This window comes from Leptospira ainlahdjerensis, from assembly GCF_016919175.1.
Classification (GTDB): Bacteria; Spirochaetota; Leptospiria; order Leptospirales; family Leptospiraceae; genus Leptospira; species Leptospira ainlahdjerensis.
Map to the genome: position 1 here is coordinate 1 of NZ_JAFFPU010000024.1, position 57,671 is coordinate 57,671.

At 41.4% G+C, this 57,671-nt stretch carries 52 protein-coding genes (1 of these 52 running past the window's edge); 21 read left to right on the forward strand and 31 right to left on the reverse strand.

Going from position 1 to position 57,671, the window contains the following annotated elements:
• Positions 1–371 precede the first annotated feature (371 nt).
• The 11 genes from pckA to JWG45_RS05330 all read right to left on the reverse strand — a co-directional run bounded on the left by pckA (position 372) and on the right by JWG45_RS05330 (position 10,343).
• Positions 372–1,964, reverse strand: coding sequence for a phosphoenolpyruvate carboxykinase (ATP) (pckA, locus tag JWG45_RS05280; protein ID WP_205278728.1), 1,593 nt, complete (start codon positions 1,962–1,964; stop codon positions 372–374).
• Positions 1,965–2,025: 61 nt separating this feature from the next.
• A complete protein-coding gene (locus JWG45_RS05285) occupies positions 2,026–3,060 on the reverse strand; it encodes a PIN/TRAM domain-containing protein (RefSeq protein WP_205278729.1) in 1,035 nt (344 codons plus the stop codon).
• Between the two features lie 38 nt (positions 3,061–3,098).
• Positions 3,099–3,647, reverse strand: a complete 549-nt coding sequence (locus JWG45_RS05290) for a CarD family transcriptional regulator (protein WP_069608824.1) — start codon at positions 3,645–3,647, stop codon at positions 3,099–3,101.
• 85 nt (positions 3,648–3,732) lie between these two features.
• Positions 3,733–4,407: a hypothetical protein gene (locus tag JWG45_RS05295; protein WP_205278730.1), complete on the reverse strand. Its 675-nt coding sequence runs from the start codon at positions 4,405–4,407 to the stop codon at positions 3,733–3,735.
• Positions 4,408–4,494: 87 nt separating this feature from the next.
• Entirely contained in the window at positions 4,495–5,190 is a 696-nt protein-coding gene (locus JWG45_RS05300) for a hypothetical protein (protein ID WP_205278977.1), read from the reverse strand.
• A 171-nt stretch (positions 5,191–5,361) separates the two neighbouring features.
• Positions 5,362–5,661, reverse strand: a complete 300-nt coding sequence (locus tag JWG45_RS05305; RefSeq protein ID WP_205278731.1) for a hypothetical protein — start codon at positions 5,659–5,661, stop codon at positions 5,362–5,364.
• Positions 5,662–6,058: 397 nt separating this feature from the next.
• On the reverse strand, positions 6,059–6,709 hold the full coding sequence (locus JWG45_RS05310; RefSeq protein ID WP_205278732.1) for a cytochrome c oxidase subunit 3 family protein: 651 nt from the start codon (positions 6,707–6,709) through the stop codon (positions 6,059–6,061).
• Positions 6,696–8,300, reverse strand: a complete 1,605-nt coding sequence (ctaD, locus tag JWG45_RS05315) for a cytochrome c oxidase subunit I (RefSeq protein WP_205278733.1) — start codon at positions 8,298–8,300, stop codon at positions 6,696–6,698. Before ctaD ends, JWG45_RS05310 begins: the two co-directional genes overlap by 14 nt.
• A 9-nt stretch (positions 8,301–8,309) precedes the next feature.
• Positions 8,310–9,311: a cytochrome c oxidase subunit II gene (coxB, locus tag JWG45_RS05320; protein ID WP_205278734.1), complete on the reverse strand. Its 1,002-nt coding sequence runs from the start codon at positions 9,309–9,311 to the stop codon at positions 8,310–8,312.
• A 10-nt stretch (positions 9,312–9,321) separates the two neighbouring features.
• The gene (locus JWG45_RS05325; RefSeq protein WP_205278735.1) at positions 9,322–10,161 is read right to left on the reverse strand and encodes an SCO family protein; all 840 of its coding nucleotides are present in this window, start codon (positions 10,159–10,161) and stop codon (positions 9,322–9,324) included.
• Between the two features lie 29 nt (positions 10,162–10,190).
• Positions 10,191–10,343, reverse strand: coding sequence for a hypothetical protein (locus tag JWG45_RS05330; protein WP_167883789.1), 153 nt, complete (start codon positions 10,341–10,343; stop codon positions 10,191–10,193).
• Between the two features lie 184 nt (positions 10,344–10,527).
• Between JWG45_RS05330 and JWG45_RS05335 the strand changes: the two genes are divergently transcribed.
• Positions 10,528–11,481 carry a COX15/CtaA family protein gene (locus JWG45_RS05335; RefSeq protein WP_205278736.1) on the forward strand — a complete coding sequence of 318 codons (954 nt, stop codon included), beginning with the start codon at positions 10,528–10,530 and terminating at the stop codon, positions 11,479–11,481.
• 18 nt (positions 11,482–11,499) lie between these two features.
• Positions 11,500–12,369, forward strand: a complete 870-nt coding sequence (gene cyoE, locus JWG45_RS05340) for a heme o synthase (RefSeq protein ID WP_205278737.1) — start codon at positions 11,500–11,502, stop codon at positions 12,367–12,369.
• An 82-nt stretch (positions 12,370–12,451) separates the two neighbouring features.
• Here cyoE and JWG45_RS05345 read toward each other — a convergent pair whose 3' ends face one another.
• Together JWG45_RS05345 and JWG45_RS05350 are read right to left on the reverse strand one after the other, a co-directional pair.
• The gene (locus JWG45_RS05345; RefSeq protein ID WP_205278738.1) at positions 12,452–13,579 is read right to left on the reverse strand and encodes a sensor histidine kinase; all 1,128 of its coding nucleotides are present in this window, start codon (positions 13,577–13,579) and stop codon (positions 12,452–12,454) included.
• Positions 13,580–13,700: 121 nt separating this feature from the next.
• A complete protein-coding gene (locus tag JWG45_RS05350) occupies positions 13,701–14,828 on the reverse strand; it encodes an AraC family transcriptional regulator (RefSeq protein WP_205278739.1) in 1,128 nt (375 codons plus the stop codon).
• Between the two features lie 119 nt (positions 14,829–14,947).
• On the opposite strand from JWG45_RS05350, the gene JWG45_RS05355 reads away from it, so the two are divergent.
• The 6 genes from JWG45_RS05355 to ccrA all read left to right on the forward strand — a co-directional run bounded on the left by JWG45_RS05355 (position 14,948) and on the right by ccrA (position 21,877).
• Positions 14,948–16,117: a DJ-1/PfpI family protein gene (locus JWG45_RS05355; RefSeq protein WP_205278956.1), complete on the forward strand. Its 1,170-nt coding sequence runs from the start codon at positions 14,948–14,950 to the stop codon at positions 16,115–16,117.
• A 70-nt stretch (positions 16,118–16,187) separates the two neighbouring features.
• Positions 16,188–17,195: a 3-oxoacyl-ACP synthase III family protein gene (locus JWG45_RS05360; RefSeq protein ID WP_205278740.1), complete on the forward strand. Its 1,008-nt coding sequence runs from the start codon at positions 16,188–16,190 to the stop codon at positions 17,193–17,195.
• A complete protein-coding gene (locus JWG45_RS05365; protein ID WP_205278741.1) occupies positions 17,192–17,977 on the forward strand; it encodes an SDR family NAD(P)-dependent oxidoreductase in 786 nt (261 codons plus the stop codon). The genes JWG45_RS05360 and JWG45_RS05365 overlap by 4 nt, the downstream gene beginning before the upstream one ends.
• Positions 17,978–17,987: 10 nt before the next feature.
• Positions 17,988–19,520, forward strand: a complete 1,533-nt coding sequence (locus tag JWG45_RS05370) for a class I adenylate-forming enzyme family protein (RefSeq protein WP_205278742.1) — start codon at positions 17,988–17,990, stop codon at positions 19,518–19,520.
• A gap of 10 nt (positions 19,521–19,530) precedes the next feature.
• Positions 19,531–20,667, forward strand: coding sequence for a DUF1574 family protein (locus tag JWG45_RS05375; protein ID WP_205278743.1), 1,137 nt, complete (start codon positions 19,531–19,533; stop codon positions 20,665–20,667).
• 4 nt (positions 20,668–20,671) lie between these two features.
• The gene (gene ccrA, locus JWG45_RS05380; protein ID WP_205278744.1) at positions 20,672–21,877 is read left to right on the forward strand and encodes a crotonyl-CoA carboxylase/reductase; all 1,206 of its coding nucleotides are present in this window, start codon (positions 20,672–20,674) and stop codon (positions 21,875–21,877) included.
• Here the strand turns inward: ccrA and JWG45_RS05385 are convergent, their stop codons facing one another.
• Positions 21,878–23,242, reverse strand: a complete 1,365-nt coding sequence (locus JWG45_RS05385) for an MBOAT family O-acyltransferase (protein WP_205278745.1) — start codon at positions 23,240–23,242, stop codon at positions 21,878–21,880.
• Between the two features lie 197 nt (positions 23,243–23,439).
• Here JWG45_RS05385 and JWG45_RS05390 point away from each other — a divergent pair, with 197 nt between their 5' ends.
• On the forward strand, positions 23,440–24,495 hold the full coding sequence (locus JWG45_RS05390; protein WP_205278746.1) for a 3-oxoacyl-ACP synthase III family protein: 1,056 nt from the start codon (positions 23,440–23,442) through the stop codon (positions 24,493–24,495).
• Between the two features lie 453 nt (positions 24,496–24,948).
• On the opposite strand, the gene JWG45_RS05395 is transcribed toward JWG45_RS05390, so the two are convergent.
• Both JWG45_RS05395 and JWG45_RS05400 read right to left on the reverse strand, forming a co-directional pair.
• On the reverse strand, positions 24,949–25,305 hold the full coding sequence (locus JWG45_RS05395; protein ID WP_205278747.1) for a hypothetical protein: 357 nt from the start codon (positions 25,303–25,305) through the stop codon (positions 24,949–24,951).
• Positions 25,305–25,829 carry an ankyrin repeat domain-containing protein gene (locus JWG45_RS05400; RefSeq protein WP_408611601.1) on the reverse strand — a complete coding sequence of 175 codons (525 nt, stop codon included), beginning with the start codon at positions 25,827–25,829 and terminating at the stop codon, positions 25,305–25,307. The genes JWG45_RS05395 and JWG45_RS05400 overlap by 1 nt, the downstream gene beginning before the upstream one ends.
• A gap of 284 nt (positions 25,830–26,113) precedes the next feature.
• On the opposite strand from JWG45_RS05400, the gene JWG45_RS05405 reads away from it, so the two are divergent.
• The 3 genes from JWG45_RS05405 to JWG45_RS05415 all read left to right on the forward strand — a co-directional run bounded on the left by JWG45_RS05405 (position 26,114) and on the right by JWG45_RS05415 (position 29,393).
• A complete protein-coding gene (locus tag JWG45_RS05405) occupies positions 26,114–26,641 on the forward strand; it encodes a helix-turn-helix transcriptional regulator (RefSeq protein ID WP_205278748.1) in 528 nt (175 codons plus the stop codon).
• A 39-nt stretch (positions 26,642–26,680) separates the two neighbouring features.
• A complete protein-coding gene (locus JWG45_RS05410; protein WP_205278749.1) occupies positions 26,681–27,277 on the forward strand; it encodes a DUF4269 domain-containing protein in 597 nt (198 codons plus the stop codon).
• A gap of 136 nt (positions 27,278–27,413) precedes the next feature.
• The gene (locus JWG45_RS05415) at positions 27,414–29,393 is read left to right on the forward strand and encodes a M48 family metallopeptidase (RefSeq protein WP_205278750.1); all 1,980 of its coding nucleotides are present in this window, start codon (positions 27,414–27,416) and stop codon (positions 29,391–29,393) included.
• A gap of 459 nt (positions 29,394–29,852) precedes the next feature.
• On the opposite strand, the gene JWG45_RS05420 is transcribed toward JWG45_RS05415, so the two are convergent.
• Positions 29,853–30,335, reverse strand: a complete 483-nt coding sequence (locus JWG45_RS05420; protein WP_205278751.1) for an Lcl C-terminal domain-containing protein — start codon at positions 30,333–30,335, stop codon at positions 29,853–29,855.
• An 86-nt stretch (positions 30,336–30,421) separates the two neighbouring features.
• Positions 30,422–32,605 (reverse strand): putative Ig domain-containing protein, encoded by a 2,184-nt coding sequence (locus tag JWG45_RS05425; protein ID WP_205278752.1) that lies wholly within the window; start codon positions 32,603–32,605, stop codon positions 30,422–30,424.
• 600 nt (positions 32,606–33,205) lie between these two features.
• Between JWG45_RS05425 and JWG45_RS05430 the strand changes: the two genes are divergently transcribed.
• The 5 genes from JWG45_RS05430 to JWG45_RS05450 all read left to right on the forward strand — a co-directional run bounded on the left by JWG45_RS05430 (position 33,206) and on the right by JWG45_RS05450 (position 39,879).
• Complete coding sequence (locus tag JWG45_RS05430) at positions 33,206–34,516, forward strand: 3-hydroxyacyl-CoA dehydrogenase family protein (protein ID WP_205278753.1); 1,311 nt, start codon at positions 33,206–33,208, stop codon at positions 34,514–34,516.
• Between the two features lie 20 nt (positions 34,517–34,536).
• The gene (locus tag JWG45_RS05435) at positions 34,537–35,802 is read left to right on the forward strand and encodes an acetyl-CoA acetyltransferase (RefSeq protein WP_205278754.1); all 1,266 of its coding nucleotides are present in this window, start codon (positions 34,537–34,539) and stop codon (positions 35,800–35,802) included.
• 1 nt (position 35,803) lies between these two features.
• On the forward strand, positions 35,804–36,241 hold the full coding sequence (locus JWG45_RS05440; protein WP_205278755.1) for a hypothetical protein: 438 nt from the start codon (positions 35,804–35,806) through the stop codon (positions 36,239–36,241).
• Between the two features lie 508 nt (positions 36,242–36,749).
• Positions 36,750–37,610, forward strand: a complete 861-nt coding sequence (locus JWG45_RS05445; RefSeq protein WP_205278756.1) for an LIC13305 family lipoprotein — start codon at positions 36,750–36,752, stop codon at positions 37,608–37,610.
• A gap of 229 nt (positions 37,611–37,839) precedes the next feature.
• Positions 37,840–39,879, forward strand: a complete 2,040-nt coding sequence (locus tag JWG45_RS05450) for a gamma-glutamyltransferase family protein (protein WP_205278757.1) — start codon at positions 37,840–37,842, stop codon at positions 39,877–39,879.
• Positions 39,880–40,018: 139 nt separating this feature from the next.
• Here JWG45_RS05450 and JWG45_RS05455 read toward each other — a convergent pair whose 3' ends face one another.
• Genes JWG45_RS05455 through JWG45_RS05490 form a run of 8 tightly spaced genes read right to left on the reverse strand, consistent with a single transcriptional unit; the run spans position 40,019 to position 48,199 of the window.
• A complete protein-coding gene (locus JWG45_RS05455) occupies positions 40,019–40,441 on the reverse strand; it encodes an acyl-CoA thioesterase (RefSeq protein ID WP_205278758.1) in 423 nt (140 codons plus the stop codon).
• A 1-nt stretch (position 40,442) separates the two neighbouring features.
• Entirely contained in the window at positions 40,443–41,468 is a 1,026-nt protein-coding gene (gene pheS, locus JWG45_RS05460; RefSeq protein WP_205278759.1) for a phenylalanine--tRNA ligase subunit alpha, read from the reverse strand.
• Positions 41,465–42,862, reverse strand: a complete 1,398-nt coding sequence (locus JWG45_RS05465; RefSeq protein WP_205278760.1) for a UDP-N-acetylmuramate--L-alanine ligase — start codon at positions 42,860–42,862, stop codon at positions 41,465–41,467. The genes pheS and JWG45_RS05465 overlap by 4 nt, the downstream gene beginning before the upstream one ends.
• The gene (locus JWG45_RS05470; RefSeq protein WP_205278761.1) at positions 42,859–43,476 is read right to left on the reverse strand and encodes a hypothetical protein; all 618 of its coding nucleotides are present in this window, start codon (positions 43,474–43,476) and stop codon (positions 42,859–42,861) included. Before JWG45_RS05470 ends, JWG45_RS05465 begins: the two co-directional genes overlap by 4 nt.
• Positions 43,473–44,570 (reverse strand): hypothetical protein, encoded by a 1,098-nt coding sequence (locus JWG45_RS05475; RefSeq protein WP_205278762.1) that lies wholly within the window; start codon positions 44,568–44,570, stop codon positions 43,473–43,475. The genes JWG45_RS05470 and JWG45_RS05475 overlap by 4 nt, the downstream gene beginning before the upstream one ends.
• Positions 44,567–46,537: a motility-associated ABC transporter substrate-binding family protein gene (locus tag JWG45_RS05480; protein ID WP_205278763.1), complete on the reverse strand. Its 1,971-nt coding sequence runs from the start codon at positions 46,535–46,537 to the stop codon at positions 44,567–44,569. Before JWG45_RS05480 ends, JWG45_RS05475 begins: the two co-directional genes overlap by 4 nt.
• Positions 46,534–47,262: an ABC transporter permease gene (locus JWG45_RS05485; protein ID WP_205278764.1), complete on the reverse strand. Its 729-nt coding sequence runs from the start codon at positions 47,260–47,262 to the stop codon at positions 46,534–46,536. The genes JWG45_RS05480 and JWG45_RS05485 overlap by 4 nt, the downstream gene beginning before the upstream one ends.
• A 7-nt stretch (positions 47,263–47,269) precedes the next feature.
• The gene (locus JWG45_RS05490) at positions 47,270–48,199 is read right to left on the reverse strand and encodes an ABC transporter ATP-binding protein (RefSeq protein ID WP_205278765.1); all 930 of its coding nucleotides are present in this window, start codon (positions 48,197–48,199) and stop codon (positions 47,270–47,272) included.
• 545 nt (positions 48,200–48,744) lie between these two features.
• On the opposite strand from JWG45_RS05490, the gene JWG45_RS05495 reads away from it, so the two are divergent.
• On the forward strand, positions 48,745–49,158 hold the full coding sequence (locus tag JWG45_RS05495) for a DoxX family membrane protein (protein ID WP_205278766.1): 414 nt from the start codon (positions 48,745–48,747) through the stop codon (positions 49,156–49,158).
• Positions 49,159–49,295: 137 nt separating this feature from the next.
• On the opposite strand, the gene JWG45_RS05500 is transcribed toward JWG45_RS05495, so the two are convergent.
• The 5 genes from JWG45_RS05500 to JWG45_RS05520 all read right to left on the reverse strand — a co-directional run bounded on the left by JWG45_RS05500 (position 49,296) and on the right by JWG45_RS05520 (position 54,005).
• Positions 49,296–50,162, reverse strand: coding sequence for an AraC family transcriptional regulator (locus JWG45_RS05500; RefSeq protein WP_332476287.1), 867 nt, complete (start codon positions 50,160–50,162; stop codon positions 49,296–49,298).
• Complete coding sequence (locus tag JWG45_RS05505; protein ID WP_205278767.1) at positions 50,083–50,412, reverse strand: TfoX/Sxy family DNA transformation protein; 330 nt, start codon at positions 50,410–50,412, stop codon at positions 50,083–50,085. The genes JWG45_RS05500 and JWG45_RS05505 overlap by 80 nt, the downstream gene beginning before the upstream one ends.
• Before the next feature lies 1 nt (position 50,413).
• Complete coding sequence (locus tag JWG45_RS05510) at positions 50,414–50,818, reverse strand: VOC family protein (RefSeq protein WP_205278768.1); 405 nt, start codon at positions 50,816–50,818, stop codon at positions 50,414–50,416.
• Positions 50,819–50,963: 145 nt separating this feature from the next.
• Positions 50,964–52,868, reverse strand: coding sequence for an AMP-dependent synthetase/ligase (locus tag JWG45_RS05515; RefSeq protein WP_205278769.1), 1,905 nt, complete (start codon positions 52,866–52,868; stop codon positions 50,964–50,966).
• Positions 52,869–52,910: 42 nt separating this feature from the next.
• Positions 52,911–54,005, reverse strand: coding sequence for an AraC family transcriptional regulator (locus tag JWG45_RS05520; protein ID WP_205278770.1), 1,095 nt, complete (start codon positions 54,003–54,005; stop codon positions 52,911–52,913).
• A 267-nt stretch (positions 54,006–54,272) separates the two neighbouring features.
• Between JWG45_RS05520 and JWG45_RS05525 the strand changes: the two genes are divergently transcribed.
• The 3 genes from JWG45_RS05525 to JWG45_RS05535 all read left to right on the forward strand — a co-directional run.
• Positions 54,273–55,430: an ACP S-malonyltransferase gene (locus tag JWG45_RS05525; RefSeq protein ID WP_205278771.1), complete on the forward strand. Its 1,158-nt coding sequence runs from the start codon at positions 54,273–54,275 to the stop codon at positions 55,428–55,430.
• Between the two features lie 311 nt (positions 55,431–55,741).
• A complete protein-coding gene (locus JWG45_RS05530) occupies positions 55,742–56,995 on the forward strand; it encodes a DUF2779 domain-containing protein (protein ID WP_232380550.1) in 1,254 nt (417 codons plus the stop codon).
• Positions 56,996–57,563: 568 nt separating this feature from the next.
• Positions 57,564–57,671, forward strand: partial view of a hypothetical protein gene (locus JWG45_RS05535; RefSeq protein ID WP_205278772.1) — the 5' end (the start) only. Its footprint extends 129 nt past the window's final position; the window shows 108 of its 237 coding nt (coding positions 1–108); the start codon lies at positions 57,564–57,566; its stop codon lies beyond the right edge, outside the window.

Consider the following 57,671-nt stretch of genomic DNA (forward strand, 5'->3'; position numbering starts at 1 on the left):
TTCCTAAAAAAAGATTCTCAGCTTCGTTATTCTCATTCTTGAAATGGAAATTCCTAAGTAGCTTTTTTTGATCCAAACAAGGCTGGGGCGAAAAAAGCTTTTCGAAAAAGCGTAGGACCTATTATAAAACAAGATTCTCCTATACATCTGTAATCTGAGTATATTCGGAAATAAAAATATACCGACTTGGAAAAAATGATTCTCATCGATTAAATGCGCGAGTCAGCTCATCCTATTTTTATCAAAATTCTAAACACAATTTGGCTTTTTGGAGACGAAAACAACATCCAATAAAGGAAAGCAAAGGGTAAGTAAAAAAAGTGGGAATCACAGAGGAGATCGGACGATCTCCTCTATTCAGAAATTCTAATTTAGATTTTTGGCCCGAAAGCGGTAAAGTCGTAGTCTTTAGAACCTTCCGCGTACTGTTTAAAGTTCTTAATGAACATTTCTCCCAATTTCTTGGCAGTTTCATCATAAGCGGCTTTGTCCGTCCAAGCTTCTCTTGGGTCCAAGATTGCGGTATCCACGCCATTGATCGTTTTTGGATACTGAACTTGGAAAACAGGGTGCGTTACAAACTCGGACTTCTCGATGTTTCCGTTGAGAATTTCATCGATGATCTTGCGAGTTGATGGAAGATTCATACGTTTTCCGACGCCGTAAGAACCGCCCACTAATCCTGTGTTCATTAAATAAGCTCTGACGTTATGCTTCTTCATCTTCTCGCCTAAAAGCTTAGCATAAGAAGTTGGGTGAAGAGTCATAAAGGCCGCTCCAAAACATGCGGAGAAAGTCGCCGTAGGTTCTTTGATTCCTCTTTCAGTTCCTGCAACTTTCGCAGTATAACCAGAAAGGAAGTGATACATCGCTTGTTCGATGCTCAGCTTGGAAACAGGTGGAAGAACTCCGAACGCATCATACGTTAAGAAAATGATCGTCTTAGGATGATCTCCTTTGGAAGGAACTTGGATATTATTGATGTGGAAAATCGGATAGGAAACACGGGTGTTCTCTGTTTTAGCCGCAGAAGAATAATCTACAACCTTTGTCTGGGGATCGTAAACCACGTTCTCCAAAAGAGCATCTTTGCGAATCGCTTCGTAGATGTCCGGTTCTGTCTTCGGATCTAAGTTGATTACCTTCGCATAGCAACCGCCCTCAATGTTGAAGATCCCGTTGTTATCCCAACCGTGCTCATCGTCTCCGATCAGCTTTCGGTTTGGATCGGTAGAAAGAGTCGTCTTTCCCGTTCCGGAAAGTCCGAAAAAGAGAGCCGTATCTCCGTCCTTACCAACATTCGCAGAACAATGCATACTAAGAATGCCTTGCAATGGAAGTTTATAGTTCATTACGGAGAAAATACCTTTTTTCATTTCTCCACCGTATTCGGTCCCGCCGATGATGCAGAGTTTTTTAGCAAGGTGGAAAATCACAAAAACTTCGGAATTCATTCCGTGTTTTTTAAAATCTTCATTCTTTACGCCGCAGGCATTGATTATCGTAAATTCAGGATCTAAACCGGCCAATTCTTCTTTGGAAGGGCGAAGAAACATGTTCGTGCAAAAATGATGCTGCCAGGCTTTTTCAGAAACGACGCGCAAACTCATTCTTGTCTCAGGGTTTGCTCCGGCAAAACCGTCGAAAACGTAGAGTTTTTTCTGACTCAGGTAATTGACACATTTTTTATAAAGTTCATCGAAAATGGATTCGGAAACCTTAAAGTTGATATGGCTCCACCAGATGTTTCCGTTCGAAGAAGGTTCATCTACGAAATACTTATCTTTTGGGGATCTACCGGTAAAAATTCCGGTATCTACCATCATGGTTCCATTGCTGGAAACTACGGTTTCTCCGTTCTTTTTCTCATGCTCATAAATTTCGTCATAGGAAAGGTTATGGAAAATTTCAGAAGGTTCGAGTCCGAGTTCCTTCAAGCCTTTTACCTGAGTCTGGGCCTGCATTTGATTGCTCCTTGGGAATTCTATTTCAATTATTTTACGATAAAGTGGAAAGTCAACCGATTCAAGAGGAATGCGGCTGACGATTTCCCTTGTCTCCGGACCCGTTCGGGTTGGCTTTTGTGAAAATCATTTTTCCAGCGGCGGTTTGGATGATAGAGGTTACTGTCACTTTGACCTCTTTCCCTACTAGATGACCGCCGTTTTCGATGACAACCATCGTTCCGTCTTCCAGATAGCCGATTCCTTGATTCTCATCTTTCCCTTCTTTGATCACTTGGATTCCAAGCTCTTCTCCCGGTAAAACGACCGGTTTCAGTGCATTCGCGAGTGTGTTCAGGTTGAGAACTTTTACACCTTGAAGTTCGGCAACTTTATTCAAGTTGAAGTCGTTTGTTACGATCTTCCCACCGGTATCGCGAGCCAATTTGATCAGCTTTGCATCCACTTCTCGAGTATCAGAATAATCTTTATAGGTAATTTTTACTTCGATGGATCCCTTCCGCTGAAGCTTGTTCAACATCTCGAGACCTCTTCTTCCTCTCGCCCTTTTGATCGGATCGGAAGAATCACTGATCAACTGGATTTCTCTCAAGACGAAGTTAGGAAGAATCAAAGGACCGTCTAAGAAATGAGTATCCGCAATGTCCAAAATTCTTCCGTCGATCACAACCGACGTATCCAGAATTTTGTCTCTTACTTCTTCCTTTTCGATTCCGACTCCAAATCCGGCGCCGGCTCCTCCGCCGCCCCCGAAAATTCCAAGACCTGGTTCTTTCGCGAAAGAAATTCCGGAAAGAATTCCAAAAAGAGCAAAAAGAAAGTAAAGTGCGGAGTTCAATTCTTCAAAATGAACGACTGCTCCTACAAACCATGCGATGGCAAGTCCGAGTAAGGCCCCAAGTCCGGCACAAAAAAGTACATCAGCCTTGAGTTTAGGAAAAAGATTGGATTCTCCATAGAGAAGAATTAAAGAAACTACCAGAACGACTCCGGCGATAGGACCGGATAAGTAAATGTCAGCGGATTGCTTGTGAGTAACTGCAAATGTAATTCCGGAGAGGAACAGAGAAGTGAGTACTTTATAGAGATGAATCATAACTCAAATCCTTAATTGTATTTGAGTTTTTGCGGAATTTATTCTTCTTCGTCTGACTTTTTTTCACCAGGAGAAAGTGTACTTGCGAGCACGTCGGAAACTAAATTTCCGGCTTCTTCCTGGGTAACACCTTTGCTCAAAGCAACTTCCATTTTCACAAGATTATAGGCGCTTTCGTACAACTTTCTCTCCATAATGGAGAGCTCTTTTCCATTTGCTCTACGAAATAGGTTTCTGCAGACTTCTCCGACCTCATAAATCGATCCGGATTTGATCTTGTTGAGGTTATTTTGGTAGCGGATCTTCCAGTCTTCTTCTGTATCAACTTCATCCTTTTTTAGGAGAGCGATGACTTTCTTGATCTCTTTTTTATCGATGATAGGGCGGATTCGAACCTGTTCTGCTTTATCAACAGGTATCATAACCTTCATCTTACTACCCTGGATTTCGAGAACGTAGCAATCCTTCTTCTTACCAAGGATATTTTTCTTGGAGATTTCCAGTATCTCTCCAACTCCATGGATGGGATAGACTACGTAGTCGCCTACCTTGTGTTCGATTTCGGAATTTTTCTTTTTGGCAGCCAAGTAAGTATGATAACTTCCGTTAAAACTCTGCTTAAGAAAATAGCACAAATTTGGCGAAAGTCAACAAAATAATCCCAAAAGGTAACTAAAGTTTGATTGAGCGAACTTTCGCAGAGTGAAACGCAGGATCATTGAGAGGTTGAATCTTTTCAAGGGCTTCTTTGGCCTCTTCTTCGGAGTAGAAATACCCAAGATAGAGCTCACCTTTGGAAGAACGGAAAATTCTCCCTTTAAACTCACTTCTCGCCATCAAAAGTCTCTTTCCCAATTCAACGGCTTTTAATGAATCCGAGGTTCCGATGGCGATCAAATAGTTCGTCTCACCGGCCTGAGGAGGGTAGAGTATTTTAGAATCGTTTGCGGAAGCGGATTCTTGCCTTTGAATCTGCGTTAGGGATTCCGGATTTTTCAGAGAATCCGTCGATTCCGATTGTCCGGAAGAAAATAAAGATTTGATTCCACCGGATTCATTCTTCTTTTCTTGAGAAGAAACGTTTCGAAAAGTCTGTAGTTCGTTTTGCGCGAATGTTTCCTCTTTTTGATCCAATTTGAGACCCACAACTAGACCCGCGGTAAAAAGAGAGATCGAACCCAATAATAAGATGAACACGGAGCGAGTCGAAGAAAAGATCTGAATCGGAGAACCCGACTTTTTACTGTGTTGAACCATCTGAATCGTTCTGTCGAAATCAGCCGGTTCCCGAACCGGAGTTCGGATTGAGGATTGTTTGAGTCTTCTGGAATAATCGATATTTTGCATTTAGCAATCCTAAATTCTATCTTTAAAATCGGCCTAAATGCCCAAATTCCGTCGAAAAAAATTGAAATTCGTCGAGAAGATTCGATATCAGGTCGGTTTGCGAATCGCGTAATACCAGAAAAGCCAGAGAAATCCGAATCCGATGATCAGATAAAATCCCACTACTCCGAAACTACCGAAGAGATCATAGAGAAGTTTTAATTTTCCCAAGTAGAGACTTTCCTTTTCTCCCGATTCCCATTCTAAAATCCAACGATGCCAAAGATAGGCGTATGGAACCAAGATCAAATTCGGAAGTAAATATAAGAATGGATACTTACATACAAAGACGATCCATCGCGGAGATCCAGGTAACGGAAGAACTTCTCGGTTGATCCAGCGAATTTTCGGAAAATCGTTTTTAGGGAAGAAAGAAGGCTTCGGTTGTAATTTAGAATCGAATTTTTTGGACATTTCCAAGGCTTCTTCGCGCGTTATCGTTCTAACGGGCTTACTAAAAGCGAGAAGGAAAAAAAGCCAAAGAAAACCGACTTCCAAAATAAAAAGCACACTTAAGAATATGAAGAAAATCTTATACTCTAGGAAGTTTTTGAGAGAATTCAATTCGGTCGGCAGGACGTCAAAATGAATCCCGACATGATACCAATGATAAAGAAAACATCCGAAAAAGAAGTTGATTACCGCTAAAAAAAGAAACGTGATCGGGTATTTACAGCAAAATAGAAACCACCTCGGAAGGCTTTTGGGAAGATATTGAACGTCATTGACCCAACGAATTTTCATAGATCGATACTCTATCAACAAGCACGTTAGCTTCCTTTGATTTGCTTTTGCAAATTCTCCAAAAAAGAAAACACCCCGACCACTTGCCGAGGCGCTTTGCTTTTTTACTTTAAATCGAATCCAAATTGGATAAAATCGGGTCCGAATTTTAAATTTCGAAATCCGTTTTTTTTATTGAAGAGCCTTTTTGATCGGAACAATGAGAGCATCGTAATTAGAAGACAACCCCTGACACGCCTGCGCGTTACGCTCGATCAAACCAAGGCTCTCTAAAACGACGGAAACTAACTTTTTTCTCCCGGAACGATATTCATCTTGATCTTCCGAAGGTATTCCAGGCTTTCCCAAACTCTTCCATTTTTCACACTTGCTTCCAAGGTCTATGCAAATTCTTTCCTCTAAAGTCGAGCAAGGTTTACAACCCGCCGCAAAGACTGTGGTCAGAAAGATAGATATTATTATTTTTTTCATACGATTATCCTTTTGATTCTGTTGGTCTTTTTCTTTTCGATTTTCGATTTTCGATTTTTAAAATAAATTTTTGATCTAAAATGAATTCAGAAGAAGAATATCAAACAAAAGGAATATTATGTTTTCAACTTATAATGCAATCTGTTTCTTTTTATCTATAAGCAAAGGGAAAAAGAGACTTTTTCGAGGAATCAGAGATTCTTATTTTATTATTTTCGATAGAAAAGAATTTAAAAGAATTCTACCTCAGAACGAGGAAGAGCCATGTAGTAGTTTTGCGGCTCCGGTAAGACAAATGGGCGCTTGTGGTTAACCGGTAAAATAAAAAACCCCGGGGATACCGGGGTTTTTTAAGATTTCGGGATTTCTCCCGATTCTAAAATTCTAAGATCAGTCTTTAACCCACCAAATAGAGGAGAGGAAAAAGATAAATCCAGATCAAGTCGACTACGTGCCAAAAAAGACCCACACCTTCCAACGGAGTGTAATAAGAAGAATTCAATTCCCCTTTGATTACTTTGATCATCACCCAGATGATAAGTCCTGCTCCGATCAAAACGTGAGATCCGTGAATTCCGGTCATTACAAAGTAAAAACCGAAAAACATCGCCAGGTTCTTTATATCAGGCATTTCAGTATTCGTGAAAAATTTACCGGGAAGAAGTCCGTGATGAATTTTTGCGGTATATTCAAAATACTTCACAACCATAAACGTAAGAGCGCAGAGAACAGTAATCGCCAATGCGATCACAGCTTCTTTTTTCTTATCCACTTGAACGTAATGAATTCCAAGCGCCATCGTAAACGAGCTAAAAAGAAGAACCACTGTGTTGAACGCTCCCATTGGAACGGACAGGTGATGACTTCCTGCGTGAAAAACTTCAGGATACAATGAATGGTAGATCGTATAACCCACAAAGAGGGCACCAAACATTAGAATTTCTGTTACAAGAAATAACCAGATCCCTTGTTTAGAAGCGTCATACTGATGCTCTGCACTGTCAAAGTGATGAGCATGGTGGAATTCCGCGTGCTTAGCGGTACTCATAAGGTCCTCCTGAGACGACTGGAGTTTTTTCAAAATTTTCGTGAGTTGGCGGAGATGAAATGGTCCACTCGAGAGTTTTTCCACCCCACGGATTGTCTCCGGCCTCTTTTCCTGCGATCAATCCGTGAATCACGGCAGCAAGTCCGACCAAAAATCCAACGGCGATCAACCAAGATCCAACGGTGGAAATTTGGTTCAAGCTGGTGAACTCAGGTAGGTAGTCGTAGTATCTTCTCGGCATTCCCATCGATCCCAGGATAAACTGCGGAAAGAAGGTTACGTTAAATCCGGTGAAGATAAAAACCCAGGAGATTCTTCCTAAAAGATCGGAAGTCATTTTACCGGTAACTTTTGGAAACCAGTAGATGATTGCGCCCATAACGGCCATCAATGTTCCACCCACCATCACGTAATGGAAGTGAGCCACTACGAAATATGTATCATGGAAGTGAACGTCCATACCAGTAGAAGCGAGGAAAACCCCGGTCAAACCGCCGATCGTAAAAAGAAACATAAAACCTATAGCGAACAACATAGGGGCGTCCAAACGAACGGATCCTTTGTACATCGTCGAAATCCAATTGAAGAGTTTGATCGCTGTAGGAACTCCCACGAGCATCGTGATAAAGGAGAATAAAACTCCAGCAAACTCAGACTGACCGGATACGAACATGTGGTGTCCCCAAACCAAGAAAGAAACCGCGGCAATCGCAAGAGAAGAATACGCAATCGCAGTGTATCCAAAGATGATTTTTCTGGAGAAAGTTGCCACGAGTTCGGAGATCACACCCATTGCGGGGAGAATCATAATGTAAACCGCAGGGTGAGAATAGAACCAGAAAAAGTGTTGAAACAGAACCGGATCCCCACCGAGGGTCGGATCAAAAATTCCCACACCAAGAGTTCTTTCCGCAACAAGAAGAAGAAGCGTAATCGCCAAAACCGGAGTTGCCAGAACCTGAATGATGGAAGTCGCGTAAAGCGCCCAAACCATCAAAGGAATTCTGTTCATCGTCATTCCCGGAGCTCTCAGCTTGTGGGTCGTAACGATAAAATTCAACCCGGTAAGAATGGAAGAAAATCCCATCACAAACGCACCCATCACCAATAAAATCACACCATTGGAAACGGAGTTAGAAATGGAATACGGTGTATAAAAGGTCCAACCGGTATCCACTTTTTGGGTAAAAAGGGATATTGCCGCGATCGCTGCGCCTGACATAAAAATATACCAGCTCGCTAGGTTCAACCTTGGAAACGCAACGTCCTTTGCTCCCACTTGGATCGGGAGGATGAAGTTTCCAAAAATCGCAGGAATTCCAGGAACGATTACCATGAACACCATAATGGCGCCGTGGTAGGTCATCATTCGATTGTAGATATCCGGAGTTACAAATCCGAGAGTTTGTCCCGGAGTAAAAAGTTCAATACGAACCAGAAGAGCGAAAATTCCTCCCAAAAGGAAGAATGACATAATCGCAAAGAAATACATGATCCCGATCCGCTTGTGATCGATTGTCGTGAGCCAGGACCAGATTCCCTTTTCGTGGTTGAGGTAGTTGTCAGTATGATTTGCAGTTGCTGTAGACATATTCCTCTCCTATTTAAGGGTTTTAATATACTCGATCAGAGCGTTGATTTCGTCGTCGGAAAGCTGTCCTTGGTAAGAAGGCATCGCAGGCGGATACCCTTTTACAACCTGAGCAGTCGGCTGCAGAATGGATTTACGAATGTAGTTTTCATCCGCGTTTACTCCAGGACCAGCCTCGAATTCTCTCGCGCTTCCAAAAAGACCTTTGTAAGAAGGACCAACCAGACGAGAACCGTCGATTGAGTGACATCCCGCACAAGCTTTTTCCGCGTAGAGTTTTTTTCCGAGTTCGGCAGGAGGAACCTTAGAAAGGTCCACGTTACCCGCAGCGGCATACCACTTGTCGTAGGTTTCGGAATCCACGACACGAATCGCAGAAAGCATATTCGAGTGAGAAGTGCCACAAAACTCGGTACAATAAACTACGAAGTCACCCTTTTCAGTCGGAGTAAACGTAAAGGTCGTATAACGTCCTGGAATCGCATCCATTTTGTTCCGGAAGGCTGGAACATAAAAAGAGTGAAGAACATCCTGAGAAGTCATAACAAGACGAACCGTTTTCCCAACGGGAACGTAGATTCCGTTCGGTTGAAAGAGAGTGTTTAATTTTTCAGTAGCATTCGGAGAAACAACGGTTACTCCGTTCGGGTATTTGAAAGTCCACTGCCATTGTCTTGCAGTAACGTGAATTTCAATATCACCTTTATCATGTACTTTTCTGAGGTCCGCAAAAATTACCCAACCCCACCAGAAAATCACAATCATGATTACTAAAGGGATAAAGGACCAAAGAAATTCTGCCAATGTATTATGTGTAATATAGGCAGTCTTATCAGTGTCGGTCTTTCTCCTGTATTTAAAAATAAACCATGTCATTCCCCCGATGAGAATGACAAAGGAGATCAGACTGGACACGAGTAGAAAGAGATAGAGATTATCTACGTTCTTTGCTACTTCGGAAGCCTGAACCGGCATGAAACTTGTTGCCGTAATGAGGTTCAACCAGGTCATTTTTTTGAAGTTACTCCTTCCTAATGAGTTCGGAATTTCTGTTATGCCTGATCCAGAATGGGATCAAGAACGCCGCCAGAATGAGAAGAGTGAAGAAACCACCCAACTTCATAATATTATAAGCGTACAAAGTATATGTATTTTTTCCTGGGTCAAATTGAAAGCAAAAAAGGGCGAATTGATCTGTGAAATCCCCTATTTTACCGTCGGAAGCTTCCAAAAGAGAAAGTCTCAACGTTCTTTCATCAAAAGTGATTCCGTGAAGATAACGAGAAATCTTTCCGGAAGGAGTAATTACATAAGCAACCGAAGAATGAACCCACTGTTCGTTCTCCGGATTCCATTTGTAGGAAAATCCCACCGAATCAGAAAGCGTAGTAATCTCTTTTTGATCGCCCGTAAGAAAATGCCAACCGCTTCCGTTGCCTCGAGCGTATTCTTTCAAATAAGAATTCTTCTTAGCCGCCGCTAACTCCGGAGTTTCTTTCGGATCAAAAGAAACTGCAACGTATTCAAATTCGTTTCCGACTTGCCAAGGAAGTTTCTTGAGAGTGTCCGTAATCCCGTTGAGATGAAAATTACAAAGTGTCGGACATTTGTAGTAAACAAGGGAAAGGAGAACGGGTTTGTCTTTTTTAAAAAAAGAGCTGAGCAGGATTCGTTTGCCGGCTTCATCACGAAACGTTAAGGAAAGATCGAGTTGGTTTCCTAACTTCTCCTTAACGCCTACTCCTTCCAGCTCTTTTGGTTTTTCATTTTTGTCAAACCGAGCGGAAGGATCGTAAGAATAAAGAGAAGCCGTTGAAAGAAAAAGTAAAATCCCCAATAAAGAGGAAGTTTTAAAAACCAAGGTTTAGCTCCTGGGATTTTTCCCAGATATTATTTAGCCTGCGAAGTTCCAGGAAGATTGAGAGAATGTTCTTTCACTCCCGGGTGAAAAAAAGAAATGTAAGTAAAGAATACTAAATTTCCTACGAGAACGATTACGAAAGTCCAGAATCCTGGTTTATTATATCCTTCTTTTTGTGCCATTGGAAAGGGCTCCTGTATTTGATTCTCATTCTCTTGAAGAAAAGAAAATCGGAAGATTCCAGGACAAGATCGGATGAATCTGTTTTTTTGGAAGTAATATTTAAATTTTACTTTCACATTGCCCTTAAGAACCATTTTTCGAGTATGGTAAATTCAGAACCTCTTTCGAGGTCTTAAGGAAAGAATGAACTCTAACTTGGACCTTTCTTCTAAATTTCGCTTATTTTATAAAATCTCTCTCTTCCTGAGCATTCTCATTTTTATAAATTTGCTCTACGGGCCATTGGTAAGAGCGACTGGCTCCGGCCTCGCCTGTCCGGATTGGCCTTTTTGTTTTGGAAAAATTTTTCCGACTTTCGACTTTCAGATTTTCATGGAAGTCTCGCATCGTTATTATTCCGGATTTTTGGGTTTGATTCTTTTAGGTCTTACGGTCTGGACGTTCGCCGATAAAGCCCTAAAAGAAGAATTCGGAATTTACTTAGGACTGGCGATTCTACTTCTCATCTCCCAGATTAATTTAGGACGACTAACGGTAACTTTGAAGTTGGATCCGACTTCGGTAAACTTGCATCTTCTCAATGCGATCGCATTCTTTCTTGTGATTCTTACTGTGTCCATCGACGCAAGGAACAAATCTCAAAATCAAAAAGGATCTTTTATTAAAGCGAATGCTTTATTCAGAAAAGATAATGTTTTTCTTTTTCTTCTTTTGATCGGAATCGTCGTTCAGATTATCCTCGGCGGACGCGTTAGCTCTCATTACGCGGGTTTGGCTTGTCCGGATTTTCCGACTTGCTGGGGACAGTGGATCCCGGACCATCCTTTAGAAATCGTTAAAATACAAATCTTTCATAGATTCGGAGCATACTCCGTTGCGCTACTTCTTGCCATCGCACTCGGAGTTTCCATTTGGAAAAATTTTCCGACGACTAGCAAAAGATTTCTTCAAATATCCATGTATCTTTTAGTGGCTCAGATCATTTTAGGAATCTTAAATGTATTTTTCGGACTTCCGAAATTGGTGACCGCTCTGCACACTGGGTTTGCGGTATTATTGCTCACCTTTTCATATCTTTCTCTAATCTCCAGAGCTATCGTTTTAACGACGGAGATAGAACGGGGGCCTGAAAGATAATTTCAGGATATTAAAAACATGGCAGGCTCTACTTTTTTTTCCGACTGGAATCAAATGATCAAACCGAGGGTGACAACTCTCGTTTTGGCGACCATCATTCCCGGCTTGTATCTTGCGGGAAACCAATCTCCTTCCGGCTTTTTAATTGCGATCACCCTTTTGGGAACGTTCCTCATGTCTTCCGCTTCTTTTATATTCAATCAAGTGATAGAAAAGGACAGAGATGCAAAGATGAAGAGGACTTCCAACCGTCCAATTCCCGCGGGAAGAATCGGCACGCTCCAAGCTACGTTAGTCGGCTTTTCCATGATGGGAGTTTCCTTTTATCTACTTACCGTTTACGTGAATCTTTTAACCGCGCTTTGTGCGTTTGCGGCATTGATTTCCTATGTTTTTTTATACACGATTCTCCTCAAACCGAGAACTCCGCAAAACATCGTAATCGGCGGCGTTGCGGGTTGTGTGGGACCTTTGATCGGTTATGCGGCGATCGGCAATTCTCTTCCCATCCAAGCCTGGATTCTTTTTTCCATGATCTTTCTTTGGACTCCGGCGCATTTCTGGGCGCTCGCAATCTTTCTAAAAGAAGACTATTCGGACGCGGACTTTCCTATGTTGCCCGTCGTAAAGGGAATCCAAGAAACCGCCCGTTCTATTTTCTTTTACACGATTCTTTATTCGATTTCCTGCATTGGTTTTTATTTTTTTGAACCTTCTATGGGTTTTCTCTATTTAATTTCTTCGATTCTAGTTTGTATATGGATGGGAATCCTTTCCTTTCGTTTGGTGAAAAATCCGGAAAGACAAGCCGCGAGAAAATTCTTTTTCTTCTCCATCTTTCATTTGTTTTTGATCAACACAATGATCGTAATCGACCACAGCCTCTGATTGAAATTTCATCTTAACAAGAGTCGAAATCGAAATTTTATTTCCATTTTTGAATATACGAAATTTCTAAATTGCTTAAGATCTAAGAATTGAATTCAAGAATACTCTGAGAACCGGATTCCGTAAGAATTCTAAAATTTCCTCTTATCTGTTTTGTAAGAATCTGAATCAAAGTAAATCCGGCCGTATTCGGTTTTAGCCAAACTTTAGAGTCCCGAATTCCTAAACCGTTATCCGCCACTTTTAGAGAATAAATATTTCCTTCTTTTTTAAATGAAATTTCAATCGCCCCTTGCTCGGTCGGGAATGCGTGTTTTAAAGAATTGGAAAGTAGTTCGCTGAAAATAATCGCACAAGGAATGGCGTTTTCGATTCTTATAAAAGTTTGAGGAGTTTCATTTTCAATCTGGATCGTTTGTTTTCCGAGTTTGTTCAAAAGATTCACCGTGATTTTTTCGATCACTTCGGCAAAATCGATCTCGAAGTAATTTTCGGATTTGTAGAGATAATTGTGAACTTCGGAAATTGCGAGGATTCTATCCTGAAAATCGGAAAGTATAATCTGCAAATTTCCTTTGTCCGAACCGCTGTGAATCTCTAACAATCCCGAAAGAACCTGTAAATTATTCCTGACTCGATGATGAATTTCCTGAATGAGTTCGTTTTTTTCCTGAACGGATCCGTGCAAGGTCCTTACCGCCAAAATCGAAATCACGGTGAACATCAAAAAAAGTCCGATCCGATCGGCGATATAAACCGCATTGTGTTCCTTTCCAAGATACAATTCGTCCACAAGGATCAGAAAAAAACAATACCCGGATATAAAGAGCGTCATCTTGAAATCGGAAAAATATAAGAAAATCATAATGAATATGGCAAGAACGAAGTTTTTATTTCCGACGTCTGATCCTTCATTCGGAATCCCGAAAAACCAACCGATCGAAACGGAGCAAATACTTATAAATAGAATCAGGTAGAGTGCGAGCTCGTATTTTTTCTTTAAAAGTAAAATTAGAGATATAAGGGAGCCGAGTGCCATCATCGTAAATCCGATACGAAGAAATTCTCCTTTGACAAACCAAAGAAAGAAATTTGAAGAAAAGCCCAACAAGAAAGTAACAACATTAAAAATGAAAAGATGATACGCGCGTTTTCTTGTCAGATAATCCCGATCTTTGTAGAGCCGAGTGATCGTTTTGAAAATTTCCATATTCCTTCCCAATTCCGAGTCAAAAATATCGATAGAAGAGATCTCCTTATTTTACAATCAATTGACAAACGAAACAGAATAATTTTTTGAAAAAAACAAGGATCGGTCTTTCAAAAACGACTCAAAGATTGCACTCGAATTTTCTACTTTCCGAGCGATACGAGGAAGGAGAACAACCGAACCGTTTCTGAAAAAGTTTATGAAACGCCGATTTGGAATTGAATCCGGAAGCGTAAGCGATCGAAAGTACGGAACGAAGCGGTTCTTCCCTTAAAAGCCTCGCCGATTCTTCCAAACGAAAATTGGTAACGTATTCCCTAAATGTTTGTTGCAAACGAACGTTAAGAATCTCTGAAAGCTGGTGTGTATGAATATCCATTTCTTTTGCAAGTTTTACGAGAGTTAAAGTTTCATCCAAATAAAGCTTTCCGATTCTCATTTTATCATCCAATCGAATCAGAATCACTTCCACGTCCAATCCTACGAGACGGCTTTCTTTGTAACGAGCTTCCCTCGATTCCTTCCTAAAATCAGCCACAACTGAAGAATGAGTCGCGTTCATAAGAAAAATCGCAGAGATCAGAAGTGTCAAACCGACGGCGGCGATTAGAAACAAGGGCATATAAAACGTCTGGGCGATTACGAATAAGAATAAAATCGCAAGCGTCCCTGCAAAAAGAATTAGAAAAGGTGAAAATACTTTACGAAGTTCTTTTAAAGTTTTTTTTCTCCATCCCCAAACCTTGAAAAACAAAACCGCCGGATAGAAAAAGTTAGACAAAGTTCCAAGAATCAAAAGGAAAAGAACAATCCCATGAAACGGATCTTCCGAATTCGGATTTTCCAAAAACATTCTTTTGGCTTTTAGATCGCGAAAATAGAAAGGCGACATCAGTACGAGAGAAAAGAGCGCCGGTAAAAAATGAAAGAATCGAATTTTAGCCGATTTGGCCCCGCTCAATTCTTCAAAATAGAGATATGTAAGCGGTCCGATTAAAAAAAGAATTGGAACGTTCCATTCCGCAAACCAGGCGACGTTTTTGAGTTCGTCAGAGAGCTCCAAGTAAATATGAAACTGAACGATCGAGACTGAGATAAAAAGAATCGGGGTGAAATTAGAAATGAATGAGCGAAACCGTGCAGTTTCGAGTTTCGGATTCTTACGATAAAAGTCTTTTCCGTTGTTCATTAAGTTTGCAAGAGCCAACAAGAACGCAAGCCCCGAACCAAAAAATACTAAGATAAGCATAGAATGATTGGAGGAATTCCACGCACGCCATGTCCATTTTTTTTTGCGATCCGAATAATTTCAGTCCTTCCGTATCCGGACGGACGACTCTTTTTCGAAGTTATGACAGAATGAAGAACATGAAACAAAACGATTCGAACATTCGATCTGTAAAAGAATTTAACTCAAGAAAATTCATTTTCTTTCTCGTGATCTTTCAACTTGTAGAAAGTTTATTTTTTTTCGGTTGTGCAAACCCTTTGGAAAAAATCGACGAACCTATTTCGAGGTCCTTCGTAGATGAAAAAATTCGGCCCTTCCGAGCCAGGTTCGACCGACAACTTCCCGTCGTCGCGGTCATTGGCGACAACGAATATACCGAACTTTCGGACTTTGTGGTTCCTTACGGCGTTTTAGCGAGATCTAAAGTCGCCGAAGTATATGCGTTGGGAACGAAATCAGGCAGGATGCGGATGTTTCCTACTTTAGAGATCGAAATTCAAAAAACACTTTCCGACTTTGATCGATCGTTTCCGGAAGGAGCGGATTTTGTAATCGTTCCTGCGGTTCACAATTCGGAAAATCCCGATTTGATACGGTGGATTCAATTACAAACCTCCAAAGGAGCCACCGTCGTCGGAATCTGCGACGGAGCCTGGCTCCTGGCTAACGCGGGAATTCTAAAAGGAAAACGGGCTACTGGACATTGGTATTCGCTTAACAATTTGGAAAAAAAATTCACCGAGACAGAATGGATTCGCAATCGTCATTACGTTGCGGATGGGAATATCATTACTACGACCGGAGTAACGGCTTCCATCCCGATATCGATCGCTCTCGTTGAATCGATCGCAGGGAAAAAAAGGGCCCGGCAAATTGCAAAAGAATTCGGCGTAATCGACTGGGGAACCGCTCACAATACTTCGAATTTTGAATTTGAAAGCAGGCACTATTGGACGGCGATTAAGAATTTCTTGTCCTTTTGGTCTTATGAAAACATCGGAATCAAAACGGCTCCCGGAATCGACGAAACGACGCTCGCCTTGGTCGCGGATTCTTATGCCCGCACTTTTAAAACAAACGTTTTTGCGATTTCAGACTCGGGACAAAAAATTCAAACAAGAGGAAGGTTGACATTTTTTACGAAAAAAATCAAAGGTGAAGAAAAAACCTTCGATCGAATATTAGAAAATGTGGATATTTTTCCGGCCGTGATCGCTCTTGACAAAACCTTATCTCGAATCTCGTCCTTTTACGGAACCGCAACATCTTCCTTTGTTGCGATTCAAATCGAATATTTACTTCGATAAAATCGATCGAGAAACAAATCTTTTTTTTATTGCCATCGTCTCGATAAGGAGTTTAATAATCCGAAATAAAATGAAAACTTCATCCTGGGGAATTCGGATTCAAGGAACGGGAAGATATCTTCCCGGAACGCCTGTTTCAAACTTGGAACTCATTTCTAAATCGGGACTCGATACATCCGACGATTGGATCGTTTCCAATCTTGGAATCAGACAAAGACATTGGGCGCCGGAAGGAATCGCGACCAGTCATATCGCCGCGGAAGCCTCCTTGATTGCATTAGAAGAAGCAAATATTTCTTCGAAGGATTTGGACCGGATCATTCTTTGCACTTCGACGGGAGATTGGACTTCTCCCGCCGCCGCATCCAAGGTTCAAAATCTAATCGGAGCCACCTGTCCAGCCGAAGACAAACAAGTTGCTTGTTCCGGATTTTTATTCGGACTGGATCACGCGGCAAGACTGATCTACTCCGGGGAACGAAATGTTCTTGTGATCGGAGCCGATGTAAAATCCCGTTTTATCCGCAAAAATGATCTAAGACTATTTCCGATTTTTGGCGACGGCGCCGGCGCAGCGATCCTTAGTAAAGGAAAACCGGGAGAAGGTTTGATTGCATCTCGACTCTGGACGGACGGCTCCAAGTTGGAACATCTCTACACACCCGCCGGAGGAAGTGCAATGCCCGCCTCCTTCGAATCCGTTCAGAAGGACCTTCATTCTACGATTATGCAGGTGGAAGGAAAGATCATTTTTGACGATGCAATTTCTATCATGACTTTGATGTCGCAAAAAATATGCGAAGAGGCCGAACTCTCTCTCGATGAAATCGATGTCTTTATTCCGCACCAAGCGAATATAAGAATTATGAGTTCCGTCGCTAAGAATTTAGGAATTTCTTCCGAAAAGGTGGTCACCACAATCGATCACACCGGAAACATCGTCGCAGGGACGATTCCGTATGCCTTAGATTTCGCGAGAAAACAGGAGAGAATCAAACCCGGTTATAAAATTCTATTCGTCTGCGCGGGCGCAGGTTATTCCGCGGCGGCCGCAATTTATATAGAACCCGCGATATGAATTCAAATCAGAATTTTTATAACCTCTCCGGAAAGACAGCCCTTGTCACGGGTGGAAGTCGAGGTATCGGAAAAGCGATCTCTATTCAACTCGCACGATGTGGAGTCAAGATTCTTTCGGTTGCAAGAAACCGGGAAGATCTGGACGCGTTGACACAAGAATTACCCGGAGCCGGACATTCCGTTCATACATGCGATCTTTCAAATATTCAGGAAATTGAATTTTTGGAGAAAAAAATTAAGATATGGGGAATTCCTGATATCGTAGTGGCAAATTTCTATTCCAGAACGGAACCAAAAAAACTAAACGAATATGACTTAAAAACGAATCCGCTACCGAATGGAAGTATCGAATATTTACTTCGGTTGATTCCTCTTTGTATCCAAACACAGAGAGAAAAAGGGTTCGGGCGATGGATCGCAATCGGATCCCTGATTGCGGAATTTGCAGGCCCAGGTCAGGCTTGGTACTCGATAGAAAAAAAGACGATCGAATCCTTATTCCTAACTCTTGCACTCGAAGAAGGAAGATACGGTATTACTGCGAACGTCGTCATCCCCGGTTTCGTGGAGACTCCCGGAACCAAAACCAACTATTCAAAGGAAAAATATTCGGATCTCGAATCTCTCAATCTTTTGGGAAGAGCCGCTCGTCCGGAGGAAATCGCTTATGCGGTGGAATTTCTAGCTTCACCAAACGCCTCTTATATTACTGGAATCAAACTTCCGGTTACGGGTGGAGCCCATATCAACTGGCCGCTTAGAAACAAAAACAAAGGATAATCTTAACAGAATGAAATCGATAACAATTCCTGAATTTATGGATTTCAGAGCGCATTCCCAAAAGGATCGAGTTGCGTTATGGTTTGAAAACAGGACTTGGACGTATTCGGATATTAAAAAAGAATCGATGGGAGTCGTTTCAAAACTCAAAAGTCTTGATCTCAAGGAAGGGGACCGTTTTGGAATCATCGACTTCAATTCTCCCGAATCCCTCTTTTTATTTTTAGGCGCGGTTCGGATCGGAGTCGTCCCTGTGATGATCAACTGGAGACTCACTCCAGCTGAAATTCACTTTATCCTGAAAGACTCGAATTCTAAAATACTCTTTTATGGAAAAGAATTTCAGGATAACGCCGTCACCTCCGTCAGATCGGAACCCGAAATAAAACTATTTTCTATATCAGAATATACTCATGTACCTGAAAATGAGGAGAAACTATCGTTAGATCCGGAAGCCACGGTCGTTCAACTTTACACATCCGGGACGACCGGATTTCCAAAAGGGGTTTTACTCAATCATTCCAATCTGATAAACACATTACGTAATCTTGCTCTCGAACTTCCGGGATTCGGTTCCGATTCAAAAAATCTTGTCTGCTGCCCATTCTACCACATCGGCGGCCTCGGTTATATGATGCTCGGCTTTATTCCGGGAGGAACCAATTACCTCGTGAAAAAATTCGAAACCTTGGACATAACAAACCTGATCCAATCCGAAAAAATTACGAACACACTTTTGGTTCCGGCTATGATCCAAACAATCGTGTCGCATCCGGAAACGAAACAATACAATTTCTCCAGCCTTCGAAATATTCAGTACGGCGGATCGGGAATCGCGGAAGGAATTCTAAAAAAGGCTTCGGATCTGTTCCAATGCGACTTCACACAAGCATACGGACTAACGGAGACAACGGGGATCGCCACCTTACTTCGATTTGACGATCATAAAAAAATTCTCGAATCGAATCCATCCGAAGTTTGGAAAGACCGGATTCGCTCCGCAGGAAGAATCGTCGGAGAAATGGAAATTTGTATTCTAAATTCGAATCTGGAAAAACTGAAACCCGGAATTCCCGGCGAAATTTGTTTAAAAGGAATCAATCTAGGAAAGGGATACTGGAATCGTCCGGATGAGAATCAAAAGTCTTTCGATTCAAACGGTTGGTTTCATACGGGCGATATCGGCTTTTTAGATTCCGATGGATTCTTATACGTTATCGATAGAAAGAACGATATGATTCTTTCAAAAGGAGAAAATTTATCACCGGCCGAAATCGAAAGAATTCTATTCGATTATCCAGATTGTTCGGACTTAGCCGTATTCGGATTAACGGATCTGGAATACGGAGAAGTCGTATGCGTCGCAGTCGTGCCGCATGAAAACAAAAACGTAGATCTGGAAAATCTATTATCCTGGGCAAAAGGAAAAATCGCAGGTTATAAAATGCCGAAGAAGTTGTTTCGAATGGATCAAATTCCCCGTAACCCATCCGGTAAAGTTTTAAGAAGAGAATTACGATCCCTCTTTTCAAAAGTGTTGTAAAGGTTTTTCAATGGATCTACTGAAACACAAAAACCTATTGTATCCGATTCTTCTTTTGTTTTTCGTTTGGGGATCATTAAAAATGATCTCGATGGACATGTTTCTATCCTACTTTTTACCCTACTCGAACATTGAAAGAATCGCATACGAATCTAGATTAGAAATAATGAATCAATTAAAATCCGAAGTCGGATCCTCCAAGGAAATGGAATACGCCATTATTTTCGGGACTTCGAAATCGAGCGCTTTCGATCCGAATTTGATTCGTGAAAAAACGAATTTTAGAAATTTGAGAACCTACAATTTCTGCGCGCCGGCCGCATCCGTAGGATTTCATCACTTCTGGTGGAAACAAATTCTTTCCTTTGCGGAGGAGAAAGGGAATTATCCGAAATTTATTCTTATAGAATCGGACGCATATCAGTTGGAAGAACGTTCTACGCAAATTTCCCTCGATCATGCGATTACACCTTCGTATTTAATCGAAGATTCTTTCGATCGTATTCTAAACTTCGAAACACCGAATTGGGAAATCGAAGATATTGAATATTCTGCAATCAAAAGAATATTTCCGGTTTTTAAATATGGGATCAAAGTTTCGGCGATTCTTAAAAATTTAAAAAAAGTAAAACTGGAAGATGGAAGGACGGAACGGATCGTAAATCTTAAAAAAGAATTCAGCAAAGAATTTTTTATCACCACAAAAGAAAAACACGGCTCCTATCCGAATCAGTTTATCGTTAACACTCCCTCGCATGAATTAAATCAAAAATCTAAAGAAGCGATTACATCCCACTTCTTAAATTTTAAAGAAAAGGAAAACCAGATTAGAATCTTTCGTTTGCTTCTGGAAGAATTCTCCGTTTTAAAAATTCCTACAATTCTCTATTGGCCGCTTTTTCATCCTCAATTAACCGAGGGCTTGGATAAACTTCCTAAAATAAAAAAAATTAAAGATAAAATGATAACTACCGCGCTCGACATTCAAATGAAAAATCCGGATTGGATTCTTCAAATTTCGGATCCTGACAAATCCGGAAGATTGAAGTGCGACTCTTTCGTGGATCCCTTTCACTTGAGCGGAGGATGTTTTCCCGAACTGACAAATTTTATTTTTAAAGATTCTTCCAAATTCTTAAAAAACTAAAGTTATGAATCATCGTCCTCTTACCATTTCGTTAGGTGAAATTCCGGACCCGGATCGTATTCCGAAATATATGACCGCACAAGTTATACGACCCGATCGTTTTGGTGAACCGAAATATGCCTTTGTAGAAGAAGAAATCCCGGTACCTCGGCTGAAACCTGACGAAGTTCTAATCGCCGTAAGGGCGGCCGGAATCAATTTTAACAATGTATGGGCGGCGGCCGGTTATCCGTTAGACGTAATCAATCAAAGAATCAAAGAAGGAGAATTAGAAAATTATCATATAGGCGGTTCCGATGGGGCGGGTATCATAGTTCAAATCGGAAACAAAGTCGAGGGATTCAAAATCGGCGAAGAAATCATAATTCAACCCGGAAGTTTTGATTCGGAGGACGCTTGGATTAAGAAAGGCGGCGACCCCACGTTCTCCTCAAAATTTAAAGCCTGGGGTTATGAAACAAACTTCGGTGCCTTTGGACAGTTTTGCAAAGTAAAGTCCACACAGTGTCTCCCGAAACCTTCCAATCTTTCTTGGGAAGAATCCGCTTGTTTTATGCTCACGGGTGCGACCGCGTTCCGAATGTTAACTCATTGGAATCCGAATCATATACGGAAAAACGATTTGGTTCTTATCTGGGGCGGCTCCGGAGGACTCGGAGCGATGGCAATCCAGCTAACGCGGAAATTCGAAGCCGTCCCCATTGTAGTGGTCAATTCATTGGAAAAAGGAAACTTCTGCATTTCCCTTGGGGCCGAAGGGTATATTCTAAGAAATGAATATTCTCATTGGGGTTCAATCAACCGCTCCCAATCCTCCGATCTCAGTGAAGAACAAATGCGGTCGTTTCAGCGATCGATTCGAAGTATAGGATTCAAAGATCCGAATATTATAATAGAACATCCGGGAGAAGATACAATACCAACCTCTCTTTTTGTTTGCGACCGGGAAGGAATGGTAGTTATCTGCGGCGGAACAACGGGTTATCTTGGAAGTTTTGAACTAAAGAATTTTATAAAACATCAAAAACGATTACAGGGATCTCATTTCGCCAATCCCGAGGAATGTAAGAAAGTGTTAAAACTAGTGGCGGATGGAGAGCTTTCACCAGCGCTTACGAAGGTTTTTTCTTTTCTGGAGATTCCAAAAATCCATCAGCAAATGAAGGAGAACATTCATCCTTACGGAAATATCGCGATCCGCTTTGTCTGATCAAAATTGGAAATAGAAAAAATCTTGGCTCCCCGAAGGAATCTGGGTCAAACCGAACGCAACCAAAACTACCGTTAACGGCAAAAGCCAGACTTCCCTTTTTTTAAAGGGTGCAAGAACATTCGGATATTCTTCTATAATCTGAAAAACAAAAGTGATGACTACCGCGAGGAAAAAACTGGAATACGGAACTATCTGCGTACCTGAAAAATAATCTCCGTTAAAGTCGAACATTCTGATGATCGCTTGTTTTCCCCATTGCCAATCCGGAGCAAAGAAAAAAACTCCGGACGAAAGATAAAGAATCCATATTATAATTCTTTTAAGTATTTTTCCTGGAATTCCGTTCCATTCAAACAAATTCCTTTTGTTCAAAAAAACTTCTACGCTGAGAAATACCCCCATACAAAGACCCCACACAGCGAAGGGAATTTTAGCGCCGTGCCAAAGTCCTCCTAAGAAAAAAGTAAAGCAGAGATTGAACCATAATCGTGTTTCGCTTACCCTACTTCCTCCCAATGGTATAAAAATGTAATCGCGAATCCAAGACGAAAAAGTCAAGTGCCAACGTTTCCATAAATCGCCAAAAGAAGAAAAGAGAAAGGGAGCCTTAAAATTAATCGGAAGTTCGAATCCCAGTAATTTCCCGAGGCCTCGCGCTATGTCCGAATATCCGGAAAAATCGGCGTATAACATTACGAGAAAACTGCTTGAAAGAATCCAAAAAGAAACGGGTTTGATTTCAAAAACCGAAGGACTATCAGGCAAAAGAAGCGGTTGAATACTCGCCAGCAACTGATTCGCTATGAATAACTTTTTTATCACTCCCGATAAAAGAAGCCATAACCCGTTTTTGACATCGTACCCGGAAGGAATCGGCAACGTTCCGTTTCTTAACGATCGAATCTGCGGCAAAAGATCCCGTGATCTCACTATCGGCCCGGCAATGAGTTGCGGAAAGAATGAAATAAAAAGTAAAAATTCAGAGAGCGAATGCTTTTGATCGAAGGTTCCGTTCCTTAAGTCAAAACCATAGGACATGATTTGAAACGTATAAAAACTAATCGCAAGAGGAAGTAAAATTTCATATCCTAATTCACTGTGAGTTTGTCGAAGGTTTTGCTCGACCCAGGCGGGATTTCGCAAAGGAATGGAGATTAAGTCCGCTAAAAAATAGAAGTACTTAAAAAAAGCGAGGTTCAAGAGATTCAAAAATTGAATGATAAAAAACAACCTATGATTGCGATTGATTCTATAAAGATTCCATAAATAATAGTTGAGAACGAGAATGGAGAGAAAATGAATCAGAAATGCAAAACTCCAACTTCCGTAAAAAATCAGGGAAGATGCGAGTAAGAAATACATTCGATACTTCGATGAAATTGTCCAATAAACCAGATAAACAAAAATAAAAAAAATGAAAAATTGATAACTTACGAAAAGCATAAAATAATCGGGATCTCTAATTTATTCGGAATGATTAAATCAACAATTCATTTTTTAAAACGAAAACGCGTATATTTTAGAATATTCATAAAACTCAATTTAGGAAAAACATATCCATGAAACTTCAGACTGGAATTTTAGGAAAACCGATTCCAGGCATAATAATATCCGGAACCGGTTCCGCGTTTCCGCTTCAATGTGGCAAGTTTTGGACGAATTCAGAGATACACAAACTTCTTTACGGCAAACATTGGGAAAGTTTTTTTACCGAAAAAAAAATAGATTCGGATTATTTTCAAAGAAACTACGGCTTTGAAAGACGATACTGGGTACACACACCTGATTCCCCCTTGCATGACAACGAAGCAACTTCGGCGGATCTGATGGAAATCGCTGCACGCAACGCTTTAGAATCTTCTAAATTATCAGGTAATGAAATAGACGTTTTTATAGCGGTTAGTACAACTTCTCCAAAATACACGACATCGCTCGGCGCGATCGTTGGAGGCCGTTTAAATATTTCTTCCGCAACGTTGGAAATAAAATCGGGTTGTTCCTCCTCCGTGTATGCCTGCGTTTTGGCGGCTCAATTTATTGCCGGCGGAGCAAAACACGTATTGATCGCAGCGGCTGAAACTCTTTCAAAAGTTATAAGCAAAGAACCCGGAATAGCGTATTCCGCTTCGGACGGCGCGGGTGCCGTTATTTTTTCCAGAAGCGAAAATCTAAATCAAGGAATTCTTTCCTGGTATCTGGATTCCGACGGAAGTTATACGAATGCGATGGGAGTTCCAGGGCTTCTTCCCCCTACTTCTAATTTTGAAAAAGAAGATTTTTTATTTCGATATAAAGACATCCCGGAAGATTTCATTCTCAGTGCCTGGAAAAAAGCCTCGGGTTATTGGAAGGAAATTCCGAACTCGCAAAAGCCGAATATATTACTTCCTCATCAGGTGAATCGGAAAATAATACGAATCGTTTCCGAATTTTTAGAAATGAAGCCCGAAGAAGTCTTGGATGAGGTGGATCAAATAGCGAATTGTGGTTCGGCGAGTATTCTCGCAGTTTTGGATCATTCTTATCGCGATAAAAGAATCAAAACAGGCGACTCAATCTTATTCGCCGCCGCAGGCGGAGGAATCTCATGGGGAGGGTTTGTATTACAGAGCTAAAGAGAATTCTATTCTGAAAGAAATTCTTCGATACAAGGCAACAAGTAATTTCCCGCATCCGTCGGCCCGATCTCTCCTTTCGTTTGAAAACAAGCATCGCCTTACCGTTGTTTCTACAACCGATTACGTAAGCCATATTCGTCATACTCGAATTCCGATCCGAATTCGTAAACTTAAAGATACAAACAATATAAAATATATATTCAAAATTTATGATACTATAATATTTCAAGAATCTTTCCTTTGGAGAAAAAGGACTACAGACATTCTATCTCGTAATCTATTAAGTTTTGCGTTCAGACATTTGTCAAAGTTTCCGACAGATTTGAAACAAAAACTCCTGATTGGATTCGATCCTTTTCCGGTAAGACGCTCTCATAGTCGAAAAATAAAAGAATCCAGGAAGAATGAACCGAAATCCTATTTCGAAATCACTGCTCCTTATTTTTAAAACTAAAATGTTAGAATCCCCCCGCCGCCATGACCTCCGCCGCCGTGTCCGCCACCACTTCCACCACCGCCGCTACTCCCCCCTCCTCCGCTACCACCTCCGGATCGAGAGCTCGAAGATCTCCTCGAAGAAGTTCCTGAAGAGGATTTAGAGGAACAGTTGTTTTTGCACGCGGTGCAAAGCTCGTAACAGATAAGCGAGACTGCCGCTGATTGAGTCGGAGTTTGATTATTGAAGGCGATGAGCAAACAAGCGGAAAGTTGTTCATCACAACCCTTCTCGCAGTTGGCAGTTTGTACGCTACAACCTTCCAATAAAAGAAATAAAATACCCGTTAAGAAAAGTCTTCTTAGTTTCATTACTTTCTACCAGCGCCTGCTTGTTGAAGAATTTCCTGAACTCTTTTAGAATCTTCTAATGTAGATTCGGACCAGGCGGTATGTCCTTGAACGGTCGTAGCGTGAACATCCGCTCCCGATTGGATAAGAAGTTTGACAATTTCAGGATATCGATTCGTCGATGCCATCATCAAAGCGGTGTGTCCGTCGCGAGTTCTTGCGTTGACGTCGGCTCCGTTTCGGATCAAATATTCTGCGATCAAATATTCACCCTCTCGAGCCGCAACCATCAACGGTGTGAAATTTCTAAAAAAGGGATCTCTTTGGTTGATTCCGTGTCCGCTTCGAAGAGAATTCTCAAGTCCTTGAAGATCCCCCTTATAAACGTAGTCGGTCGGACTCAAAGACTGCATTCCGTATCTTTCCTGCGGAAGAATACAGCCCATAATCCCAATCGTCGTAAGGAGCAGGAACAAACACATATACGGATTCCAAGAAGAAAAACTTTCTCCAATGTGTTGGAATGCGAGCAGAAATCGTTTCATAACTTTAATCCTCAAATATCTTTAAAGATACTCTTTTTAGGATTTCAAGCAATAGGTAGGGACAGCAACTGCGGCAATTACCTACGAACCGATTGTGTATTAGTGGTTTTTACCTAAGGAATTTTGAAATTTTGTATCCTACTTGACTCTTGAACGGAATAAAATCTTACTTTCTAATGAAGTCGAAATTCACTCCAAAACTTTTTGATTAAAATCAGGTTTAACAAAACGATCGGAATCCGGAGATGGGGAGAATTCGACGTGAATCTTTTTAGAAGGTAAAAATGAGACTCTGGTTTCCTCAAGAAAAGCGGTTTTACTTTTTTTCAGTTTATGTTTTTCTAATTTTACTTTGGATCATCGAGGAGATTCTAACATTCGCTTTCGATATTCATTGGATCGAAAGATCGCAGGCGTATTTTACGACGATAGAAATTATAGTCGGCCTTCTTTCAATCATCGGAGTTTTCTTCCTTATTCAAGAAATTCGACATACGCAAACCGATATCGAATCGGCCAAAATCGCAATCGAAGGACTAAAGAGTAAAAACCAACTCCTAATACATACCAATCAATCCTTTTGGGAATCCTTACAGAGACAATTGGAAGAATGGGATCTTTCGGATAAGGAAAAAGAAATCGCCTTTCTCCTGCTTAGAGGAATGTCCAATCACCAGATCGCCGCAATTCGCGGAAAAAGTCTGAAGACGATAGAAAATCAAACGTTTTCGATTTATCAGAAATCCGGAACCACGGGGAAACTCGAATTCATCGCGTATTTTATTTCCCCTCTCCTTCCGGAAGAAGACTAATAGAAATCCTTTTTCAAAAAGTCGCGTCATCCATGTATTATGAATTTTAGAAATGCCCGCTTTTTAGTTGATTCTCTCAAAATCGGTAATCAAAAACAAAAACTGCTCTGGGAAGATCTGGAAGAATATTCAATTCTAAAAACACTTCTCAAATACGATCCTTATCTTGCCGGTACAATTCCTTTGGGAATAGATCATGATCAGAGCGACGTCGACATTCTTTGTGAATTTTCAAACGAAGAAGAATTTTATTCTTTCGGTGAATTTACGTTTAAGAATTTCAAAGGATTCCAGATCCTAAGAAAAATATTTCAAGACCTTCCTGCCATTCTCATCCGATTTCAAACTGAAAAATTCAAATATGAAATTTTCGCTCAAAGACTTCCGGTACTTCAGCAAATGGGTTACGTTCATTTCATGATAGAAAGTGAAATTCTCTTTTTAGGCGGACCTCGGTTTAAGGAAGGAATTCAAACTCTAAAAAAGGAAGGCTGGAAAACTGAGGAAGCTTTTTGTAAACTCTTAGGAATTAGAGAAGATCCATATCGATTTCTTTTCGGATTAATATTTTTTCCACCCGAAGAACTCAGAAAATTCGTCTTAGAGTCCGAGTTCTTTTTAAAAAAGGATATATAACCATTACAAGCGTTAGCTATTCCTAAACGAAAATCGATGTAAAGAAATTGTTGTCCAATTCAGGCTTGACATTTCAGATTTTTTAACGATCTTAGTGATCCGTTACTTCTTAAATATTTTCTAAGGTTGCGAGAATATGTTTAGAACTTTTAAAAACATTCTTTTTTTCTTATCCGTCTTCGGTTGTTTTTCTCTTCACGCTCAAAAAAACAACAATATCAACTTCGATTCCGAACTCTACGCACAAATAGTCCGCCAAAGCGGGTATCAATACAGTGCGATTCTAAAATCCCGAAAAGTTCTTAAGGATCATAATAACTGGAAAAAACCGATCGACGCAGCCTTTCGAAAACTCGCCGATTCTTCCGGAAATCCCTCCTTTCCAATCGTGTATAACGTCATTCAGGACAACTCCTTCAACGCGTTCGCTATGGCTGGCGGACAGTTTTGTATCAACTCCGGAACCCTCGATATTCTCGATCAGGTGATTACAGGTTCGGAATCGGATGCAAAAGACAAGATGAACTTCTATAGAGAAAGATACATTGCGGGAGTTCTTTCTCACGAGTTGTCGCACTATTATAATAAACACACTTTCAACTCGGTGAAAAAATTCTATCAACTCAAAGAAAATCCAACGAGTGAAGCCGTTTTGGACAACTTGAAATTCTCCCAAGAACAGGAAGTCGATGCGGATCAGACTGGCTTTCAGCTTTTAAACAAAGCCGGATATGGAGGAGAGTATATGATCCGAACGTTGGAGTTGATGAGCGATATCGATAATCAATATAAAGAATATATCGTAAGTAAAAAACTGGATAAAGTAAGTCCGGAATCGATGACATCTCTTTATTTCACAAGTCATCCTTCGCCGAATGATCGTCTTTCCCGTTTTAACGGAGATAAACAGGAACTATATTCTTTACTCGCAACCTTAGAGAAAACATACGACGATATCCAATTTGGAAAGAACTTAGATCAGGCAAAATCGAATCTCGAGAAAGCGCTTTCCAAATTTCCAGGAAATACTCATTTAGAAAAATCTTATGCAGTTTGCCTTCACAAAATTTGGATGGCGACCGCGAGCAACGACGACCTTAAATTAAAGCCGGTTATCGACATGCCTTCCTTTAGGGATTCAATGGTCTTTCCGGGAGGTCTCCGCAAAAGAGCCGTTATGCGAACCATTCCTGGCAATCAAGCTGCTTACGAAAAAGCAATGGAAGCATACAAGAAGGTAATTCTAAAAACAGAGGATCCCTACTTCATCTCAAATTACGCGGTTCTTTTATCCTATTCCACCGAAGAGAACGATATGAACGTCGCCAGATCTTTGGCGGGGAATAGTGTTCGAGCCGAGAATTCCATTCCTTTGGCAAATAATCTCGGGATCGTTTTTTATTGGACGGACGACCAAACAAAGGCTTTAGAAGTTTTCAAATCTGTGGCTTCGATGGTGGATAAAAGAGTTCAATCTTTTGGAGAAAAGGCGAAATCGAATCCGGAGATTCAGGCTTATCTACAAGGAATCGGAAACTCGATCCGTCAAAAAACTCAACTGGATCCCGATTATGTTTATGAGAACTTTACGCCTATTTTAAATTACGTCCTTTTGGAATCTTATAAAGCAAAAACACCTCAAACAAAACAACTAGCGTTATATTATCTTGAGAATTACGACTCTTCTTCGGGATGGGCAAAACACCTCGCAGAGTTCCACGGAATTACTCTTCCCGATCCTTCTCAAAATCCAAAACAAAATGCGTTCAAAGTGGGAGGAGTCGGTCCGGGAGATAAGCTCGAAGATCTATTAAAACTCTGGGGAAAACCGGACAAGATCCAAGTGGACAAAAGTTCAGGAAGCGAGTTTTATATTTACAATAAAAAAGAAACTTCTTTTCTTCTTAGCATAGGCTCCGTTCTCCAAGTCAACGCGTATGGAGACAACAGTCCAGGAATCGATAAGGGAGTTTCGATCGGTTCGGATCGTGGGACAGCGGAAAAAATATTCGGAAAACAATTTCAGAAAAACGGTCCTTATTTGGGTTATACTCAAAACGGAAGCGCGTTTGTGAAATACCGAAAGAACAAAGTTGATCAGATCATTCTTCAATAAGCGTTTTAGATGCGAGAAATGGAAAATTTTTACATAGGATTCACTTTTTTGGAGTGAACGTTTTTAAGCCGATTCGTCGTCACAAAAAAGACTCTAACGAATTTCTTTTGAACTTCGTTGATTCTTATTGTATCCCGAGTAATTTCTTTTTAATGATTCCCTATGTATCTTAGAATTGGATCGTACATTCAAAGAGGAAGCGGATCCCGTTGAGAGAAAAAGTCGCCGAGTTGTCTTATTGTATCGGATTCTTGATGAAAAAAAGAAATCGAAACAAGGAAACACATTTGGATTCCTCCAAAAAATTAATTCGACCCTCCTTTGAATAGAAAATAAGCAAGACTGAATCCATTCGGCTTCTTGCGAAACCGAATAGAATTCTGAGTGAGATTGAGATCCCTTTTATTGAGCATTAATCAAGGGCCGGACCGAGCGAAATCATTTCGACGATTTTTCTATCTACGGTGGGGAAGCAACACAACGAACATAATAAGAAGCAGTCTTACCGCCTGAAGAAGTAAAACCGGAAGTAAAATTGATTGCCCAGGCTTCCACAGTACCGCCGCTGTACCGATATGTCGTTGAAGTCCAATAGTATTGATTTACCGTTCCAAGAAAATAAGTTCCATTGATAATCGGAGATGTGGCCTGGGTATGATCTAATATACTTCGCAATTCGGTAACGGAAGGTAATCTCCAAACCCTTGAAGTCAAAGAAAGACCATTGCAGTAAGTAAGCGCGTTCGCCCAATTCCTTTGGGTTCCATCCGCCGTCTTTTGCCAAATCAAAGCATTTCCAAGATCGGTAATCGTACCATCTCCGTTATCTACAAATGGAGCGCCGCTGATCGAGCTCGAATATAAAAAAAATAAAACAAGAATTTGGAAAAATGGAAACCGAATCCATTTAGGGATTCTTTTGACGATGATGACGTTCAACATAACTATCTCCTTTAAAATATGAACTTCTATTTTTTTAGTCCTTCGATATAACTCACTAAGGCTTTTATTTCCGATCAGAAGAAGCACTATGGCGCCGAAGTAACGCAACGAACACGGGTACTCGAACTTCCGTCATCCGCAACCCAAGTCGTGCTTCCATTTGAGAAATACAAAGCCAAAGCAATGCCCGATGTTGGAACATACGCGTTCGAACTCAGATAATAATAACCTGCATCCGTATTCGGAAAAGCGGTTAGAAATGTTTTCGGATTGCCGGATCCGGTTCCGGACGAGTTATTAAAGTCTACGAGTGTTTCCAACTCCGAGATGGTTGGCAATCTCCAACCTTGAAGATTTGCGTAGCCTGCACCCGAATTTAGAGCGTTCAAAGCGGCACAAGATGCAGAACCTGCCGCTCTGGAAGTAAAAAAACTGGAACCGTCCGCAGTTGCACAATCAATTCCCTTTCGACCTTGATGACAGGTTTTCCAAATCTGTCCCGTAATATTATTCACAGTAATGAAATCAGGTGCATTGACCAACGAAGGCCCAGTAAAACTTGGAGTAGATCCATTTTGCAATTGCCCGTCCTGCCCCAAAGAACTTGCCAACGAACAAGTAGCATCCAACGTTCCGACCGAATTCCAACATTGGGTTTGTAATGATTTTTGAGGCGGTGGTCCGACAATCATGATCTTTACAGTCTTCGTTGTGTTTCCGGAAGAATTGCTCGCCGTAACGACGTAATCCGTAGCCGCTTGCAAACCTGTCGGTGTTCCAGAAATAGCGCAGGTGGTGGAATGAATCGACAAACCCGGAGGCAAGGCCACGTCCGTAGTACAATTTGTTACCGTTCCTGAAACTGTGGGAGTCAACGTCGGGATGGTTGTGAGCCTTGTGAAGAGGAATGGACTTCCGACATAATTCAAAGCGGAAGGTGGGGCCATATTAACTTCGATAGATATTGTCGTCGTTGCATTTCCGCTCGCGTTACTCGCCGTTACAACGTAATTCGTAGCCGTTTGCGTTGTCGTGGGTGTGCCCGAAATCGCACAAGTGGTCGAATTGATCCCCATTCCAGTCGGTAAAGCAATGTCCGTTACACAATTGGTCACGGATCCGGTGAAAGTCGGAGTTACTGTCGAAATCGTTGAATTCTGGGTAAAAACAAACGGGCTTCCGACGTAATTCAAGGAAGAAGGGGCCGCCATATTGACGGTGATCGATATCGTTGCAGTTGTGCTTCCGTAAACATTGCTCGCGGTAACAACGTAATTTGCGGCTACTTGTGTTACAGTGGGCGTTCCCGAAATCGCACAAGTTGAATTGTGTATCGACAAACCAGTCGGGAGCGGGATGTCTGTCGTGCAACTCGTAACCGTACCCGTAAAAGTCGGAGTTTGGGTAGCAATCGGAGCGTCCTTGCTAAAGACAAACGGACTTCCAGCGTAAATCAATGTAGTAGGCGCGGTTTCATTTACCACAATCGAAATGGTTGTAGTCGTATTTCCAAATGCATTGCTTGCGGTAATGGTGTAAGTCGTAGGAGGTTGCGGAACTGTCGGCGTACCGGAAATCATACAATTCGGATCGAGAGATAATCCAAGAGGAAGTGGAATGTCGCTGGAACAGCTCGTTACAGTTCCTCTGACGGATGGACGCAGGGGAGGAGTCGGAGCATTTTTAGTAAAAATAATGGCAGGGGAAGCAAAAGCGAAGGCTGCAGGTGGATTGGTGTCAACAGTAATTATGATCAAGCTTGTCTTATCCGAAGCCTCGTTGGATGCAGTGATCGAATGTTCGGTGGCAGCTTGCTCCACATTTGGAATTCCAGAAAGAGAGCAGTCGGTTTGATTCAGGACCAGTCCGGTAGGCAACGGAGGATTTACCGTACAATTTTGAATTTCTCCCGAAATCTCAGGGGCGATTTCGGAAATTACGGCGTCCCTTGTCATTACATAGGGACTATCGGAATAATTTAGGGAAATCGGATTTGAAGGTTGATTTACTAAACCGAAAGGTCCCAAAATTCCCATGAACTTCAAAGAACCGCCCTTCCCTTGTACACATCCGTTTGCAGCCGTTAGGAGGAAAAAGAATAAAATTAGAATTTTGTATAGACCAAACTTATTTTTTGTTTCAATCTTAAGATTGAATTCTTTCCAAAATTGAATTCTAAAAATTGAATGTGTTTTTGAAATGAAAAACCAATTAAAGAAGAATGTAAGAAAGCATTGTGATTTTGCGAACTCCGCATCTATTTTTTTCATAAACTATTTTACCTGGCCCTAAGAAATAACGATTCTTAATAAATTTCAAATGAGCTTGTAAAATAATATTTATACAAACGGGAGTTTTTAACTTAAGGGCAGATTTACTATCGACGAGTTCCCTCACGAATTGAAAGGAGATCCAAAGTAAACTGTCTTTGCAAAAGATTCATCTATGTAGGAATCAAAAAGGAAATCCGACATGATATCTTTTTATGGAGAAATTTACTCGAAATCTCAGTCCATTTCCGCTCTAGTTATAAACTGAATTTTTATTTTTGCGTCTTTCAAAGAATCTTAGGATTCATCTGAAACCAAGATCGATTTTTTCTAGAATCGAGTCTCTGGACGTTTGAAACAACGCAACTGTTACCATCCTAAGAATCCGCAGTTAAAACCTTGAAAACGAATTCTGTATTTTTTAGAAACAGCCTCTCATTCACACTATGTTTTAAGCCTTTTATAATAGTTATAAACAGAACATTCGTTCTGTTTTAGAATAATTCTATAGTCGATTCCTTTGAAAAAAACCTTTCCTCCTCGCGTAGCTGTTTTAAACAGGTTCTATTCCATTGAAAATCCAAGAATTGGTATAGTTTCATGAGAGAGATAAAAACAGTAACAGTATTAGGCGCAAACGGTACTATGGGTGCCGGATCAGCCGCAATCGTCGCCTCCTTTGGGAAGGCAAAAGTCCATATGCTCGCAAGGGACATAAGCAAAGCGAAAGAAGGTATTGAGAAAGCGATCGGTTCCGTGAAGACGGATACGATTCGACCAAGGCTCATTCCCGGTTCTTACGATGCAGATCTTGAAAAAGCGGTAGCAGAATCCGACTGGGTCTTCGAACTCGTTGCGGAAAGTTATGAAGTAAAAGAACCGATCAACAAAAGAATCGCAAGCTCCAGAAGACCTGGCACTATCGTTTCCACTGTTTCTTCCGGACTTTCCATCGAAAGACTTTCAAAGGCATTCGATGAAGACGGACAAAAACATTATTTTGGAACTCACTTCTTCAACCCTCCATATAAAATGATTCTTTGCGAACTCGTTTCACACAAAGGATCGGATAAAAAAGTTCTCAAACAACTCGGAGAATATCTGGATCAAGTTTTAGGACGCGCGGTCGTTTACACAAACGATACCCCCGCGTTTGCCGGAAACAGAATCGGATTTCAGCTCATCAACGAAGTCGCTCAGATCGCAGAAAAATATTCAGATAAAGGCGGGATCGCTCTTATGGACGCGATCATGAGCGGTTATACAGGAAGAGCGATGGCTCCTCTCGATACGGCCGACTTCGTAGGTTTGGATGTTCACAAAGCGATCGTGGACAACCTCTACGAAATGACAAAAGATGCGGCTCATTCTACTTTTAAAATGCCGGGTTACTTCCAAAAGCTGATCGATAAAGGTGATTTAGGAAGAAAAGCAGGTGGCGGACTTTATAAGATGTCTAAAACTCCGGACGGTAAGAAAGAAAAGTTAGTCTATAATATAGGCGCCGATCTTTACGAACCTCTTCCTAAGTTTGATATCGATTTTATTCGTCAGGCGAATAGAAGAATTTCCGAAGCGGATTATATCGGCGCTATGAACATTGTAAAAGAAGCGAAAGGTTTTGAAGCGGACCTCGCGAGATACTTCATCGCAAGATACGTAAGTTATTCTCTTTCTATCGTAGGAGAAGTCGTAGACACAAAAGAAATGGCGGACCTCGCAATGGGAACCGGATTTAACTGGGCTCCTGCATCTGCGTTCGTTGATTTCTTAGGCGGACCTAAGGATACGATTCAATTGATCGAAAAAGCAAAACTTCCGGTTCCTGAGGTATTAGCAAAAGCGAAACCGGGGAAACCGTTTTACGAGCTGAAGGAAAAACTTGACGCTCGATCACTTTTTAAAGGATAATTAGTAAGGCAGGTATCACCATGAGCGAGAAAATTTACGTCCTCGGCGGGGAACAGACCGATTTTCAAAGAAACTGGACTAAGGAAGGAAAGACCTTCATGTCCTTGATGCGCGAGGCCGTACAAGACGGTTTAGCCGCAGTGGGAATCACACCCGATGAACTCAAAAAACTAAATAAACAAAATAGAATCGGAATTTTCGTAGGAAACTTCGATGCGGAGCAATATGCAACTCAAGGTCACTTGGGAGCATTTTTAACCGAAGTCGATCCTGCTTTCTACGGAATTCCAGGTGGACGTTTTGAAGCGGCATGTGCATCCGGCTCCATCGCTCTCGATGCGGCGGCCACAAAAATCCGGGCGAAAGACTACGATGTTGCCATCGTTCTCGGAATCGAGATCATGAAAACCGTAAGTTCTTCCGTTGGTGGAGACTTTTTAGGAACTGCCGCTTATTACGAAAAAGAAGCGAAAGGGGTTCAATTTCCTTTCCCAAAACTTTTCGGAAAACTCGCGGATGTAATTTTGGAAAGATACAAACTTCCGGAACAAAGATTCATGGGCGCGTTAGCCGAAATCTCAAGAATCAACTACGACAACGCAAAGAGAAACCCGAAGGCGCAGACACGTTCTTGGTTTATGAATAAAGAACACGCAAACGCAAGAGGCGGAGAATACAATATGGCAGTCGGAGGAAGACTCTGCATTACCGATTGTTCTCAAGTTACCGACGGCGCTGCGATGGTAGTTCTCGCTAACAAATCTTATACTGAAGAATACGCGAAAAAAAGAGGGAAGAAGATCAACACGATCCCAAGACTGAAAGGTTGGGGACACAGAGTTGCGCCGATCACTTTTGACGCGAAGGTTGCAGAATCCAAAGGGGATAAATACATTCTCCCTTGGACAAGACAAACCGTAAAAGACGCGTATGACAGAGCGGAACTCGGAGTGAAGGACATCGACGTTTTTGAAACTCACGACTGTTTCACTTCCTCCGAATATGCTGCGATCTCCGCTTTTGGAATCACACAACCAGGAAAAGAACACGAGGCGATCGAAGACGGCGTGATCGATTTGAAAGGTAAAAAACCGATCAATCCATCCGGTGGACTCATCGGAGTCGGACACCCGGTTGGAGCTTCCGGAGTTCGGATGATGCTCGATCTTTACAAACAAGTCACTGGAACCGCCGGCAACTACCAAGTAGAAGGCGCTAAAAACGGATTGATGCTGAACATCGGCGGATCCGCAACAACGAACGTGGTTTTCATCGTAGGAAAGTAAAATGAGCTTAAAGACTGCAAAAGACTGGAATCAATTTCTTTTAAGGCTTTTTATCGCCTTTGGTTTTTGGGAAGTGATCTCCGTACCTCTTCGCAGTCTTTTGTTTTCTCGCTTTTACTACGACCCTGCCTATAAATCTTTCTTCCAATCTGTGGGAATGATTTTATGGGTAGGGCCGATCGTTGCAGACCTGATACAAGTTTTCTTTTTGGGAATTATCATTCGTCTTGCGAAAGATTCCCTACCCACGGGAATCGTCGGGGGATTGATCGTAGCAGTTTGTTTTTCGTTGGCGGCTTATGTCGGACCTGCGATCTCTATCCTGAACTTTGTGAATGTTCTTCCGAACATGATCGTATGGCTTTGGGTTTTTTCCCAATTTCTCCTAACTTTGATTTCCTCTCTGATTTTGACTTATTCGGCGGAAGAAGAATTTTAAACGGGAGAATTTTTATCCCGTTTAAAACTCAGGAAGTAAACCTTTCTCGATTCAAGCTTTCAAATGATTCAAAATAGAATGTGAATTCACGTTATCAATTTGGGCGGCTCCCGCCAACCGACTTACAAAAGTAAGTTTGAACGAATCAGGCGGGATCGGGCTCTCCGCTACGGTCAAGTTATTGAAAACTCAATCACTTCGATCACTCTTTCTAAAAACCAATAACTTGACCCCGCGTCGATCCCTGCCGCGGCGACCAATCGGGAACTCCGGGGATTGACTTCTTTTGTATCGATATAAACCAAGATCGAAAAATGCAGGAATTATCATAGATTCCATTGAATATTATCGATCACTCGGAAAAGTGTTCTTTGTTTTTAAGACCAATCGGAGTTCACATTATAATCCGAATTCTTTCCTACGAGTTTTCTCGGGATTCTATGGCTTAACTTGAAAGCAAGTTCAGTATTTATTTCCGGATGTTTTGAAAATATCCGGAGAAAAATCCATGAGAATCAATATAAAATTTGTTTTAAGCTCTTTGTTTCTTTGTGCCTTCTTGTCCTTTTGTTCCATGAAAGAAGAGGATAAGATGAGCTCCAACCTTCTTCTACTTTTATTGTTTCAGGACCGGGCTGAAAACTACGATCGGGACGTTCAAATCATAACGCATACGATCATAGCCTCTCCTTCGGTTTCCTATGACGTGAATTATACGGATGAAGATTTGAATTATTATAAGGATCTAATTGAGACCGAAATCGCGAAATATCCGAGAGGATATGTGATTAAAGCTCGCGCGGAAAGAATCGTATTTACTAGAAATCTTTATATAAATTCTATCGGTTACAGAGGGGGTCTATCAAGACCGGAAGAAAATATTATATTTTTGAACGTTCCCGACGGATTGAAATCTATGGGAATGGGGAATTCTAATCCCAACAACTTCCTAAACCGATTATCAAACGGAATACACCATGAACTTACCCATAGCATGGATTATGTTATGGGCTATTACTGGGATCCAAAATGGAAATCCTTTAATCCACCTTTCTTTCAATATGGAAGTTACCAGTTCTCCTCCAGTCCTCGTCGTTTCGGTCCCAATGTTTCTGTCACCTCATTCTGGAATCCTATTGACGGTTTTGTGAGCGAATACGCCACGTCGAATTTTGCTGAAGATCGAGCGGATGTCGGAGCTGTATTTCAAGGACGTCATTTTTTCTACTTAAATGAAATTTGCGCTACCGACCCTATCGTAGCCGCGAAAGTGCGTTTGACGATCGATGAAATGAATCGCTTTTGGCCTTTTCCCGGTGCGGAAAATACCCAGTGGAAACGTAGATTCTCCGAGGTACAATGCAATTGACAGGCTTTGTTTAAAAAAACGAAACACATTGGAATTCATCGGATGCTTTTATTTCTTTAGAATCCGAATTTTAATTCCGTAGATCGTAAGACCACGTTATTCATTCCTTCCTATATTTTTCAGTGGATTCATTTGTAAGAGCAACTACATTGTGTCAAAAAAATCCTTGAACTCATAACGAATTCGGGCGCCAGAGAAAGGCCTCGAATTCCATTCAGGAAGGCAATCAATGAACCGAATTATTAAATACTCCTTACTCGGCGTCGTTTTCTTAGCCGCATTCTTCTATGCTTTTTATTTCACCTTCTCAAGACCCGACGAAATCCTAGAATTCAACGACCCTTATCAACAAGACCGCCCTCTCGCAGAAGGTTCCAAAATGATGGTGGCCTCCGGTCATCCAATCGCAACGAAAGTGGCGTTGGAAATTTTGGAAAAAGGAGGAAATACCGCGGATGCGGGAGCGGCCGCATTACTCGTGTTAAACGTTACCCAAGGAGAAGAAGCTTCCTTTCCGGGTGTGGCCCCTCTTCTCTACTACGATTCAAAGAGTCAAAATGTGGAAAGTTATATCGGCGCCGGAAAAGCTCCTTCCAAGGCTACGATCGAGTATTTTCAATCCAGAGGACACAAATACATTCCAACTTTGAAATATAGTTCTCAGTTGATTCCCGCTTCTCCGGACGTGATTGTCGCGCTTCTAAAAAAATACGGGACGATGAGTTTCACGGAGGTCAGCGCTCCGGCAATCAAAATTGCGGAAGAAGGCTTCCCCGTTCACAAAATTCTGATGCGAAATCTAAATATCAATATTTTCAAAAGATTCGGATTTTCCATTCTTCTTCCATACAATGCAGAAGTTTATTTGGATAAGAAATGGTGGAAACCGCTCTATCAGAATGAGCGTTTTCGACGTCCCGCGCTCGGAAAAACGTTACGCGAAATTGCAGCGGTAGAATCAGAAGCAATCAAATCCGGTTCCGATCGAAACAAAGCTCTCGACTCGGTCCGAAAGTATTTCTACGAGGGCCCGATCGCCGAAAGGATCGTTCGCGCTCACGATCAAAACGACGGAACCATGACCAAATCGGATCTCTCATCCTATTCCGGTGCTTGGGAAAAACCGCTCCGAGGAGATTACGGACCTTACACGATCTTCTCCAATCAAACTTGGAATCAAGGGGCCGTGGTTCCTCTTGCCCTGCAGATTCTCGAAGGAATCGATTTAAAAAAGATGGGTCACAATTCTCCAGAATATATCCATACCGTCGTTCAGGCGATCGAGCTAGCGATGGCGGATCGAGAAAAATACTTCGGAGATCCGGCGTTCGTAAACGTTCCCGTGGAAGGGCTTCTCAGTAAAGAATATGCGGCCGAAAGAAGAAAACTTCTACAATCGAATGCTTTCGGTAAAACCCCTCCTTTCGGAAATCCTGCCGTTTATCAAAAGAAGAATATTTCAAACTCACTCGATTCTCAAAGAAAGAGGAAAGATTTTTTGCGGAATCAAAATGATTCTCCTGTCGATCAAAATCAACTTTCAAAAGAGGATTCCTCCGATTCTAATCTCAACACTTCGGTATTACGACGGATGATTGGAAAACTGAATTCTTTTGAATCGCCTCTTGCATTCCATTCTTCCGTCGAAGATCGGCAACTTTCTCTTTGGGAAAAGACCGGAAAAGTGGGACGTGATACGACGTATCTCAGCATCATAGATCCGAAAGGAAATTCTCTCTCCCTTACTCCGAGCGACTTTCCACAATCGCCGATGATCGAAGGAGATATCACCTTGGGCATCCGTATGACTCAATTTCGCTTGGATCCAAATCATCCTTCTGCCTTACTTCCCGGAAAAAGACCCACGATCACTCCGAATGCTTCTATGGTTTTTAAGGACGGAAAATTCTTTATGAGCTTCGGAACTCCCGGCGGCGATATGCAAACCCAAGCAACTATACAAGTTTTTTTGAATATGATTATTTTCGGTATGAATCCTCAAACCGCTGTAAACGCGCCTCGTTTCCGTTCCTTAAATTGGCCTGACGCATTCTCACCGCACGCGTATTATCCGGGTCGTTTGGAATTGGAAAAAGAAATCGATTCTAAACACGGAAAAAAACTGAAAGAATTGGGATATGACGTAATCGGGAGGGAGGTCTGGGAATACGATTTTGGCGCACCTTGTATTTCTATGAAAGATCCGAAAACGGGCAAACTCTTAGGAGGAGCGGACCCTCGAAAAGAATCCTGGGCGGAAGGACGTTGAATATTTCGTAGAGAATTAACTTTTTCGCATTTTTTAGAAAACCGGGAGTTCCCACAATTCTAAGTTCAAGCAAAGAATCGGGTCATAGTTCCTACATTTTAGAATCGTTGCAAAAAAAAGGAATCGATCGAGGTCGTTGTCAACCTTCTCTATTTTGTTTCTGAAAATCTTTGAGGTCTTCTTCTAAAATTTTTCTAATTCTCGGCGGAATGGGAATCGAAATTTTTTTTTTGTGATCAAAGGTCACTTGCACCGTTTTCGCGAATGCAAAAACTTCCTTCGTATTGGATTCTAAAATGACGGATTGAAAATCCCAAGAGCTGTTTCCGATCCGAATTACGGAAGTTTGCACCTCGACAACGTGGTTTATTTCGATCGATTTTTTGAGATCGATTTCAATTCTCGCGAGAATAAAAGGAACGTCGAAAACGTCCTTCACAGCAAATCGACGACGGCAATAATCCACTCTTCCGATTTCCAAATACGAAACAAAAACGGAATTGCTCACGTGAGCGAAGGGATCCATATCCATCCATCGCGTCTGAATCGGAGTGGAAATCATATTAGAATTGTTTTAAGAATCTGAGATTTCCAGATTGAAAGTAACGTATATCGTGAATTCCGTAACGCATCATCACGAGACGATCCAATCCGAGACCGAACGCAAAACCCGTCCATTCTTTCGGATCCAAACCAGCGTGTGATAAAACGTTCGGATGAATCAAACCGCAAGGAAGAAGCTCCAACCAACCGGATTGTTTGCAAACGGGGCAACCTTTGCCTTCACAAACAAGACAGTTGATATCGAGCTCAAAGCCCGGTTCCACAAAGGGAAAATATCCAGGTCTGAGCCTTGTTTTGATTTCCTTTTCAAAAATTCTGGAAAGTAAAACCTGCATCGTATCGATCAGGTTCGCCGCAGAAATATTTTTTCCGACTACCATTCCTTCGATCTGATAAAACGTATGCTCGTGAGAAGCGTCCACTTCTTCATAACGAAACACTCTTCCCGGAGCGATGATTCTAAAAGGAGGTTTGAGATGTCTCAACGTTCTCACTTGAATCGCGGAAGTATGAGTTCTCAGAAGATTTCCATTCTCCAAATAAAACGTATCCTGCATTTCTCTCGCAGGATGATCTTCCGTAAAATTCAGAGCTCCGAAATTGTTCGTATCGGTTTCGATCTCGGGTCCGTCCATCACGCTAAATCCCATCGAAGCAAAGATATCTTCGATCTCGTATTGAATCTGAGTGATAGGGTGTAAACTTCCGTTTTCCGGTTTGGAAAGCGGCCGTAGAGTATCGAAGAATTCGGAAGCGGCTTGTGACTCGAAAAGTTTTTTCTTGAGAGTCGTTTTTGTATCGGAAACAAAAACCTCGAGCTTTTTAGAAAGTTCGTTCGCCTTCTGGCCTACGGTCTTTTTTTCCTCGATGGAAAGAGAAGCTACGTTTTTGAGAACCGCAGTGAGCTTTCCTTTTTTACCGATAAAATCATTCTTATTCTTATCTAAATCTTCTTCTGAAATAGACGCGCCGATTTTTTGAATCGCCTCTTCGTAGATAGAATCAAGTTCTTGGGATAAATTCATGTGTGTTTCCGAGCCAATTCTACGAGTCCCGGATAAATTCCTCCGAAGGAGCCGTTGGACATGGCTAAGATAAGAATTTTTTCTCCCGTAAATTGGGGAATCATTTTCTCAAGTTTTAAAAGCAACTCCTGAGGATCCTTTGTATAAACCGGAATGGTTTTTGAATTCTTCAAAAGTTTCTGAACGAGCTTTTTCACGTCCAAACGAATGTCTTTTGAAACCTTCTTTAAATTATGAATTTCGGTAAGAATGGTTAGATCCGCTCCCAAAAAAGAATACGAATATTCTTTCTGAAAAACGTTTCTGTGAGAAGTTGCGCTTCTCGGTTCAAAGAGAGCGATGATCTTATAACCGTGAAACCGTTTCTTGATAGCGTGAATGGTCTCATGGACGGCGACCGGGTGGTGCGCAAAATCCTCCATCACAATCGCATTTGGAGATTCAAAAAGAATGTCCTGTCTTCTTTTTACACCGGGAAATGAATCGATCGCTTTTGCGATTCCTTCTTTATAGCTGCTTGGATTTTGTTCTTTCAGAATCTCGGAAGAAACTCGGATCGCTACTTCAAGATTTCGATAGTTATGATCTCCGAAAACGACCGGATCAAGCTTTCTATCATCCCAAAAGAGTTCTTGTTTTTTCCAAGAAAGTGAAGAATCTTTTCGATTCCATTCAAAACCCTCGGTTTTTGTAAACTGAACGCGCTGAACCAATTTTTTTAGAGAACCCGACCCGCTCCAATAGAAGATCTTTCCATTTCCCGGAACTAAGTTGATCAGACGTTTGAACATCGTTTCGATCGCTTCGATGTCCGGAAAGATATCAGCGTGATCGTAATCGAGTGCGTTTAACACGGCGTAGGTGGGACGATAGTGTAAGAATTTGGAGGACTTGTCGAAAAAAGCCGTATCGTATTCGTCGCCTTCGATCACAAAATAAGAACCGTTTCCGAGTTCGAATCCCGGAAAACCGTCCTTACGAATCCCACCCACAAACAATCCAGGTGCAACCCCGTTCTCTTTCAGAATATGATGAATTAAGAATGTAGTAGTCGTCTTTCCGTGGGTTCCCGCGACCACGATCACCTTCTTTCCTTTGAGAAAGAATTCACTAATTGCAGCCGGCATGGAAAGATAATCGACTCCGGAATTGAGCATTTCTTCCACTTCCGGATTCCCTCTGGAAATCGCATTCCCTACGATGATCAGATCCTGACCTTGAATATTCTCAGCTTTAAAACCTTCGAAGTAAGGAATTTCCCATTCCTTCAGCTTTTCGGACATCGGAGGATAAACACCCGCGTCCGAGCCGGAAACCACGTGTCCGCTTTTTTTGAGCATATGCGCGAGATTGCCCATCGCAATTCCGCCGATTCCGATTAGAAAAATTTTCAATTGAGAATTGTCCTGATTAAATTATAGATTACCGTCAAAAATAAAACTCCGGTCAGGAGATAAGCGATTCCGGACAGAAAGAATATTAAAATTTCCTTATCATTCCAGTTTAGAATTTTTTTCAAACTTCTTACGGACAAAGCGCAGGAAAGAAAAAAGGAAATCGTTACAAAGACCGCTTGGAACGGAGAAGGTAAAACCCAGAAGACGGAAGAAGCGCTGAAGGGCAAAAAGGATAACAAAAAAATATTGGCCGGCTGAAGGATTTCTCCCTTCGTACGATCCGTTTTTTTATGAAAGACCCGAAATACGTCGAACTGAACTATCAAAAACAAAACGATCGGATACACTAAAAACGAAAATAAAACCCCCGAGAAGATAGTCCATTCTCCATCGTCAAAACGGACAAAGGAAAGAACGGAAAATAAGAGGTTGGAAATAAATTTTCCAACCGGAGCTAAAATCCAAAGAAGAAAATGAGTTTTTAAAATTTCGGCATAACCGAAACCTTCAGTCTTCTGATAAATTTCGTACGCATTCTCCGGAGATTGAAAAATTCTTTGAAGAATGCCGGATCTTACTTCTGAAAAATCTTGTTCTTTATCTACGATCATTTTTTGGGAAAAGCGGAGGTCGGACTTTTTGGAGCCGCATTTTGAGTTTCTATCGGCTTTTTCTGCTCCGCTTTATCCAAATTCCCCGCATTTTCTTTTATCCGCAAGAAACTATCTTCACGGATGTAAAAAGGAGGTTCGGAAAATTTATCGTTTAGTATTCGGATCGCCGGTCTGTAATCAACGGAATTGATGTTGGTTTTCGGATAGTAACGAATCGTGATCCAATCTCCGTTCGAAAGACGCAACTTGAGGGATGATTCCGCAGGCACCGATGTCAGACTTTTTGCAACCGCAAAGCCGGCGCCGTTCGGATCGTCAGGATAAAGATCCACCCTTTGACCGATGATCTGGTTATTCCAGGTGTCCCCCAGATACGGTTCGATCGCAACGATCTTACCAGACAATCTCCTCCAGAAATTCTTCTTAACGTTCTCTTCTTTGAAAGGATGGTTGTCCAAACGAAGAGTGATCCCTTCCTCTTCCCAAATCGTTTCCGAGATAAATTCGTCTTTAAGATTGACGATTTGTCTTTGTCTGAATTCTCCGATTCCTCTTGCAAAACGATCCAGAATATGACTTTGAGTAATCAGAATATTGTTCCCTTCTTTTATGATTCGTGTCGAATCCGAGGACTTCTTTTTACCGATAAAAATCTTTTTGATCGATTTTCCGGAAGACCTAAGAAGGATTTCCGGCGATCCTTCGTTGATTTTCAAAGTGGAAGAATCTTTTTCATCGCCGACTGTTTCCACACCCTTTACTTTGAGAACAGATAATTCACGAAATAAATTTTCCGCGTTGTAACCTCCTTCGAAAACCAAGGAAGCTCCCGTTTCCAGATCGATCGATTTTACGGAAATAAACAAACCTGTTTCACTTAACGTTTTCTCTTTTTTAAGAACGATCGAGGAAGGATAAAAACTCATCGCATCTTCCGCGTTCCAAGAAGATTTAGGAGGCAGATATTCGATTTCGTCGATATCGATATCCCAAAAAGAAATCTCTGTTTGATCCTCTTTTTTTTCTTCCAATAAGAAGAAACTCGCGACCAAAAAAACCAGCGCTAAAACGAAAAGAATTCCTCTTCTCAAGACGCCTCTCCTTCGTTTCTTTTTTTCCGAATCAAAACGATGGAGGAAACAAATGCGATTAAACCCGGAAAGATAAACATTCCCAAAATCCAGACGATTCGCTTTTGTGTATCCGTTAGAGAAACGGTGTTGATTTCCTCTTTTTTCGGTTGGATCGAAGACAAAGAAAGATCCTGATACATCCAAGTGATGGCCGAAGTAGCAAGCTCGTAGTTAGTTCCGTAAGAAATGAATTGATCCGTAATCCAAGAAGTTCCGGAAAAAATCACTACACGTCCTTCTCCTTTAGATTCTGTGTTGGCAATCGGGGCAGGAGTTTCGGATTCAGGACCGAGCCCGGGAACGAGGGCTGACGTCGGATTAGTTTCCATCTTTGCGGTATTTGGCGTTCCTTCTTTTTTAGTCGCGCTTTTAAGAATCAAACTGAGTATTACGTTTCTCTTATCCTCTCCCGGATCCATTTTGCCGTTGTTGTTTTTGTCAAGGATCGATTCTCCTCCGGATTCCATAAGAGGAAACGATTCCATAGATTGACTCCCAGGATTGGAAATCGCTTTTGGAAGAAAAAAACCGCCGAAAGGAAACATAGCTCCCATATCTTTACGAGTCAGAGTTTCTTCGATCGGATGTTTGCGGAAAGATTTCGCGACGATAAGCCCGGGTTGACTTGGAATCTGCGAAAGCGGACCCTTTGCAAATTCATAACCTGACTTCTCCAGAAGCCAATCGAAGTTTTCGGGACCTTTCGGTTCGATCGTAATGAAAACTTTTCCTTTTCTTTGTTCGATAAAATCCAAAACCGCATCACGCGCTTCTTTCGAATAATTTACAGTCGGACCCGCGATCACGAGAACGTCCGCGTCTTGCGGAATTCTTCCCGGCCAACCTTCCGCAATTCCAAGACCTTTTACTTTGAAGTTGAGAAAACTCAAAGAATTGGTTAGAATTCCGACCTTCTCGTTCGGAAGATTTTGAAAAATCGGAGAAAATCTTTCTCCGTTCGATTGAGTAAAATATATATTCTTTTCTTCCGTCGTGATGTTTACGACTGCTTGCACCAACTTTCTTTCCAAATCCTCGAGATCGTTTTTCTCTTTGATGGAAAGTCTTTGTTCCGCGTATTGTTTTCCGTCGCTTGACAAGGGCTTTTTGGTTCTCACAAGAATCAAACCGTTGGAAACCTGACCGAATTCTCCTAAATCGTCCAACTCGACGTCGGCGTTGATAAAACGAACCTTAAACTGAGGACTCAAAGATTGCAACTGGTCGAGATAGATTTCCAGATCCGGACGAATTCTACGAAGTGAAAAGGAATTTGCCTTATCGCTCGCAGACGAATTCTCCAGAGGTCTCGGATAAAACGCGACGACTTCGACTTCTCGATTGACGCTCTTTAAAATTTTCACCGCAGTCGGACCGAACGAATACTGTCCCTTCGAACTCAAATCGAAGTTATGATTTCGTATTACAGAAACATAATTGATGATCACTAAAACTACAAAAACAATCGCAAGATTGAGGATAAAATATCGAACCAAAGCTTGTTTGGAAGTTTTAAGAACGCTCTGCGCTCCTGCGGAATCCTTTCCCAATTCTTTTAATAACGTAAGAATCAAAAATCCGATCGCGGATAAAACGAGTAGAACAAGAAGAATTTCCCGAAAACGATCGTTCCCCGAATGAGAACCGCTCGATTTCAAAGCTAGGTCTTCTAGAAAAACCCGGAGATGATAGATTGCGAACGCGAGCAAACCTAAACCTGCAGAAAGATAGGAATTCCATTCTTCCCTCACATTCTTTTTTCTTACGAATCGAAAAACGGGTTCGAGAACGAGAACGGCTAGCACAAAGCCCAACCAGAGCCAACGAGTTCCGGGAGTTTGAATGCTATCTCTTACCGGAAAGTATAAGAAAAGCGATGCGAGGGAAATCCAAGGAAAGATTCTGAACAAAATGGATTCTTTCATCCTCTCCACCTCCTAGATTCCAAAACTTTCACAGTAAGATAAAGAAAGAATAATGTTCCGCTGACAAAGAAAACGATTCCGTTCAAAGGGAGAACTCCTTTACAAAACCCTATAAAATGGGAAAAAATATGAAGGTGATATAAAACTTTTCGAGTCACCGAATCAAAAAGATATGAAAAATAACCCGAAACCCAAAGTGTCAAAACGATCACGATGGAAATCAAAAGAGAAGTCATCTGATTCTTACCGAGACTGCTTCCGAAAAGCCCGACCGCAAAAGAAAAAATTCCCAAAAGAAAAACTCCGATCGTTCCGGAAACCACGATGTATAAAGGAGCTTTCCAAAAAGAATATAAGAAGATCGGAAACAGTCCGTTTACGAAAACCGCGATCAAAAGACAAATCAGCGCTCCGAACGTAAATTTACCGGCCACAATTTCGAGATCCGTGATCGGAGCTGTAAAAAGAAATTCGAGAGTTCCCCGATTTCTTTCTTCCGTAATACTTCCCATCGAAAGGATCAACATCGCGATGATGATCGTGGACATAAAGGAAAGAAACGTGATCACGGTCGTGTCAACGTAGTTGGTGCCCGCGTTAAAATTCAATATGAGCACAAAAAGGGAATTTAAGAAAGCGGTTCCGCCGAAAACCAACGGAGCCATAAACGTTCCGAAGAACACTTTCACTTCTTTGAAAAAAATCCATTTGATATTTTGGAACATAGTTTCCTTAAACCTGATTCATAAAAATCTGTTCTAACGTAACTTCCTGTTTGCGGATGTATTCCAGACGAGGTGAAGAGGACGCGGAAGCGAAAAGTTTTTCTTTAAATTCCTTTTCCGTCGAAGTGGAAACAAGAAAGGTATTTCCTTTCGAATCTTCTCCGAGCGCTTGCGTTTTATCCGCGATGACACCGGGCAGCGAAGAAAGATATTTCTTACCTGACTCAGGATCGGTTCCGGAAAGAGTAACTTCCAAACCAGAAAGTTTTTCCATTTCCTCTTCGAGCTGTTTGCGATCTCTCTGATAAACCATTCTTCCCTTATGAAGAAAAAGAAAACGTGTGCAGGTTTTATAAACTTCCGGAAGAATGTGACTCGAAAGAAGAATCGTATGCCCTTCTCTCAGGGAATGAATGAGATTTCTGATCTCGACAATTTGTTTCGGATCGAGACCGGAAACAGGCTCGTCCAAAATGATGATTCGAGGATTTCCCAATAGCGCCTGTGCGATCCCGACCCTTTTACGAAATCCGAGTGAAAGAGTTTCGATATTATTTATTCGAACGTCTTTTAAGTTCGTTCTTTCACAAACTCTCGCTATCTCATTGTCGATCGATTCGAGAGGAACTTGTTTGATCCTAGCGGCGAACTTGAGATATTCTTCGACCGACAACTCCGGATAAAGAGGCGGTGTTTCGGGAAGATATCCGATTTTCTTTTTTACTTCGAGAGGATTTTCAAACGTGTTCATTCCGTCGATCTCGCAGATTCCATCCGAAGCGATCAGATATCCTGTAAGAATCCGAATCGTGGTCGTCTTTCCCGCTCCGTTCAAGCCGAGGAGACCGACGATTTCCCCTTCTCCCAATTCAAAATTCAGACGGTCTATAGCGAGTTTTTTGCCATAGAATTTAGATAGGTTTTTGACTTTGATCATCTTTGTTTAAACTGCTCACATAGACAGGTTCTCATACAATCAATTTCCCGATTGAAAAATTCCTTGTACGAATGCGGTTTAGAAACCCTTAGAAAAGAATCATTCACGAGGTTCCTAAGGAAAGAATAGAAAAAACTTTGTGGATAGGGTCAACCCTTTTCTCTTTTAGGAAGCATAGGTGTATTTTCTTACAAAAAGAATCGGCCAAGAACGATCTTTGACCGTTTAAAAACTCGAACCCGTTCCCGTGATGGAAAGAATTTTCCTTCCGGTGGGGAAAGATTCGATTTCAATCCATCAACCAAAATCGTTTGCGAGAATGGACCTCGAATTTCCTTCCCACTTCCGATAATTTCAAACCTTGTCCTTTTCCATTTTTTTGGATCGGAATCTCCAATCTGGCAGTTTAAAAATCTCTTCGTAGAAATTGAGCTCAGAAAAGAATTTTTTAAATTTATTTGCTCGGACAAATAAAAAAGATTTGTAAAATTTCAAGTTTTCGCTTTAGGTGAAATTACTTGTTTAAACAAGTAATGGAGAATCTTATGAAAATTTTAGACTTTTTTTTCCGATTCGCAATCGGAGGAATTTTTCTTTCGTTCGGGATCAACAAATTCTTTGTGTTTATACCTTCTCCGCCGATGCTTCCTCAAGCGGCCCGTTTTATCGGCTCTTTGATGGAAACGGGATATCTCTGGCAAATCCTCGGTGTTACGGAAATCATCGGAGGAATTTTGATTCTTTCGGGAAGATGGACGGCGCTCGGTCTTTTGATCCTGGCTCCGATCGTCGCAAACATCGTTTCTTATCTTTTGTTTCTACAATCCGGAATCGGTTTTCCTCCTTTTGCGATGAGTTTCTTTCTGATCGTTTCGGGAAGTTTTCTCGCTTTCGCCAGGAAAGAATTTTATTCTTCTTTATTCTTGGGTTTGGAAAGAAAAACGGAAGCTAAAAAATGAAAACGAATTTGTTTTCATTTTTGTCCTTTGAATTCTTACTCGTTTCTTGAAACTTTCTCTTTTCCAAGTTAAGAAAAAAGTTTTCGGGAATAAAAACAAAAGCCGTCCGTTTTTGCGATTTGATACAACGGGCGCCTCTATTTTTGAATCGGAATATAAATATCCGTTACCCGATTTTTAAATTTCTTCTGAAACGGATCCAAATAAACCTCGAAGGGAGGAGAATTTCTTAAAATCATTTTTTGATCGAGAGCCCAATGATTTAACAAAAACGAATATACTTTCGGAAGTTTTTCGTAATCCCCTCTGTGACGAATCACACAGTATTTTCCGCCTGTGATCGTTTGTTTCCCGAGGTTTTCGGTTTTTAAAAATTCTTCGCTACCTATCGTTACTCCTAAGTCGAATCTGATTTTTTCGGAAACGGTGATTTCCGGATCGTCCTGAGAAACACCAATCCATTGGTGATTGTTTTCGGAAGAATCGTTGGAATACAGAAAATCCAAAAGTGTTTTGACTTCGGAAGAATCCGGTTTTGGTCCCGGATATTCTTCGTAAGAACCGTGGCGACGCACATATACGATTTTAATCGGAGCAATTTCCTTTTTATAAATTTCCCGAAGATCGATTCCTTCCGGAGTTTCACTTACTTTCCAATCCGAATACTTTCGTCTTCGAGTTTGATTTCGAAACTCTTTCGGGGTTTGTGCGAAAACTTTTCGGAAAGCTTTGGTAAAGGCTTCGTTGGATTTGTAACCCGCTTCCATTGCGATTTCCAAAATCGGGTAATTGGAAATTTTAAGTTCATACGCGGCCTTTTCAAGACGTAACCTGCGTATGTGTTCTTGCACCGATTCTCCCTGGAGTTTGGAAAAAATTCTATGGAAATGCCAAGGGGAAAAGTTGGACAAAAAAGCAAGCTGGTTAAGTCCGATCGGCTCTCCGATTTTCTTTTGTATGTGATCCCAAACCGGGTAAAGTTTGTTGGATTCTTTTTTGCTCACGAGACTTCGTGACTTTTTGTCTCAGTTCCCGTTTTCTGTCTTCTTCAATTTCTCTCCAAGATTTTCCGAGGATCGCCCCTTCTAACGAATAAAGATAATAACAAAAGGGCAATCGTTTGTATTCCAAGGACTGGATCCGCAAATAGCCTTTCACAGAGCCCAATCGTTTTAGCTCTTCCAAATTTTTGATGCCCGCTTTTTTCAAACGAGATAGAATCGTTTTTCCGAGGTTTGAAATTTTCCGGTTCATGTTACACCCGAAATTCCTCCGGTTCTTTTGCTTGAACGACGTCGATTCCAATTCCGTTCGGATCAACGAGCGTAAAATGAACGTCTCCCCATTCTTCTTCCGTCAATGGAAGATCGATCGGCGCTCGATTCGATTTCATGGTCTCGTAGTCTTTTGCGACGTCCTTGGATTCTAAGATGATCCAAACTCCGGCTCCGGAATATTCTTTACGAAAGTAGTCTTTTCTTACCTGTTCTTGATTCGGAAGCATAAAAGCGATTTCGAATTCCGGATTGTCCGGAAGCGTTAAAAGCAAAAACCAGTCGGTTTCGAATTTAACCCGAAACCCGAGCATATGCGTATAAAAACTTTTCGATTCTTGGAGCAGAGAAGTGACAATCCCCTTTTGAATACTTTTGAAATTCATGCGTTCCTCTTTTATCGTGATAACTCTTTGATATCACAAGGAAGGATTTTAAAATGGATTGTTTTTGCTATTTTTCGTTTTCGAAAAAAAATAACGCCCTCCGCAAAGGGCGTCATCGAATATTGGCGGATTTTCTTTCTTACAATTACTTTCCATTTTCGTAAATTTGATCGATCTGTTTTGAATATTTTTCAGTGATCAAAAATCTTTTCAGAGAAAGTTTCGCGGTCAATTCCTCTCCCTTTTCCCATGAACGATCGAGTAGACTAAAACCTCCGATTCTTTCAAACGACTTAAACCCGTTCTGATCGCTGATCATCTTTGAAATTTCAGTTCGTATTAACGTTTTTACTTCCGGATGTTTACAAATAGCGACGAGATCGGAACCGTATTCTTTGAGATTTTCTAAGTTGGGAACTACCAAAACTCCCGGAAATTTTTTGTCTTGCCCGACCACCATACAAGATTCGATCAAAGGAGATTCTTGCAACTTCGCTTCGATCGGAACCGGTTCTAAATTTTCTCCGTTGGAAAGAACGATCGTTTCCTTGATTCTTCCCACAATCTTTAAACAGGAATTCGCGGTAAGGACTGCGAGATCACCGGTTTTAAACCAACCTTCCTGCAAAACTTTCTCAGTCGCTTCGAGATTCTTATAATAACCCTTCATTACCTGAGGGCCTTTTACGATCAGTTCTCCTTTTTTTCCGAACGGGTTGGCTCCGGGATAAATATCCTTACCGGTTGCGATATCTACGATGCGAATTTCAGTTTGTGGAAAAATCCTTCCAACCGTTCCTACGATCAATTCTTCGGGTGTTCTCATCGCGAGAATCGGACTTGTCTCCGTTAAACCGTAACCCTCCAAGACCGGAATTCCGATCGCGTTAAAAAGTTCGTCTACGTGTTGAGGCAAGGCGCCGCCTCCGGAAACGCTCGCCTTTAAATTTCCGCCAGTTGCCTGTCTTACTTTTTTTAAAACGATCCGATCCAAAATTTTCGCCGGAACCGTTACAATGGAGAACATTATAAAAGAGTAAAGTTTCTTGAGTATAGAAAGCGGAAACGAATCCTGCTCCATTTTTAGTTTTCGGTTTTTCAGTATGGAAACGTGTTTGTATCGGGACCGATTTGTTCGAAGCGCGGAAATAAATAAGAATTTTCCGATACCTTGCATCCCTTGAAGTTTGGACTGAATTCCTTGAAAGATACTTTCCCAAAGTCTCGGCGCGGAAGCCATAAACGTGGGTTTTACGATCTGAAGATCTTCTTTCAAAGAACGTATATTGGTGTAGTATGTTTTGCAACCGAAAGTTATGGAAATGATTTCAAAGATCCTTTCAAAGATATGCCAGACGGGAAGGATCGAAAGAATTTTGTCGTTCTTTTCCAATCCCAAAGGGATGTTTCGAATCTGAGACAGAATGTTTGAATGGGTCAACATCACACCTTTCGGATTTCCAGTCGTTCCCGAAGTATAGATTAGGGTCAGAAGATCGTCCGGCTCGATTTTATCGATTCTAGATAAAACTTCCTTCTTGGAAAGCTGTTCCCCCTCTGATAAAATTTTTCGAAAGGAAAGAACGTTTCCTTCCCTAAATATTTCCGGAGTTCCCTCCATCAAAACTATAAATTCCAATTTTGGTAATCTATCCTTAATCGAATTCAGTTTTTTGAATACGTTTTGATTTTCAATGAACACGATTCTACAATCAGCATGAGATAGAATGTATTCCATATCCTGAACCGTAGCGTCGCTTCCTCGCGGAACGTCGGCCGCACCCGAAAACAAAACGGCAAGGTCCGTTTTGATCCATTCCAATCGATTGTCGGCGATAATCGCGACGTTCTCCTGCGGCTTCAGCCCGCATTTTTCAATCAAATAAGAAGCTAAAGACAAAACGTCTTCGTAGAGTTCTCCATAGGTCGGGCCTTCAAAGATTCCCTTTGAATTCTTCGTTAGAAATGATTTTTCGTTTTTGTTAGTCTGAATCGAATCTCGAAACAACTGAGCGAGGTTTTTATAATTCTCAAAGTTTGCATTGGACATACAAGAGAAGATAACGTGAAATTCGATTTGAGTCGACGGGATTCATGATTCCATACTCTTTTTTTTGAAATATTCCGTAGGTGTGGTCCCGGTTTCCCTTCGAAAGGATTCGTTAAAAGAACTCTTGCTGTTAAAGCCACAACGCATTGCGACGTGAATGATCTTCGCTTCCGGATCCTCTTTTAGAATGCGAATCGCCTCTCGAATTCTGTGATAATTTAGAAATCGGTTGAAGTTCATTCCGTAAGAATCGTTTACAACCTGTGAAAGCTGATCGGGCCGGAGTGAAAGTTGATTTCCTAGAGACTTCAATGAAAGATCGTCGTTGAGATAGATTTTTTCGACTTCGAATAAGTATCTTAATTTTTCCAAAGCCGATTCCGAAAGATCGGAATGGATTCGATTTTGTTTTCTTTGAATCTCTCGAATATCTCTGCTTACGAGATCTAAGAAGTCCGGATAACGGGAAAGAAGAATGAAAATCAAAAAAACTCCCGTCGAAAAACCGACGGCCCCGATCGCTTTTAGGAATGTCAATTCCATTCTAAATCCGACAAATGTAAACGACATCGAGACGGCAAAAATTCCAAGAATCGAATAAAATACAAAAAGGGCCTTCTCCTTCCCGACGGAAAAAAGAATTCTCGCGTTCAATAATAAACGAAATGAAAACGCGATGTATATTCCTGGAACTATATAGCTCATATTTAAGAAAAATAGAATATAGTATTTAAGAGCCGGAGATATCACCGAAAGGTTTTTTTGAAAGAGTTCGACCTTGTCTTCCTTAGGTATTAGAGCGATGGGAAGAAAGAAAAAAGCCAGGATCAAAACCAAGACGATATGCATCCACTGAGTTCGTTTCCACAAAAATTCTTCTTCAAAAACGGATTGGATAAACAAATAAAACAAGGGTCCGGAGAAGATCGCAAAAGGAACGTGTAAGAAAACAAGTTCCGGAAATCGAATCAAGGTTCCAGAGATAAAAAGGTGAAGCTGCACCAGCCAAATTGAAATCGCGATAAAAAGAAAGGATCCTATCTTTAAAGAGATAGAACTTCTTCGACTTACACCCAGCATCACGCCGATGAGAAAGGCACAAAGTGAACTCGCGTATCCGAACAATTCAATCCACATGGGTTTTACTGATTCGCAAAAATAACGTCCGTTTCCGATCTGCCAATTTTATTTTTTCCGCGATAAATCCTTTGCGGCTCTAGTTCCGCGCGAGCCGATGAGTTTTTTAAAAAGGGCTGAATTCTTTTAAATTATACTGATTTCTCATTAAAAATGAAAGGAGTTATGTCAATTCAGACCCTTCAGAACTCTAACCACCAAAAAAGAATTGCGGAACCACCTATGAAACGGGATCCATCCTTAAACACCTAAGGAAAACAAAAGTTCATGGCAATCGCAAACTTTCTGACTCAAGTAAAGACAGGAGGAGGAAAACTCTTTCTGCAATTTGGAGGACAAGGATCTCCGTTCTTGAAAGAACTCTCCAAACTTTATGAATCCGAGCCGTCTCTCAAAGAATTCTTCGACATTTCTTTTAAAACCATTGCGGAAGAAGTTCCAAAATTAGATACGAAGATTATCTACGGCGGTTACGATTTCGAAAGCTGGGTAAAAAGCCCGGATACCGCGCCGGATGAAAACTATCTCTGCAGCGCTCCCGTTTCGATCGTCGGTATCTTCCTGACCCAAATCGCAAATTACATCGCGTTCACCAACAAAGGATTTCCGGTTTCTGAATTGATCTCCAATTCGATCGGAGTTACAGGTCATAGTCAAGGTGTGATCTCCTCCGCTCTAATCGCGCTTGGAAAAGAAGGGGCCGACTTTTATTCCGCGTATGCAAAATTCTTAAAATTCGTTTTGTATATCGGCTACAGAGCTCAAGAACTCGTCGGTCCGTACAATCCTTCCGAAGCTCTTATCAAAGCGAACGAAGAAGTCGGAGACAAACAACCTTCCCCAATGGTTGCGGTCATTGGTTATTTACAAAAAGAACTAGAAGACAGAGTCAAACAAACAAACGAATCTCTGGGTCTTAGCGGAAGCAAAGCCATTTATGTAAGTCTTTTCAACACCCCCGATTCAAATATCGTTTCCGGTAGCCCTGAATCCCTTTTAGAACTTCGTAAAAAATTCAAAGCGGAAATGGACGAGAAAAAAGTGAAGTTCGTTTATCTGAAGACGACCGCACCTTTTCATTCTCCTCACATGGAAGATACCAATAAAACCGTTCCTTTAGATATGGAAAGAATCGGATTTGATTTCAAAGGTTCCGATCTGAAAACTCCCGTCTTCTCGATCTTTGACGGAAGGAACATGCAATCCGACGACGGAATCGGCCTTCCTCTTTTTAGAGAAATGTTGATTAAGACGCTCTACTGGGATAAGGCCGTGAAAGCGTTCGTAAACACACCTAACGTAACCGGTATCGACTTTGGACCGAGTGTCGTGAGTCAAAAATTGACTCAGGCAAACATGGGAACATCCGAGAATAAAATCTACGCAGTTTCCAGTCCTAAGGATATCAAGGTTCTTCTGGCCTGAACAGCCGGGGATACTCGATTTTAAAATGGATTTACCCGTTTCGGAAGTTTCTTCCGGAATGGGTTTCTATCCTTCTGTCTTTAAAAAGACCGGAAGGAGAAATTCCAAAACTGACAAAAGCTCACTTTACAACCGGTCTTCACTGTGAATACCACCTCTGGTTAAACACTTACGAACCTCGTCCAGATTTCGATCCTTACGAACACCAATACATTTCCCCCAAACAAAAGTCCGCCTTGAGAGAACTTTCCCATCTTCTCTATCCGAATTCTAAAAACGTCCGTTATTCGGAAACCGAAACAAGAAGAATTTTGAACTCCGGAAAAGGAGTAAGGTCCGGCTGTTTAGAGACCGACAAATTTTCCATGAAAACGGAATACATTCTTCCAAACTCCGAACAGCCGGGAACTTATGAAATCGTAGTCCTAAAAGCCTCTAGTTCATTCAAAAAACAACATATTCAAGAATTTGCATTTCAAAAGTTCGTGGCGCAAGAAGCGGGGTTTCCGATTTCGAAGTGCACTTTGATGTTCGTAAATTCAAAATTTTTTTACGAAGGAAAGATCAAACCCGAAGATTTTTTTATCCGAAAAGACATTACCGCAGAGACCACGCTAAAGGACAAAGAAACGAAAGAACTCGCTTATTCTTTATACGACCTTTTATCCGGAAAGAAACGACCCGCTCGTTATTTAAGTCGCATGTGTTCTCATCCCAGAAACTGTTCTTATCCGGAAATCTGCCTTACTCCGAAGATCCCGGGGGATATCTTTACACTTCGTGAAGGAAAGGAGGAATCCGGAAAATTTTACGAAAAGGGAATCTTAAACCTAAGAGACATTCAAGAAACGGAAAGCCTTACTCATCGTCAAAAAACGCAGATTCAAACCGTACAGACGGGTAAACCTTTTACCAATCAGAAAGTTTTTTCCGAATTTTTGAGTAAAATTCGATATCCGATTTATTTCCTGGATTTCGAATCGATCAATCCTCCGATTCCGGTCTATACGAATTCGTACCCGTTTCAACACGTTCCGTTCTTATTTTCATTGCATATCGTTCGGGACGATCTGTCTCAAGAGCCTGAAAGTTTTTTCTATATCGACGACGGAATTACCGACCCAAGAAAAGGAATTTTGGAAAAACTGGAACAATGGATGCCGCCGGGTGGAACAATTCTTTGTTTCAACGATAAATTTGAAAAACGATGTCTGGAAGAATCGGCTGCGGCTTTTCCTGAATACAAACCTTGGCTCAAATCGATCCAGGAAGACTTTGTCGATTTGGCAAAACCGTTTTGGGAATACGATTACTACCATCCGGATCAAAAGGGAAGTACATCCTTGAAAACGATTCTTCCCGTTATTACGGGAAGATCATATAAGGATCTTGGAATCAAGTCCGGTCAAATGGCAAACTCCGAATTCTTAAGGGTCAAAACAGAATCTCTTTCGGATTCCGAAAAAGAAGAAATCGAGAAGAATCTGATTCAATACTGCAAGTTAGATACTTATGCGATGGTTCTCATTCTTCGTAAAATTCAAGAATGGATTGAAGTCATATAGACTCAAATATATTAAATAATCATTATAAACCATCTGATCTTTTCCGTTGAACTTTCACGAAAAATATTTCCATATTCTGAAATTATCGATTTAGAATTTATAATTCGTTTTGAAAATCGATAAAAGGATTCGATCGAAATTTATTCTAAAATCTTAGCTTTTTGCAAACGATCGGATGGGGTCCTCACTTTGGAATAGAAAAACAGGATGTGAAAGTGCAGGAGTTGCATTCTAATTACGGTCCACCCGCTCAACTTGCATAACCTTACCCGCAAGTCGGCAGGATCTTCAGAAGATTTGTCGGAACTACGACGCTCTTTTGTAAAAGTCGCGCGCCCCGCCCAATTTTTGGGTGGCGGGGCGGGTGGTGGAAAAACTCCGGACGACTTTCCTCTATCAGAAAATTCTAATTTTGCAAGAAAAAATTCTCATGTAGGAACTCCTACAAAATTCCGTTTCTCGGGGCGATCGTCGTTGTAGCTCTTCACAATTCATGGTTAGATTCTGCAATAGACCCACGCGGTGTTATTACGAAAAAAATCGCGGTCTCTTACTCCCCGGAGAATCCTTGGAAAAATCCATAAACGCCGCCTGGATTCCGAATTCTAAAATCGCAAAAATTTCCCTTACCAAAGAACTCTTACATCCGGAAGGTCCGACGCAATCGATGAACCCT

Bases quoted from the DNA above. Each gene is read 5' to 3' on its own strand.
- JWG45_RS05520 (WP_205278770.1), bottom strand. From the start codon at position 54,005: ATGTGGATTGAATTGTTCGGATACGCGAGTTCACTTTGTGCCTTTCTC.
- JWG45_RS05470 (WP_205278761.1), bottom strand. From the start codon at position 43,476: ATGATCGTAGATAAAGAACAAGATTTTTCAGAAGTAAGATCCGGCATT.
- JWG45_RS05300 (WP_205278977.1), bottom strand. From the start codon at position 5,190: ATGAAAATTCGTTGGGTCAATGACGTTCAATATCTTCCCAAAAGCCTT.
- JWG45_RS05480 (WP_205278763.1), bottom strand. From the start codon at position 46,537: ATGAAAGAATCCATTTTGTTCAGAATCTTTCCTTGGATTTCCCTCGCA.
- JWG45_RS05370 (WP_205278742.1), top strand. From the start codon at position 17,988: ATGAAATCGATAACAATTCCTGAATTTATGGATTTCAGAGCGCATTCC.
- JWG45_RS05365 (WP_205278741.1), top strand. From the start codon at position 17,192: ATGAATTCAAATCAGAATTTTTATAACCTCTCCGGAAAGACAGCCCTT.
- JWG45_RS05415 (WP_205278750.1), top strand. From the start codon at position 27,414: ATGTTTAGAACTTTTAAAAACATTCTTTTTTTCTTATCCGTCTTCGGT.
- JWG45_RS05310 (WP_205278732.1), bottom strand. From the start codon at position 6,709: ATGAGTACCGCTAAGCACGCGGAATTCCACCATGCTCATCACTTTGAC.
- JWG45_RS05420 (WP_205278751.1), bottom strand. From the start codon at position 30,335: ATGTTGAACGTCATCATCGTCAAAAGAATCCCTAAATGGATTCGGTTT.
- JWG45_RS05360 (WP_205278740.1), top strand. From the start codon at position 16,188: ATGAAAACTTCATCCTGGGGAATTCGGATTCAAGGAACGGGAAGATAT.
- cyoE (WP_205278737.1), top strand. From the start codon at position 11,500: ATGGCAGGCTCTACTTTTTTTTCCGACTGGAATCAAATGATCAAACCG.
- JWG45_RS05345 (WP_205278738.1), bottom strand. From the start codon at position 13,579: ATGGAAATTTTCAAAACGATCACTCGGCTCTACAAAGATCGGGATTAT.
- JWG45_RS05440 (WP_205278755.1), top strand. From the start codon at position 35,804: ATGAGCTTAAAGACTGCAAAAGACTGGAATCAATTTCTTTTAAGGCTT.
- JWG45_RS05510 (WP_205278768.1), bottom strand. From the start codon at position 50,818: ATGAATTTCAAAAGTATTCAAAAGGGGATTGTCACTTCTCTGCTCCAA.
- JWG45_RS05425 (WP_205278752.1), bottom strand. From the start codon at position 32,605: ATGAAAAAAATAGATGCGGAGTTCGCAAAATCACAATGCTTTCTTACA.
- pheS (WP_205278759.1), bottom strand. From the start codon at position 41,468: ATGAATTTATCCCAAGAACTTGATTCTATCTACGAAGAGGCGATTCAA.
- JWG45_RS05405 (WP_205278748.1), top strand. From the start codon at position 26,114: ATGAGACTCTGGTTTCCTCAAGAAAAGCGGTTTTACTTTTTTTCAGTT.
- JWG45_RS05350 (WP_205278739.1), bottom strand. From the start codon at position 14,828: ATGCTTATCTTAGTATTTTTTGGTTCGGGGCTTGCGTTCTTGTTGGCT.
- JWG45_RS05305 (WP_205278731.1), bottom strand. From the start codon at position 5,661: ATGAAAAAAATAATAATATCTATCTTTCTGACCACAGTCTTTGCGGCG.
- ctaD (WP_205278733.1), bottom strand. From the start codon at position 8,300: ATGTCTACAGCAACTGCAAATCATACTGACAACTACCTCAACCACGAA.
- JWG45_RS05285 (WP_205278729.1), bottom strand. From the start codon at position 3,060: ATGATTCATCTCTATAAAGTACTCACTTCTCTGTTCCTCTCCGGAATT.
- JWG45_RS05430 (WP_205278753.1), top strand. From the start codon at position 33,206: ATGAGAGAGATAAAAACAGTAACAGTATTAGGCGCAAACGGTACTATG.
- JWG45_RS05355 (WP_205278956.1), top strand. From the start codon at position 14,948: ATGAAACAAAACGATTCGAACATTCGATCTGTAAAAGAATTTAACTCA.
- JWG45_RS05385 (WP_205278745.1), bottom strand. From the start codon at position 23,242: ATGTATTTCTTACTCGCATCTTCCCTGATTTTTTACGGAAGTTGGAGT.
- JWG45_RS05525 (WP_205278771.1), top strand. From the start codon at position 54,273: ATGGCAATCGCAAACTTTCTGACTCAAGTAAAGACAGGAGGAGGAAAA.
- JWG45_RS05375 (WP_205278743.1), top strand. From the start codon at position 19,531: ATGGATCTACTGAAACACAAAAACCTATTGTATCCGATTCTTCTTTTG.
- JWG45_RS05445 (WP_205278756.1), top strand. From the start codon at position 36,750: ATGAGAATCAATATAAAATTTGTTTTAAGCTCTTTGTTTCTTTGTGCC.
- JWG45_RS05495 (WP_205278766.1), top strand. From the start codon at position 48,745: ATGAAAATTTTAGACTTTTTTTTCCGATTCGCAATCGGAGGAATTTTT.
- JWG45_RS05390 (WP_205278746.1), top strand. From the start codon at position 23,440: ATGAAACTTCAGACTGGAATTTTAGGAAAACCGATTCCAGGCATAATA.
- JWG45_RS05505 (WP_205278767.1), bottom strand. From the start codon at position 50,412: ATGAACCGGAAAATTTCAAACCTCGGAAAAACGATTCTATCTCGTTTG.
- coxB (WP_205278734.1), bottom strand. From the start codon at position 9,311: ATGACCTGGTTGAACCTCATTACGGCAACAAGTTTCATGCCGGTTCAG.
- ccrA (WP_205278744.1), top strand. From the start codon at position 20,672: ATGAATCATCGTCCTCTTACCATTTCGTTAGGTGAAATTCCGGACCCG.
- JWG45_RS05485 (WP_205278764.1), bottom strand. From the start codon at position 47,262: ATGTTCCAAAATATCAAATGGATTTTTTTCAAAGAAGTGAAAGTGTTC.
- JWG45_RS05435 (WP_205278754.1), top strand. From the start codon at position 34,537: ATGAGCGAGAAAATTTACGTCCTCGGCGGGGAACAGACCGATTTTCAA.
- pckA (WP_205278728.1), bottom strand. From the start codon at position 1,964: ATGCAGGCCCAGACTCAGGTAAAAGGCTTGAAGGAACTCGGACTCGAA.
- JWG45_RS05450 (WP_205278757.1), top strand. From the start codon at position 37,840: ATGAACCGAATTATTAAATACTCCTTACTCGGCGTCGTTTTCTTAGCC.
- JWG45_RS05330 (WP_167883789.1), bottom strand. From the start codon at position 10,343: ATGGCACAAAAAGAAGGATATAATAAACCAGGATTCTGGACTTTCGTA.
- JWG45_RS05295 (WP_205278730.1), bottom strand. From the start codon at position 4,407: ATGCAAAATATCGATTATTCCAGAAGACTCAAACAATCCTCAATCCGA.
- JWG45_RS05455 (WP_205278758.1), bottom strand. From the start codon at position 40,441: ATGATTTCCACTCCGATTCAGACGCGATGGATGGATATGGATCCCTTC.
- JWG45_RS05515 (WP_205278769.1), bottom strand. From the start codon at position 52,868: ATGTCCAATGCAAACTTTGAGAATTATAAAAACCTCGCTCAGTTGTTT.
- JWG45_RS05410 (WP_205278749.1), top strand. From the start codon at position 26,681: ATGAATTTTAGAAATGCCCGCTTTTTAGTTGATTCTCTCAAAATCGGT.
- JWG45_RS05395 (WP_205278747.1), bottom strand. From the start codon at position 25,305: ATGAAACTAAGAAGACTTTTCTTAACGGGTATTTTATTTCTTTTATTG.
- JWG45_RS05335 (WP_205278736.1), top strand. From the start codon at position 10,528: ATGAACTCTAACTTGGACCTTTCTTCTAAATTTCGCTTATTTTATAAA.
- JWG45_RS05490 (WP_205278765.1), bottom strand. From the start codon at position 48,199: ATGATCAAAGTCAAAAACCTATCTAAATTCTATGGCAAAAAACTCGCT.
- JWG45_RS05400 (WP_408611601.1), bottom strand. From the start codon at position 25,829: ATGAAACGATTTCTGCTCGCATTCCAACACATTGGAGAAAGTTTTTCT.